The sequence below is a fragment of the Vibrio sp. C8 genome (assembly GCF_054051265.1).
Window position 1 is genome coordinate 184,120 of sequence record NZ_JBPAOE010000022.1, and the last position, 57,671, is coordinate 241,790.

The window sequence follows — 57,671 nt, forward strand, 5'->3', positions numbered from 1 at the left end:
TTGCCATACAAAGTTACACCCTGTGTCACCTAATCCGTAGGCGACCTTTTCCTTTATTGATAATTTATCGGTATTAGCCATATTCATTTTTATATTTACTCCAGGATACATTTTCACCGATAAATATTTTGTTTATCCACAAAAATATAATCAACTTGCACAAATTAGTAATGCTTTTACGATATTTCACTTGTGTGAACAGCACAGAAAAAACTCATGATTCAAAACACTTAAATCAATGAGTTACATGCATATTAGTGATGAATTAATAGTATTTCTGGGATATTTAACACACTTGTAAAATAGAGGAATACCAGTATTAAAAAACATAATTGATAGAAAAAACAAAACCTTTAAATTTGTCAGAGAATAAAGCCCATATGAAACTATTGGAATTACACAATGACTGAATACTTTAAAGGTATAAATAAAATCCAGTTCGAAGGAAAAGATTCGACTAACCCCCTAGCATTTCGCCATTACGATGCGAATAAGATGATTCTTGGAAAAAGCATGCAAGAACACCTTAGATTTGCAGTGGCTTACTGGCACAACTTTGGCTGGGGCGGCTCAGATGTATTTGGTACAGGCACCTTTGAACATGAATGGTTAAAGAGTTCAAACTCAATGGAAGCTGCTTATGTAAAAGCAGACGCTGCATTTGAATTTTTCACAAAACTCGGCGCGCCATACTACTGTTTCCATGATGTTGACGTAGCACCTGAAGGTAATTCACTGAAAGAGTACGTCAATAACTTCCAAACGATGGTCGACGTACTAGAGCGCAAACAAGAAGAGACAGGAATCAAACTGTTGTGGGGAACGGCTAACGCATTCTCCAACCCTCGCTATATGGCAGGTGCGGGTTCAAACCCTGATCCGAAAGTATTCGCGTATGCAGCGACTCAAATCTTCAATGCAATGGGCGCAACTCAACGACTAGGTGGTGAAAACTACGTATTGTGGGGTGGTCGCGAAGGCTATGAAACTCTCCTTAACACCGACCTTCGTCAAGAACGCGAACAACTTGGTCGCTTGATGCAGATGGTGGTTGAACACAAACATAAGATTGGCTTCAAAGGCTCTATTCTTATTGAACCAAAACCTCAAGAACCAACCAAGCATCAGTATGACTACGACACGGCCACCGTTTATGGCTTCCTGAAGCAATTCGGATTAGAGAAAGAAATCAAAGTTAACATTGAAGCCAACCACGCAACGCTTGCTGGCCATAGTTTCCAACATGAAGTTGCCACTGCAACATCGCTAGGCGTCTTTGGTTCTATTGATGCAAACCGAGGCGACCCACAACTTGGTTGGGATACAGACCAGTTCCCGAACAGTGTCGAAGAAAACACGTTGGTAATGTATGAAATCTTAAAGGCTGGCGGTTTCACTACAGGTGGCTTCAATTTCGATGCCCGACTTCGTCGCCCTTCGACAGATTTAGCAGACTTCTTCCACGGTCATATTGGCGGCATGGATACCATGGCCCTGTCACTAGAGCGTGCGGCAGATATGATTGAAAATGATCTCTTATCTAAGAACATCGCTCAACGCTATGCAGGCTGGAACACAGATCTTGGTAAAAAAATACTTTCTGGTGACATGTCGCTAGAAGCGGTGGCAAACTACGCTGTTGAAAATTCCATTGCTCCTGAAAAAGCATCTGGCCGCCAAGAGTACTTAGAAAATATCGTTAACGGTTTTATCTATAAGTAGCTATTAACGCTTAATTAAGACGGTCTGAGATGACGATTTTCAGCTCAGACTCGTCATCTCATGGTATTTTTTATCAATTCCAATAAGAGAAACCAACTAATGACGGACCAAACAGTAGAACATCCTGAACTGAGCGATGCCGAACGCATTACTCAACTTGATCTTGCCCGAGCCAACTCGCTAAAACCGATATCGCCTCCACTGGTAAAACACATTTACACGGCAGACCCGTCAGCCCATGTGTTTAATAACCGTATCTACGTCTACCCTTCTCATGACATTGAAACCGATCAGCCACTTAATGACGATGGCGATCATTTTGATATGTCTGACTACCACGTTTTCTCTCTCGATGAGTCTCTAGAAGAAATGACAGACCACGGCCTTGCTTTGGATGTGAAAGATGTAAAGTGGGCAGAACGACAAATGTGGGCGCCCGATGCAGCTGAAAAAGATGGCAAATATTACCTATATTTCCCAGCTAAAAATGCGCAAGGTGTTTTTCATATAGGTGCAGCTGTATCGGATTCTCCAGCAGGTCCTTTCAAAGCAGAAGAAACGCATATTGAAGGCACCTTCAGCATTGACCCTGCGGTATACCAAGACAACCAAGATTACTATTTGTACTTCGGTGGTATTTGGGGAGGACAACTGCAACGTTGGACTCAAGGTGAGTATGGTGAAGACAACTACCCTGCAGATGACCAAGCTTCTCTAATGCCTAAAATGGCGAAGCTAGCCAAAGATATGGTGAGCTTAGAAGAGCAACCAAGAGACGTACTGATCGTTGATGAAAATGGTAAGCCGCTAAAAGCAAGTGATACAGAACGCCGCTATTTTGAAGGCCCTTGGGTTCATAAGCATAACAATGTTTACTACCTCTCGTACTCCACAGGCGATACGCACAAGATTGTCTACGCGACAAGTGATTCGCCATATGGACCATTTAAATATCAAGGCGTGATTCTTGAACCCGTACTAGGCTGGACTACTCACCACTCAATTGTTCAGTATCAAGGCAAATGGTACTTGTTCTACCATGACAGCACGTTATCAGGCGGTCAAACTCACTTGAGAAACATCAAGATGACCGAGCTTCATCATAATACAGACGGCTCAATCCAAACCATTAAGCCCTATCTGGATTAGTTCGCTATTAATGATAGTCCTTTACCACATTCCAGAGTGACTGGTTAAACAAGAAGTAAAAAGCGAGCCACCAAGGCTCGCTTTGTTATGGGCGTAAAACGTGGGCTAGCATACAATCAGTACCCGCTTTGTTTCAGGAAAACTCTCGCATTTGGCTTTCTCAATCAATTTCTGAGTAGCGTATATACTTTAGGTAAGTGAACGCTATTAGGAGGTCGATAATGGAAATATATCAACACGGCATGCCAGAGCTATTTAAGCAGCTTGGTTTAGGGCATTCACCTAAAGAAATCAAAGAGTTTGTGAAGAGCCACCGGCATACGCGAGATTCATCTCCTATACATAAAGCGAGTTTTTGGACAAGGTCGCAATCGGATTTTTTGAAACAAGCTATCGAACAAGATGCCGACTGGGCAGAGGTAGTGGATCAACTCGATAATATGTTGCGAGACTAACTGACCAGCCAATGAATCCGTTAATAGATTCAAAAGCTTCTTAATATTCAGAGAACTATTTCTACGCTGCGGGCACAGTCATTCTGTCCCGTAGCTTTGTTTATACAATTCCACCACGCGTTAATGTTTTAGGGTCAAGATAGTGCTCTAATTCTTCACGGCTCAAATCGGTTTCTTCTTCCGCTACATCAATGACAGCTCTGCCTTCCTTATAGGCTTTTTTCGCTATTTCGGCTGCTTTCAAATAACCCACCACCGGATTTAACGCGGTAATAAGGATTGGATTTTTGGCAAGAGCCTTATCTAGATTTTCCTGACGCACTTTGAACGGCTTAATCGCTTTATCTGCTAGTGAAATGCATGAATTAGTGAGTAAATGTATCGATTCAAGCAGGTTGTAAGCAATGACGGGCAACATAACATTAAGTTGGAAGTTGCTTGACTGACCGGCAACTGTAATGGTTGTATCGTTACCTATTACCTGTGCCGAAGCCATTGCCACAGCTTCGGGGATCACTGGGTTTACTTTGCCCGGCATGATTGATGAACCCGGTTGTAAAGCTTCCAGCTCTATTTCACCAAGCCCTGCAAGCGGACCTGAATTCATCCAACGTAAATCATTGGATATTTTCATCAAGGCAACAGCCAGCGCCTTTAACTGACCGGATAGAGAAACAATCGAATCCTGACAGCTCAAATTAAAATAGAAGTTGTCACTTGGGTTAAAGGATAAGCCACTAATCTGACTTAAGTTATGGCAAAAATCTGTAGAAAAGCTTGTATGAGCATTGATACCCGTTCCCACTGCGGTTCCTCCCTGCCCAAGTGCTCTTACCGATTCCAAAGCAGAGGTAATTGACTGCGAAGCATGTTGTATTTGAGCTTCCCAGCCACTTAGTTCCTGACTAAACGTTATTGGCATCGCGTCCATTAGATGCGTTCTGCCCGTTTTAACAATCCCGTCCAGTTCCTTCTGTTTGCTTCTGAGTGTTTCGGCTAAATGAGTGAGTGCCGGAATCAACATTTTCTCACATGCCATAACAGCACTGACTTGAATTGCAGTTGGAATCACATCATTACTGCTTTGACCCATATTAACGTGGTCGTTGGGGCTGGCTTTTTCGTTCAATATTTGGCTTGCCAGAGTCGCCAGTACTTCATTGGCATTCATATTTGTACTGGTGCCTGAACCAGTCTGAAAGACATCAATCGGAAACTGGTCATGATATTGCCCATCGATAACGCTTTGGGCAGCTTTGATTATTGCATCAGCAATGTTGCTGTTTAATGTGCCTAACTTAGCGTTTGTCTTTGCAGCCGCCTGTTTGATATAAGCTAACGCCACAATCAAGTCTTTAGGCATCTTATGCTCACTGATGTTGAAGTTATCGATGGCTCTTTGTGTTTGAGCCTGATAGAGAGCATCAGAAGGAACTTTAACTTCCCCCATACTGTCTTTTTCAATGCGATATTTCTTATTCATAAAACATCCTTGAACGTACCTGAAATCGGTTTATGTATACCGTAATTCTAGTTTGTCCTGAGATCACTTTACGTTTATTGGTCTGCCATCAACTTCAAAACAAGCATCTATGGTGAAAGCTTTATAAGAATTGATAGGAAAGATGGTTGATTAAAAAAGTGGGTTAGATAAAACATTCACATCCTGAAGAAAGAGCTTTCACGCATGATGCTTCAGGAAGAGAAAGAATTTATCTATAACGTCACAGGGTTTGAAAATCTGATTCAGAAAGCTCGGGAAATGCTCAATCTGGCGCAAATGGAAGTTTATCTTAATACAGATTTTCATCTCGAACTGATTGCCGACGAAATCTGCCAAGCCATAGAACGCGGAGTACGGGTGATTGTGTTCCCTTTTAATCGCTTAGATTTACCGCACCCTCAAAGTAGTAATCGATAGCGATTAAGCACAGTGTTGCGATGGATAATTGGTTGCTATGGAAATAGTTGGGCAGCTCAAAGTCATGCTGCCCTATCAAGCTTTGCTATTTGCTTCGTTCAGAAAGTACTTCTTTAAAAGCAAACATTCCATTTAATGCCGCGGGGAATCCTGCGTAGACTGACATTTGGATTATGACTTCTTTCAGCTCTTCTTCTGTACAACCCACATTAAGGGCGGCGTGCAGATGTACTTTTAGCTGTGGCGTACAATTCCCCATCGCAGTCAATGCAGAAACAGTCGCGATTTCTCTTGATTTTAGGTCTAAGCCCTGACGGGTATAAATATCACCAAACGGGTATTCAATGGTGAATTTGGCTAAATCAGGGCATATGTCTCGCAGGCTCTCTATAACTTTTTGACCCGCCTCACCATCAATTTTTGATAACTGTTCTAACCCAGAATTAAATCGTTGATTTTCCATTTTGTGTGCTCCTATAAATGACTACCAGCACACCATACAAGTTAGAGTTAACTCTAAGTCAACTTACTTTCCCACTTTTATACAAATCAATTTTTACTTCTAATGCGTCCAGATGCTCGACCTGTTGCTGGATATGTTGTTTTAATTTTTCTCGGTGTCTTTCTAGCAGTTCTTGACGTTCTGCTCTGGTTTGAGCGCCTATATCCCTTAATGACGCATATTTTTGAATTTCTTCTAGTGGCATGCCTGTTTCTTTCAGTCGTTTAATAAAGTTGATCCAATCAATATCTTTATTGGAGTAGACACGGTGACCACTACTATTTCTTTGCACATGTTTGAGTAAACCAATTTTTTCATAGTATCGAAGCGTGTAAGACGAAAGCCCAACTAGGTCCGAAAACTTTTTCATATTCATCTTTTTTACCTTTCTACCTTAATTGGCTAGGCCAACATCGTCGCTTTAATAACCAAAACAATTACTACCGAACAATGCCCTATTTCTAATAACTCTATGCTGGAGCGCAATAATGTAACCAATACAAAAACCAAAAATCGAGCACTGAGCTCGCTTTTAACAATATGGCTTTAATTGTTATTACCGCAATTCAACCGACTGCTGAGCAATAACAAATTCTTCGTCGCTTGGTAATTAAGGTACGACAGAATCGCTTGGTGATCACAATTCTAGTATCTCATCTACTAACAGGGTTTTGGACATTTCCGCGTTAGATTTTTAGCTCGAATTAGTGAATTTCGGATTAAAATTTCTGAAGTATTCAATTGTGTGCGAATAAATTACAAGACTTCAAATTTTTCCATTCTTTGCTTTAACCAGGCTTTATGTGTTCAAAGAAACAGAAGCATTATCGTTAATATAAGTTCAAATAATCTACTTACTTTAGACTTCTAGAAGCGAGAGTTTGCATTAATCCATATCAGTTAATCTAACTCTCTTTTCATTCATCAGTTGGCTTGGGTTATATCCAAAGCGTTTTTTGAATGAAAAAGAAAAATGTGACAGGTTTTCAAAGCCGAGTTCCAGATAAATATCTGAAGGTTTTTGCTGTTTTCGCTCAATCAAAAAATGCGCTTCATCTAGTCGTTTAGCCGTTAACCAAGCCGCTGGTGAGAGCTGAAATATTTCCTTAAAATCGCGTTTAAAGGCAGCTAAGCTACGTCCGCTAAGATAGGCAAAACGTTCAAGATTAACGTTAAACTTATAATTCTGCTGCATAAAGGCTTTCAGATCGAGCTTACCGGGTTGCCTGAAATCAAACAAAATACGGGCTAAATCCGGCTGCTGTTGCAGTAAAATCAGTAGTAGCTCTTCACGTTTTAACTCTGCAAAGCGCTGGTTGATATTTCCCGCGCCCTGATAGTAAGGGGTCAAAGAATGAATAAAGTTTTGCAACAACGAACTAAGTTGAACTTCCACATAAGCCTGCTGCGGCACAACGTGCTCTAAATTAATTGGATACTTATCTGCAAAGCCTTGCAAAAAAGACTGCTCAAAGATCACGACCACTTTTTCAAAATGCCCGTTCATAGGTTGTTTGTTGTAACGTATCAGATGATTTTTACGCACTACACAACACTGCCCAGCTTGTATTTGATGGCGATTTTTTCCATCAAAACCCGTTAGCACCCCCTGCGCCAAAAAAATAAACATATGCTCGGGCACAAACTGCTCTGGGGAAATTTCTGGCCCCAAATAACAGGACTTAATTTCATTCAGTTTCATCATGTTAAAGTAACTTGTAGTGAACTAACGACTGAGCAGCGGCCAACACGGCTTGTTCGTTTGAGCGTGGCTGCCAACCCAACATGGTAAGGGCCTTTTGATTAGACGCCTGTCGATAAACCCCTACCAAAGGTTTAATCGCACGTGCTTTGGGATTGAATAGTGCCACGATTTTTAATAACCAGGTAGGCAGCGCTTTGGTTGAAATATTAGTACTGTGTTGCGGCATGGCTTTTTTCAAATAATGTGCAATATCCATCAACGACATAGTCCCCCCTGCCAGTGCCAGAAAACGTTCCCCTGCAGCCTGCGGTGACAACATGGCTCGTATATGTAAATCCGCTACGTCACGCACATCCACTATTCCCATAATAATATCTGGCAACCTCTGCATTTCGCCGCTCATAAGTTGACGAAGCAATGTATGCCCGGCAGACAGACGCTGATTAATCAAAGGACCAAAAATTCCCATTGGATTAATTACGGTCAACTCCAATCCTTTTCCCTCGTTATGGATATAATCCCATGCAGCCCGCTCTGCCAACACTTTGGACTTATTGTACACAGACAAACCCTTCTGCTTGGGGTTAGTCCAGCTTTGTTCAGTAATAACTTGGCGAGTGTCGGTGTGGCTGTAGCCCACAGCACCAAAATTGGATGTCATCACCACTCGTTTAACACCAGCCTGTTTGGCGAAGGTTAAAACTCTGAGCGAGCCCTCAACCGCAGGTTTAATAACATCATCTTCATTGTTTGGATCGCCCATGGGCAACGGTGAGGCGACATGCAACACATAATCACAACCTTGCATTGCACTTAGCCAATTGCTGTCATTTAGCAAGTCAGCTTCAATAAGACGCAAGTTATCTTGGATTTTTTGGATACCTGCATGTTGCAGCGTCTCAAACAATTGGGTTTGACTACCCAAACTGCGCACTGTGGTGTTTACCCGATAGCCCTGCTGCAATAATTGTATTATCACTTGGGTTGCGACAAATCCCGTGCCACCGGTTACCAATACTGTTTGTTGCATGCTGACCTCATTCATGTTCAATATTTTACCAAGCCAGACCAAACCGTATGGCCTGCGCGGATATTGGCATTATAGAGGTACCTAATAATTTGATGGTTTGCTCAAAAGCTCAGCTTTGTTTTGTCGATTGGCTCACTTAACTAGGTACGATAAATCCTCAGCACATGAAATTATAAAAGTATTAACTGTACATAATGTAGCTTACATTTGGTTACCTGAAACCAACTTATTTAGTTCTCTCGCCAACTTATCTTTACTCAAAAAAGGAGTTTCTAGTACAGTTTTTTCATCGAATGAAAATTTGTAAGGCAATTCATTCGTAAGTTCGCAATTCCCCAAAGTTGTTCAAACAAACGTTGGGAGATTGTGAGTCTGTAAAGAGCTCGCTGACTCGATGATAGACAAAAACGTGCCAGTAGCTTTCCTTATTTAGCCAACCACCAATAACTATAGGTATTGCAAAGAAAGTTGTGGCCAACTGGCGCTAGCAGTAGACTTGCGCTAACTCGAAAACCTGACTTTGGGTACGCATTAAACATGAACTTTTGATGATGCTTACGAAAAATCGATGTTTAATTTTATGGAGATAGATAATGAATGGCAGTTGGGCTAACTTCTTTCCGTACTTTGCTGGGGCTTTTAAGCTTATTGTATTGGGTATTGGAGGCTACTTAGCTATTAAATGGCATTTTGATGAAGAAGCGAGGGTGAGAGAAGAAGAAGGCGTTGTATTTGATAGATCAAGCTACATGAAAAAGATGGCAATGATACTATTCTTTCTAGTCACTTTAGTGATTTTAGTGGTTTATGCTACTAACTGGTTTCTCGACTGACAGGCTGTATTGATACGATCAATGTTTAGTGAATTCAAAGAGCGTACTCACTCTGTTAAGAGACCTGACCGATAAAATAGGTCAATCAAGAAACAAAATGTTGTCAAAACTTTTAAGCTCTGAATTCGTTTCGAGCACTTCTGAGCTAAATTAACGTTAAGCAAACACTCGCAAGCGTTGACCATCAAGGTCTAATGCAACAAAGTTGATACCATATACAGACTCGTCACGCACTTGAGCAAAGGTCATACCTTGCAGTTTCCACTTTTCAAATAGGTTATCTAGGTCGCCGCTATTAGTTACAGGAATAAAAAGTTCTGTTCCTCCACCGCGAAAGTCGGCGATAAAAGCTTTGGATCACACTCGAATGCTTCCGCATAAAAAGCCATGCTAAGTTGAATGTTTTCTACATAAAGAATAAAAAAAGCGAACCCGAAGGTTCGCTTAAACATCGTCAGAGTGTGGAGCAAACTAAACGATTACAACATCGCGACTGATTGTTGAGCAATCACGAACTCTTCGTTGGTTGGAATCACCATCGCCAGTTTAGAGTCGGCTGTAGTCACTGTACCTGACTGACCGAAGCGCGCTGCCGCATTGCCAGCTTCGTCTTCTTGGTAGCCAAATACTTTTAGATACTTCAGGATTTCACTGCGAATTGGCAGTGAGTTTTCACCAATACCACCGGTGAACACAATGGCATCCACTTCTTCACCGATCGCTACCATGTATGAACCTATGTATTTGGCCACGCGGTAAGTGAAAATATCAAACGCCAATTTCGCACGTGGGTTGCCGTTGTCCATCGCTTCCAGCACGCCACGAGCATCGCTGGTGATGCCAGACACGCCAAGGAAACCTGATTTTTTGTTCAGCATTTCAAACAGTTCTTCTTGTTTCCAGCCTTTGCGGAACAAGAATTCGATCACGCTTGGGTCCAAGTCACCACAACGTGTGCCCATCATCAGGCCTGCAAGCGGTGTTAAGCCCATGCTGGTGTCGATGCATTGACCATTTTTAATGGCACTGACTGACGCGCCGTTACCAAGGTGAACGGTAATGAAGTTGCTTTCTTCAACGGGTTTGTTGATGGCTTTCGCTGCTTCACGGCTTACGTAGTAGTGGCTTGTGCCGTGTGCGCCATAACGACGAACTTTGTGCTCTTGGTACAGCTCGTATGGCAGCGCGTAAACGAACGCTTTCTCGGGCATGGTTTGATGGAAAGCCGTGTCGAAAACAGCAAATTGCGGCAGATTCGGGAATGCTTCCATCGCTGCGCGCATACCCGCCGCGTTGGCTTTGTTGTGCAAAGGTGCTAGTTCAGCAAGACGCTCAACGTCAGCAATCACTCCTTCATCCACACGAACAGTTTCTTTAAAGGTTTCGCCACCCGCGACGATACGATGACCCACAGCGACAAACTTAGAACTTAGGCCCAGTGTTTCAAGCAGTGCCACAACGCGGTTAACTGCGTATTTATGATGATTCCCGCCAGCAGGAATCGCTTCTTCGGTTTTCTGACCCTGGTATTTCCAGCTGATAACCGCTTCCGGCAAACCAAAACATTCTCCAAGACCCGACACCAAAGCATCACCGCTCTTTGAATCAATGACCGCGAATTTAAGTGAGGAGCTACCTGAGTTGATGACCAACACATACGAGTTCGACATGGGGTTGTATCCTGTTTCCGACTGAGGGTTCGAAGCCTGCGCTTCTCCATTTACAGACTCCCATTATTCAATAATTTTTGAATCTTTCAACTTTGTTTTAATTTTTTGAGGCAACTCTCGTGATTTTTATTGATCTCTAGCAAAATTTTATTTCTTTTGACTTATGAAATATTTAATTTGCGCCTCACTCCAACTATAGACCACTGAACAAAAAAACCGCCTACAATTGCTTGTAAGCGGTTGAATTACCTAGACTATTATTTTGTTAGCACACTTAAGTCGATATGCTATTAGTTACATTTAGTACTTAAGTGGTAGGACGTCGTTAGAACTGATAAGCCGCCGAAATTTTATAGCTTCTTCCAGGTTCATAATCATCCGTGGTCGCGCCACGCGCTGCTCCCAGACGTGATGCGTGAGAGACGTAAAGCTCATCAAAGATGTTTTCAATACCAACAGTTACGATCAAATCGGGGATTTGATGAGGGATCCACTGTGCATGCATGTTATGTACGTCGTAGCCTTGTTTGATGTCCGCGCCTGTCATCACGTTATCTTCATCAAGAACAACAATCGACGTCCAACCGAACATCGTATCAATAGAATCCGCTTGATAACCTAAAGTAAGAGCAAAGCTATCGCCCATGTCAGCGCTTGAACCATATGAGTCAGGCATTGGCCCACCATTCGTGACATCATTTGCTTCGGATCGCGCATAAGATAGCTTGGAGCTAAACATCTCGTAAGCGTATGTCGCGCTGACCTCCAGACCTTTGATTTCCATATCACCAGCATTGCGGATGCGATAAGTACTGGTAGCGTTATCCCAATCTGTTGAGATGTAGTCATCAATCTGCGTCTTAAACAGCGTAATGTTCATGCCCAAGAAGTGATCGTTCAATTTCTTGTCGAACCTTACACCGGCTTGAGTATTCAAGCCCGTTTCCGCTTTAATATCATCTGCTAAGTAAGCGACATCCTGATATCTGACGAAGGTTTCCAATAACTCAGGTCCTTTGAACAAAGAACGAGCGTTGGCAAATAAAGTCCAGTCCTTGGTTACATCCCACTCGGTTCCTAAAGACCAAGTCACATCATCAAAGCTGTTGTCTGAATTCACCGCTTTGCGTTCAAAATCGTCAAAACGCAACCCTGCTGTAACAGACCATGCCTCTGTCACATAGAGTTTATTTTCCGCAAACAGAGCCGTTGAAATTGCCGACTCTTCCATAAATTTGGAGCCACCGTAGGCACTTTCACTGGTTTGATCGATATAGTCTGCGCCGTACGTCACTTGGTTATTTAGGCTTGCGACTTGGTAATCAGACTGGAACTTTATGTTTGCACCAATATTTCTGTTGGTTGCGGTATTTCTAGAATGACGAACAGGAGACCAACGGCTGGTAATCACGGATTCATCACGATCAATTTCTGTTTCGCTGCTATACAGCGTGATTTTTCCTTTGTGATGCTCAGTGTCCAGTTCATATGAACCAGTGATGGTGTCACGATCGTATTTCGTCGGTACGAGCTCATTACCCGTTAATGTCAGATTGGCACTACCAGCCATATCTGGACGAGGGCTGTAATCACCTTTGTCGCGGTACACATCATAGGAAAGCTGGAATCGATGCCCCAATGCAGGTTCAAAACCAATTTTACCCAGCATGTTGTATGTATCTCCATCCGCTCCGATAGTTTCATCACCTTTGCCATCTTCAAAGTTGTCACGCGATATTTGCTGCCCATAGATCATGGCATCAACCTTATCGCTTAATTGACCATAGACGGTGACAGAACCCTGTTGGTTTGCGTTGGACGCATAACCTGCGAATACTCGCGCACCAAATAACTCGTCATAGCGAAGCAGATCTTTGGCGTTTTTGGTTTCGAAATAAACAGCACCACCTAGCCCGCCAGAGACCACTGAGTTGTTACCCACTTGGATATCTGCTGATTTGAGAATATCAGGGTTTAAAGTCAGGCTGCCGATATGATGGAACATGTTCGCATGTTGAGAAGCACCGTCTAAACGGATATCTAGGTCACTTTCACCCAAACCACGAATATTGATACGTTGATTTACCGAGTGGGTTCCGCCAACATCCACGCCGGGAATATCACGCAATAAGTCGGACATATGATCCGCTTGTTTAACCGAAAGATCATCGGTCGTTAGAGATTCCGAATTACTCGATACTTTTGTTCCCCAGACAACAACCTGTTCTTGCTGAGTCTCTTCCTGCTGGGCGAACACTCCTCCACTCAACACAGAAGTAATCGCCAAACATACCACTGACTTCTTATTCGGATACATATCCTTTAGTTCCTTTCACTTATGCATAAAATACAAATGATAATCGTTATCAGTAATGTTAATATGTATGCGGTAAAGTAGGAACCTGAATAGCTTATGCAAAATCGCATAACAGTTATGAGATTTGATGATGGAAACGAATGTAACTGCAAAAAGCCAGCCCGGAACAAAAGTCGTTCTGACTCAGAAGATTCGAGATAGCGATCAACAGACGATAGTGACACAGCGTAAGAATTCTCCGCTCTCGCTAGCGCGAGGAGAATTTATCAGCCATACCTGTGAAGGCATATTTTCCCTTCACGGCGGAGCCAGCTATGAGTTACAAGACTCGCAGGTTGTTTGTACCAGTGAAGCTTCGACTATCATCACCTTGCTCATAGAAGGAAACCTGCAATTTGGTTACGACGATTTAGAGTTCACCTTAGATGCCAGTGCTGAGCCTCAAGCTCTTATCGTCAATTTGGCGCAACCTTGTAACTTCCATCGACGCTTAGTCAAAGGAAGCCACATCGTAAAACTCAACTTAGTCATATCACCGCAATGGATAGCAAACCGAATCAAAGAGGCATGCCCTGCAAGCCAGTTTGTCTCCACCCATAAAGCAGCAGCAATGGTGAACTTTACCAGCGAGATGCTTGAGGCAACAAAGAAGGTGCTTTCCCTGTCTGCACCCAAAACACTCAACGACTATATTCAGCTTGAAGCCAGAAGTTTTTCATTGATTCAGATGTGTATTGAACAGCTCGCTGATAAACCCACTGCGGAATCCCCTGCTTGCTGTTCCACCTATAATGATTCTATCGGCAAAGCGATACATTACATTGAACAACACCTATCAGAAGATATCCGGCTAGAAAAGCTGGCTCAACAGATGGCAATGAGTGTTTCAAGCTTACAAAGCAAGTTTAAACAGCAACTTGGTATGACAGTGGCAAACTATACTCGTGACCGCCGTTTGCATATCGCTCGAAAGCACTTGGAAAAAGGGTACTGCAGCATTACCGAAGCCGCGTATGAGGCGGGTTATCATCATCCGTCAAACTTTTCAGCGGCATTCAAGAAAGCCTTTGGTGAATCACCGCAGGCTTTTATGCAAAATAAGACCGAATAGAAGAGTGAGGTTGTTAAGTGTGATACAGGCACATCAGTTTGCCTTCCATTTCTACCACCCTAAATGGTGTTTCGTAGATATTACTCAACACCTGCGCTTGGATGACTTCTTCAACGCTGCCTGATGCCACCATTTCACCTTTTTTCATCGCGATAATCCGGTCGGAATAGCAGGAAGCAAAGTTGATGTCATGGATAACCACAACTACCGCTTTGTCCAACTCATGCGCGAGACGCTGAATAGTCGACATGATTTGCAGTGAGTGTTTGATATCAAGGTTGTTGAGCGGCTCATCCAAGAAGACATAGTCTGTATCCTGAGCAATTACCATGGCAATAAACGCAAGTTGACGCTGACCACCACTGAGTTCATCAAGATATTTGTGTTCAATATCAGACAAGTCCAGATACTCAATAGACTGATCAATCACTTGCTGGTCGTCTTGAGTCAGTTTGCCTTTTGAATAAGGAAAACGTCCAAACGAAACCAGTTCCCGAACAGTGAAACGCATGGTTAAGCTGTTCGCTTGACGCAATACAGAAAGCTTTTTAGCCAATGCTTTGGTATCCCAATCCACCAGCTCTCGGTTGTCTATCCAAACTTCACCAGCATCACGATTGATTAACCGGCATGCCATCGATAGCAACGTGCTTTTCCCTGCACCATTAGGGCCAATAATTGAGGTAACTTTCCCTTTCTCAAATTGAGTACTCGCAGCGTTGACTACCGTTTGTTGACCAAACATTTTGGTCAGATTTTTCAATTTGATCATTGCTAAACCACTTTGTTACGAATTAAGAGTGAAAGGAAATAGATACCGCCAATAAAGTTAATGATGACACTTAAGGTGGTACTGAAATGGAACACTTTCTCGACCATCCATTGCCCCGCTAACAGCGCAGCAACCGACATTGCAGAACAGGCCAGAAGCAGAACTCGGTGCTGATAAGATTTAAACCACTCACGAGTCAGGTTGGTTACCAACAAACCAAAGAACATGATAGGGCCAACTAGAGCTGTAGAGATCGATATCAAGAAAGCACTTAACAAGAGAACATTACGCGTCATTTTACGCACATCTACACCAAGGCTGATGGCGTTGTCTTTATCGAGCCAGAACACATCCAAAGTCCGGTTCATACTAAACAGCGCAACCGATGCCAGCAGAAGTAACGGTGTTGCAAAGTACACCAGATCAACATTCACATTGTTGAAACTGGCGAACATAGTGACTTGCAAAGAGGCAAAATCGTTCGGGTCCATCAACATAATGAAAAATGAAGCGATGTTAGAAAAAAGCTGTCCAAAAATGACGCCCAATAGCAGCAACATCATCAGGCTCTGATTCTCTTTACGGAAATAGAAAGCAAACAGCAAACTGGAAAAAAGCAGCATCACTGACACAGACAATGAAAAATTCAAATACGCATTCAATATAAAGCTACTTAAGCCGCCAAATGCAACCACAATGCAGGTTTGAGTCAGCAAATAGAGGGAATCAAAACCCATAATGCTTGGCGTTAATATCCGGTTGTGGGTAATGGTCTGGAAAGCCAGTGAGGACTGGGCAATTGCAATACCAGCTATCACTATCGCCAACACTTTGGGTACTCGGCGCGAAAGAAAATACTGGTAATTGTCAGCGGTTAAACCCAAACCAATAAACAATCCAATAAATACCATCGACACTAAAATCAATAAGGCTAATTTAATTCTATCCTGCATGACGCATACCTTTTGTAATCAGCAGAATAAACGCGATGCCACCTAACATACTGATGATCATAGAAATCGGAACTTCATAGGGGAAAATAATCACTCGGCCAGCTAAATCGCACAGCAACACCAGAAGCGCGCCGAAAGCGGCGGTACGCGGAATGTTTGCCCGAAGATTATCGCCATAGAAATGGCTCACCACGTTCGGCACAATTAGCCCAAGAAACGGAAGCTCTCCCACAATCATGACAACACTGGCAGACAACACCGACACCAGACAAACCCCGATCACCAGCACTTGGTTGTAGTTCAAACCAAGGTTTACAGCGAAGTCTTTGCCCATACCGACCGCCGAAATACGCGCCGCATATAAGTAGCTAAACACCGCAATCGGAATAGCGATGTAAAGCAGTTCAAAATCTCCTTGCAGAATGTTGGCAAAGTTCGCCACTTTCCATGCAGAGAGGTTTTGGAGTGCATCGTATTTGTAAGCGACAAAAGTGGCGGTTGAATCCACGACATTGCCAAATACGATACCGATTAAAGGAACAAAAATGGCGTTCTTGAACTGAATGCTCTGGATAAACCAGACGAAAACCAACGTACCGAACATAGCCACTGAAAAAATGAGCCACAAATGTGTGCCATTACCAAATAAGACCAAGCTCAACACATACCCCAACATGGCGCACTCGATAGTTCCCGATGTGGAAGGCGCAGCAAAACGGTTTTGACTCACCTGTTGCATAATCAAACCAGCGATACTCAGACCCGCTCCCGCCAATAGAATAGCGAGTAAACGAGGTAAGCGGCTCGTCCATAGTAACTGCCATGACATAGGATCATGATTGAGAAGAGAAGTGAGAGAGAGGTTACCGACGCCCACAAACAGTGATGCAACGCTAACCAACATTAAAGCAAGCAATAACCTTTTCAAAGTTAACCTCAGCTATGAGGCATGCTCCCATAACCGTATTAAGGTAAAGAAGCCGCCTCTCTTATAGTTTAAAAATGACGCTGAGTCGGACTAAAGACCAACAGATTTTTCCATATCAGAGATCATCTGCTCCGTGGCTTTCACACCAGCAATAGACAGATACCATGCATTCAAATCAAGAAATGCAATGCTGTTGTTTTTGTACGCTTGAGTCGTTTTGATTAAGTCGTTGTAAAACTCTTTGCTGCCCTGATCATCATTTGGATTAGTCAGCTTGTTACGGTCGATAACCAGCAACACTTTCGGGTCGTTTTCACGAATAAACTCGTAGGAAACCAAGTCTCCGTGACTACTGTTCTTTTTGGTTGGAACGGTCTCTTTGAATCCAAAGTCTTGATAAATAGAAGAAAAACGTGAATCAGCGCCAAATGCCGTAATGTTGCCACCGTTGGTCATTACCGTCATCGCATCCAAATTGTGGTTTTGGTTGTAGGCACGCACCGCTTGGAACTTCTTATCAAGTTGGTCAATTTTTTCATCGACTTTGTTTTCGATGTCGAACACTTTGCCTAGGTTTTTCCATTGCTCCTGAGTGCTTTGCCAGTAGCCTTTGTTAGAATCCACGGCAAAGACAATCGTTGGTGCAATTTTAGTTAGCTCGCCATAACTCTTTGCTGCACGAGGGCCAATCAAAATCAGTTCTGGTTTAAGTGTGTAGATTTTTTCAAAATCCGGTTCAAACAGTGAACCCGCAGCGCCATATTTTTCTGCTTTGTATTTTTCCAAGTAGTTAGGAATTTGTGGCACTTTAGAGATCGCAATCGGCTCAATACCAAACGTGTCTACGGCATCCAATACGCCCAGCCCAATAACAACTACTCGTTGAGGATTCTGCTCTAGCGTGGTTTTACCCATGCTGTGTTCAACAGTTACGGATTCGGCGTGTGCCGTCATAGATAGGAGAATGCCAACAGTAGCCAAACTGATACGCTTTTTCATTCGGGTTCCTTTTTTAATTGCGAAGATTATTGATAATCATTTTTATTTGCATCGAACTATAACGTTCAAAAGATTGATTGGCAACTGTAATCACAGAGGCAAAAAGGACGTGAAATGAGCTTTAGAACAACTTCAAAAAAGTGGTGATGAAAAAGGATTCCTTCAAGAAATGCTTGAGCGGAACCCTTTGAAAATGAGGAATTAAATTTGGTAGGTTTGACAATGATTACCCAAAATATGGGTAATGGTTTGAGGCGCTACGCTCTCCCAACCGGGTTCACTTGCCAGAGGCTCTGACGCTAGAATGATATCTTCGCCTTGTTTCTTTACAAATACCGTTGGTGGTTGCTGATCCGAGCTATAGCGAACCAACCAGAATTGCTCGCCATCTGAGACACAAATAGATGCTTTAAAAGGTTCGGTTACCCCTTTTTTGGCCATCGTTTGCTCTATGTCGTAAATGGTTTTGCGGATGGCTGCCACAGGCTGTTCAAACAAGCCATTCATCATCATCAGCAAAAAGATTAATTCACTGTCGGTGCTGCCGTGCTGCTTGATATAGATTTCTTCCGGCAACATGCGTTCTAACGAGTATTTCACTTTGGCAAATTCGCCAATCTGTCCGTTATGCAAAAACATCCAGTTATCGATGATAAAAGGGTGGCAGTTGCTACGTGAAACGCGACTCCCCGTAGACGAGCGCACATGAGCCATAAAGCGGTGTGAACGAATATGATGCGCTAGAGAGCGCAAGTTCTCGTCGCCCCATGCCGGTAACACTTCATGAAACTGTCCCGGTGTTGAACGCTCGGTATACCAGCCTAATCCAAACCCGTCAGCATTGACTCGGGTAACCGTTTTTCGAGCTTCGATACTTTGATGAACAAGAGAGTGTTCAGGGTGGAAAATAAGCTCATCTAAATAGATAGGGCTTCCCTGATACGCGAGCCAACGGCACATAAAACACGCAATCCTATAACGACAAAAACGATAATTAACCACGAATTTTGTGAGGCTGCAACGATCACATATAGGACAAAAGTGCTTGCTGTATATAGCTTGTAAGAGGTTTAAGTTTGTATTCTGCGCTCTACAGAAGTTTTGAGCGCAGAATATAAAGACCACAAAATTAGTGCAGTTTAAATTGAGCCATTTCGCTATTTAATTCGGTTACACGATCCCGAATTTGCAGTGATGTTTTGTTCGCATTCTGGCTGATGGAATCCACATCTTTCATTGAAGTCGACACGTTCTGCATATGTTCGGTAATCAAACGCGTTGCTTCAGATTGCTGATTAGCCGCAGCCGCCAGCTGTAACATTTGTTCATTCAGAGCAGAAATTTGATCGGTCGAATTAACCAACTTGATCACCGCTTCTTCAATGTGTTCTGAGCCCTGTTCTGCCATCTCTTGACTGCGTTGAATTTCTTTCACTACAGACCCTGTAGCACTCTGAATTGCATTGACAATGCTATTGATTTCGGTGGTTGACTTAGTCGTGCGAGACGCCAGCATACGCACCTCATCAGCAACCACAGCAAAACCTCTGCCTGCTTCACCAGCTCTCGCCGATTCAATCGCCGCATTGAGCGCCAGTAAGTTGGTCTGCTCTGCTAATCCTTCAATCACTTCGGTCACTTTACCAATCGCTTGGCTTTCTAGATTCAACTTCGCCACCAGCTCGCTCGTTACTTCTATCGTTTTATGCAAAGAAGCCATGGTCGCTTTGTTTTGCTCAAGGGACTCACGACCTAAAGTTAACTCGTGCTGGCTGTCCGACAGGGTTTCTACCGAGCGTTGCGCCTGATCAAGTGTATGCTGCGTTGACTGAGCGACATCTTCGAGCTCCGTCTCCATTTGCTCGATACTTTGTTCCTGATTTTTCACTTGGCTAAGCGTTTGCTGGCTGGATGTGAGTAACGCTTGCATACTGTCATTCACCTGCCCTGCTTTATCTGTTACGCCTTTGACGATATCGGATAGAGCTTGATTCATGCTATTGATTGAAACGGTTAATGCTGACAACTCATCGCTTCCCTTCACTTCCAATGGTTGTTGAGAAACATCGCCAGAAGCAATCAGCTGTGCTCGTTTTGATATTAGCGCCACACGACGACCAATGCTGCGCCCCATGTAGGTTGAAACCACCAGTGATGCAATCACCACCAAGATCAGCGCCACTACTAGAATAGTCAGAACTTGATGTACAGATTGGTTAATACCCTCACCGCTCTTATCCGCTTTACTTTGTTGAGCCGCGACCACAGCTTCCAAACTGATATCCAGTTGTTCAGCGGCAGGCACCAGAACATTCGCCATCTCTTGGTTAACTAGGTTCCAATCTGGCGACTGACGAAGCGCAATGGTTTGGTCGGCAAGCGGAAAATACAACTGCTGCATCTCTTTAAATAGTTCCCAAAGTGACTTGTCATCTTCGTTCAACAAATCGATTTTGCTTTCTATCTCACTCACTGACTGCTTATGAGCTTTGATAAAATCTTGATACTTTGTCAGATAGTCAGGGTCGCCGTACAAAAGAAAATCACGCATGGCAGACAGCGCATTTGCCAGCGAGTTATAACTATCCGCATAGACTTTAAACAGACGCTTGCGCTCTTCACCCTCTTTGTTTGAAGATTCCGCATTCAGCAGCCCTTGAATCTGATCCAATGCCACTTCAGCAATTGGCGCCGCTTCACTAATAAACAGATTATGCGCAGGCAAATTCTCAGGCGTATGAGTCATCTCGACGATTTTGTTTACCGAGGCTTTCACTTCATTCCAATGCGTAACTACATTCTGATAGTCCTGCTGTTGAATAAGCGTTTCTAAAATCGGCAGGGATTCATCTGTCTGAGAAATTATCGTATTGATTTTGGTCTTGAGGTTTTCTCCCGTCTGCTCGTCACTGCCCAATAGCATATAGGCGCGAACAGTAGAAAGTGTTGCCTGAATAGATTGCTGAATCGCTCGCGAGGTATCGACGGTTGGCAAATCAGACTGAAGAAGTGAATTGGTATGAGTCTCTAATACTGAGACATTTCGGTAGGTAACGACCGCAGAAACCGTAAATAACACGGCTAAAAGTAAAAAACTTAACTGCAACTTCCCTGAAATCGTCAGCTTCATCCTTGAGCTCCTGTACAACTTTTTTGAAACTATAACGTTAATTAAAGGTTAACGGTATTCACAAATAAAACTTGAGGCGCGTTTGGTTAGTGTTTGTACAATTTACGTATGATATCCGGTATTTTGATAGCAAATGACCTTGCTTCTGAATCTATGCTCCCAATGAATACATCAAAAGTGATGGCGCAAGCACGCAAACCACAAACGCGGGATGGGTTAAAGCAGAATAACGGAAATGAATCAGCAATGGGGCTGCTACAAACAGGGTGATCAGCACGGGGATAGTATCAACATCAATCACAAAGTGAATTATCACCAAAAGCAGCGCAAGACTCAGTATGGACAGGTAAGGCACAAGTACTTTTTTACCTAAAAGAAGCATGAATAAAAACGTCGCCAAAAAAGAAAACATCATGAAAACCTCAATTAATAATAATTATCATTTAGATTTAAATGATAAGTTGAGTCCTGAGGTAAATCAAGCAGCAAAATGAGTTTTACTTGTCTCGTTTGATTGACTGAAAAGAGTGGTAGAAAGGTTAATAGAGAGTTCGTTCAACAAGAAGCGGGATCAAAAAGAGCAGCGGTTTGTCGCTGCTCTTAGTATTGAAAGTCGTATGTAAAACTTTGCTTTTACTATAGCGTCACTGTCCGTATTGGTTATTTCGCTGACAATGCCTGATCTGAAAATTTCACACCAGCCCAGCCAAAACGGATGAAATTACGGATATTTTGATGGTCATCGTTATCTGGATTTTCTAGTACATCTTTACGATAGAAATCACCAAAGCACGCCAGTGTTTGTTCCACAGACAGCTGTTGCAACTGTGCAAAAGCAAAAATTTTGCACGAACCGTTATTTTGATTCTCAGCATTGACTGTTTCGCCATTAACGAATGCGGTTGGCGTGAATTCAAAATTCTCATCGATGGTCGCGATGACTTCCTGAAACTCTACTTGCTCTGGCTGTAGAGTTAACTTTTCAATTAGGGCTGCAATTTCCATATGTATCGTTCTATCCAGTTAAAAGTGGTATCTAGTTAACGTTCTGTCTAAAAAACAAAAAGGCAGTCTAATGAAAAACTGCCTTGATGCAAACCCGCTTAACTCATAACGGCTGTTTAAACACTACCAGTCTACCGCTTTCCAACCATTAGGAGGCGTAAGCCCCCAACGCTTAAATTCGTCTGCGCTGTAAATTTCCATCCCTTGATGACCGGCTTGAATTGGGAAAGTGCTGGCGTCTAATCCCTTCTCTAAGATTTCTCGCGCAATATTACCCGCTTGTATCCCTTGAGACCGCCCATCTAATATCACGCCACCAGCCGCTTTTCCTTTTCCGATGGAAAAATCCCAGAAACCGAATAAAGGTACTTCGCTGTTTTGGGATGTCCAATCTAACAGTGTTTCTGACGGCACACTCTCGCCATTACTATCAACAAGAGTTTGGAATAGTCCAACCACAATAGCACTCACATCATTGCGTTTAGCGTTCAACACAGCTTCACGCCACTCGCTTTCTGTCGAAAAAGTTTGTACCTGCGTATCAATGCTCAAATTTTGCTTAATCAGCGCCATTTGATTCTCTATGGTTCGTACGGCAATTTTTGAAGTATTACCTGAATCAAACATCACCAGCACCTTCGGGTTCGTCTTAGGACTGTCTAATACTTCACCAACACCGGCCATAGTTTTGGTATAAAAAGGACGCTCCAGAATGCCCGTGACTCCGGCTTTCCCCGAATACTTGGTCAGCAGTTCTCTGGGATTGGAGTTGATGCCCAGAAACACAACGGGAATGGGTTCTTGATATAACTTTGGCAACATATAACTCAATGCATTGTCATCACCGATAACCACTAAATCAGGCTTTAATTCTAAATATGTTTGATGAGCCAACTCCGCTCTCTGCTCATATTCCCGGCTTGGAATACGTTTGGTATCCATTTCAAAAAAAGTCAGTTGATAGTCAGAAGCTAAGCTTTCAGTCAGCCCTTGCCTATAACCCGCATCCCAACCAAATCCAGCATGATAGCTTTCTATCACAAGAATGTTGGCAGCCATTACAGGTGAAGATAACAAGCAGATAATTAGTGCAATTCGAAACATAGTTAACGCCTTAATATCTTATTATTTTTTAAGTTTAGACGAACTTCGCCAATTACCAGAATCATACCTTCTATACTGGAATCATCCTTTAGTTAAAAACTTAAAATACAACGACTACAACTTTAGGTAGATCGGACTTCAAGTAGAAAGGGAATGCTTAATGAATAAGAGTCGGCAGTTCATCGAAAGTGACACCAACCCGTTTTATAGCCGTATTGGCCGAAGAATTATCATTATTTTAGTGTTACTCAGCAGCGCCGTAACACTGGTTGCGACTTTGGCGCAAACCTACTTTGACTACAAAAGCGAATTCAATGATGTTGACCAGCGACATCATGAGATTGAAATTATCCATTCAGAACTACTTTCAGCTTCCTTATGGGATTACGATTTGGTGCTGCTACAACAACGCCTGGATAGCCTAGTTGAGCTGCCTAAATTGAATTACCTGAGGATAGACTCAGGAAAATACAAATTTGAAGCGGGAACACCCGTTGTCGGTAGTGTAGTATCCAACACCTACCCTTTGTATCACATCAATCCAGATAGCAGCCAAATGGAGGAGCTTGGCACCATTCACATCGAGTCAAGCGCACAAGAAATTTACAACGACCTCATTAAGCAGTTCATCATCACGCTGTTGGTAAATGCGGCTAAAACCTTGTTTGTCTGTGCTGTAATACTCATGGTCTTCCATGAAAGCATCAACCGCCGAATTTTTTCTGTTGCTCAATATTTGCGTAAATATAACCCTCGTCATCCAGCAGAAAAGCTCTCACTGGAACACAAAAAATGGATCATGGAAAAAGATGATGAGCTGGATTGGCTAGCCGAAGAGACCAACGTCATCACCAGTAATGTCACAACGCTCTATCGCAATATTAAGTTCGAGCAAGAACGCTTTGCTGATTTTACCCAAGTGTCTTCAGACTGGTTGTGGGAAACCAATATGGAAGGGTATCTGACTTACATCTCTGAACCTATGCGTGAGATGCTCGAAATTGATGAGTTTACCCGCCCGACTTTCGCTCAGATCCCTTGGTTTGTTGATGTCACAGAGCTGCTTCGCGTTTTAGAAACTAAACGCGATTTTTCCAAGTGTGAACAACACCTAAAAATTGATGGTTATGACATCTACATGATGTTTCAGGGAATTGCCCGTTACGAAAATGACAAGTTTATCGGTTACCGCGGTACCACCATCAACATTACTCAACTCAAATCAACACAGTTAGAATTACAAACGCTCAACTTTAACTTAGAAAAAACTGTAGACGAGCGAACTAGCGACCTGAAACAAAGCATGGATCACCTTCAACGCACACAAGATCAATTGATCGAATCTGAAAAACTGGCGGCTTTGGGTGGTCTTGTCGCTGGCGTAGCACATGAGGTTAATACTCCGCTAGGGATTGCAGTGACTGCCACCTCTGTAATTCAGGAAGTAAAAAATGAATTAAATTCGGCATTTGCCTCGCAAACCCTTACCAGTACTCAGTTTAGTGAACTGATGCAACGTCTCGCAGACAGCAGTACCCTGTTAGAGAGTAACCTGAATCGAGCAGCCAAATTGGTTAGAGACTTCAAACAAACCGCCGTAGATCAGGTGTCTGAGCAGCGAAGTCAATTCCGTATTCATCAGGTTATTGAGGCTTTGATTGCCAGCCTGCATTCAGAAACGAGGAAAATACCCGTTGAACCTCAAATTCAAGGCAATGAACAGTTGATGATGACCAGCCTACCCGGCGTGATGACTCAGATTCTGACTAATTTGATTATGAATAGCCTGAACCACGCATTTAAAGACGTTTCGCAACCAAGCATTGTTATTCATTTCTACGAACAAGGCGACAACATCGTTTTGGAATATCGAGACAACGGCTGTGGTGTTACCCCTGAACTGCATCAGAAGATTTTCGAACCTTTCTTCACAACTAAACGGGGCGTGGGCGGCTCGGGACTGGGGTTAAACTTGGTCTTTAACCTGTTGAAGAAGAAGCTTAAAGGCGATCTTCATTTTGAATCTGACGTTGGGCAAGGCGTGCACTATACCTTTACCATGCCCAAAGTCCTGATTCAGGAATCGAAAGATTAATCCGGCCAGGTCGATCTTATTTCTACGAATGCATCCCAGTTATCGAGGAGAAGATCGACCAACTTAGGTTCAAAATGCTGGCCTCTTTGCGCCAGCAACTCGCGCTTAATCTCTTCATCTGGCCACGCTTCTTTGTAAACCCGCTTCGCGCCTAGCGCATCAAACACATCCGCCAACGCAGTTATGCGTCCACAAATCGGAATGTTTTCGCCTTTAAGCTTATTAGGATACCCTTCACCATTCCATTTCTCATGGTGCGTTGCGGCAATTTCCTTAGCCACAACCATCAATGGCCGTTTCGATTTACTCAGAATATCAACGCCATATTCAACATGCTTTTGCATCTCTGCCCATTCTTCAGCATTCAGTTTTCCTGGCTTATGCAAGATGCTATCAGGAATAGCCACTTTACCGACATCATGTAAAGGAGAAGCACTGCGAATAAGCGTGGCTTCTGACTCGGGCAAACCATACAAAAGTGCGAGTTTTTCACAGAACAGAGAGACCCTTTGTACATGTGCCCCTGTTTCTTTGCTGCGCGCCTCTACTGCGTTTGCCAAGTTATATACCAACTCTTTAGATGTCTCTTTAAGATCTTCCATAAGGTTAATTTTTTCGAAGGTTAACCCTATGTTGTACATATAAATTTGCAGCAGTTGTTTATCCAGATCTGACAACTCTTCATTCAGGTTCACATACAGAAGGTTATCGGCGCCCCGTTCATCGTGAAGATAACAAATATAAGCTTTACCAAAATCTTCAGACTGCTTGGTTTCAAGCACTTTTCGACAACGTTTAACGACATCATCGGGTAACACTTCAAATGCACAATCCTGATAGCAGTCAACATATTCACCTGTCGCCGCTAGCGTAAACGGGCGGGCTTCTTCCCCTTCGCTGCGAGGTTTGACAATACAGTAGAAAGCCGACGCATTAAGCTTCAGCAACGAGGTCATTTGACTCAGAACAGAAGATGCGTAGGTTTTAAGTGTTGTGGTGTTTTGTACCTTGGCTGATGCTTCAATTACGCGGCTAAGCCCTTGCTTTTGTTCTTCAATCAGACACAAGTCTCGATATGACCTGAGCATTGAGTAAAGCAGCGTACGTAACTTCTGCGTGGTCAGTTCGGTTTTCTCTTTGTAGTCATCAATCTCATATTCTTGAATGACTTTATCTTCCGGTGCCTGCCCAGCCTGCCCCGTTCTTAGTACCAGACGAGTCATTTTATTATTGAGATGTTCGCGGATATAACGAACTAATTCGAGGCCTGCGTGTTCACTTTCCATTACCACGTCGATCAAAGCTAAAGCCACATCGTCACGCTCTTCCATGACTTTACGAGCTTCGTCACCAGATAAGGCTGAAATCAATTCAAGTGGACGATCTTGAAATAAGAAACCGTTAAGAGCCAACTTGGTGACTTGATGCATTTCTTGGTCATCATCCACCAATAAAACTTTCCACGTTTTAACAACCAGTTGGGGTTCCTTTATCTCAGACACCGAACTGCCACGCATGTCAGCAAATAAATCCATTTACAGCCTCATTATAATTATTTCTAAATGCAGGTTTAGCGTAGCACATTCCATATAGTCGCAATGTTACCTATGGCACTTTTTTGCTGAACATTATTCAGCATCAGTCTCTACTTTTTACCGTACAACTGTAGAAATGCATGTGAATGCACAGCAAATATTTTACTGTCATCTAAAATAATAAATTCTGTCAGTTGAACCACTCCATTTGTAAGGGAATACAATGAAGAAACTGTTAAAACTCTTTCCTTTGTACTTAGTTGTCACCGTCATAGCTGGTGTCCCCATACTCATAGCGTTGACATTAGCTGTGTCAAATATTTTCGATTTAAATAAACGCGTAAGTATAGCTGAGCATGATCAAGAGACCGTCCAACTCATACTCTTATATGATAATCTCGCTCACAATTTGGCAGTCGAACGTGGATTAACCGCGGGTGTTTTAGGCTCAAAAGGACAAGGAGCCCAAGTTGAAGCGTTGAACAAGCAACGAATTCAATCCGACACACACGTTAAAGCCCTGCAAAGCTTCAATCCGACTTACATTGCAAAAGCCCTCACTGACAAAATTAAATCCGACATAAACACACAGCTTCAATCTTTAGCCGAAGTTAGAAAGCAGGTAGATGCGCTTCAACCTAAAACCTCACCTTTTGCTTATTATTCGAATCTTAACCAACTCGCCATTGATAATGCGCGAGTACTACTGGGAACGATTGATGATGCTAACGTATCCGAGCTGGGTAGCTCATTGATTTCAATGGTCATAATGAAAGAGCGTGCAGGACAAGTGCGCGGAGCGCTAAACGGAGCGTTTGCCAGCCAAAAATCGAATGCCGCTCAATATACCGCCATTAGTGACTATATCTCATCAGGTAAGTACGCCGAACGTTCAGCATTGCTGACGATGCCTTCTGAGTTTATTCAGCAACTAAACGATGCCAAGAACTCGCCTATTTGGAAAAATGTAGAACAAATTCAACAAAGCTATCTTAGTCAGGCCAATCAACTGGATAACTTACAAGGACCTAAACCAACGGAGTGGTTTGGTGCTGCAACAGCGCGAATTGGGTTGATAAATCAATTAAGAAACACCATCCAAGGCCAGATGATGGCGATATCAAATCAACAATCGACACAGGCCAAAACCAAAGAAACCATCATTATTTCACTAAGCATTATCATTGGATTTATTTTGGTATTCGGCCTCTACACTTCGGTACACACTCTAAGAGCCCGAGTAGGAAGCTTGACTAAGAAACTGGCGCTTATGTCTAGCAACAGAGACCTCAGTGTATCACTGGCATCAGACGGACAAGATGAAATTTCACATATATCTCAAAGTGTGAATGGTTTAACCACCAGCATCTGCAATCTCTTAACTGACGTTACCGGTGCCAACGATCATAGTGCTGAACGTTTGAAACTCATCATTCAGAGCTCTAAAGATCTTTCTCAAAGCAGTCAAGCCACCACCGCCAAATGTGACAACATTGCAGCGGCAATGACTGAGTTGTCTCAATCAAGTGTAGAAATTGCACAATCGTCCGAGCGTGCACTTGATGAAACCAATACGATGACTCAGAAAGTCGTCACTTGCCAAAACCAAAGTCAGTCTTCGTTTAAAGCGGTAGAGGCATTGGTTGAACAAATTGAACAAACTCAGATCTGTATGCAAAACCTCGAGAAAGACGCCATGAGCGTGAGTAAGATCGTCGACACCATCAGCGGCATTTCTGAGCAAACAAACCTGCTCGCGCTCAATGCCGCTATCGAAGCTGCACGAGCTGGTGAACACGGCAGAGGTTTTGCTGTTGTTTCTTCAGAAGTTCGGGATTTGGCGCAACGAAGTAAAGAGGCTACCGAACACATTAGTCAGTTATTGAGTAATATGTCGAGCAACACCAACACGGCAGTAAGCTTTATGGAAAAGAGCCGTCAGGCGACTCACTCGACTTTCGAATCCGTTTCAACCGTAAACACAAGTGTTGCTGAGCTGGAAAGCGTAATTGAGGAAGTGAACACTCACATTACGAGTATTGCCAATTCGACGGTTGAGCAATCGAAAGCAAGTGAAGCCGTTGACCGCGATGTCGATGTACTGGCTGAGATTGCACAAAACACGGGCGTACTTGCGACGCAATTAAACGACATAGTAAGCAGCTACCACAAAGAAGCAGACTCAGTGAAGCAGCAGCTCGCCGAGTTCAAACTGACATAGCGACATTTGGATTGAACAGTTTTTGCTTAATGGATATAAAAAAGAGTCATCCTAGGATGACTCTTTTTCGTAAACTTCAAATTAAAATGGCACTTCTATATGCATCATTAGGTCGACTTCGTAGTCTTCATGCCAACGATAATCCATTCGCATACGCGGTTCGCCTTTTTTCTTACTGCCGAAACCTAAGCTCAACAATAAACCATGGCTTTTTAACCACTCTTCCGTAGACATCTCGGCCTGCTCTTCTAAGAGCTTTGGAGGCATCCATACACCAACACCGATGTAACTGTGGGCAATCTTATGAGTAAACAACGGTTCATCTTCTCGCTCGAATCCCCACTGTCCCCAGTAATCACTAATGATTTCTTTATCGTTAAAGAAATCTAATTCAAAGAGTTTGTTAGACGCATACTCCAACCCGTTCATGAACGAGACACAAAGTACGCGACTGTCTGATAGCTCTATCGTTTCAAAAGGCTCGTGCGATGGATCTTTATACACAAAGGATTCGCATGCACTTGCCAAATTTGAAACCAATAGCAACAAAATACATGTAGCAAAAGATTTCATTAAACAGCTGCTCCGACCTCTTGGAGCGCTGATTTTCTAATAGACTTTTAAGCGCTTCAATAACCCTTCAACACTTGGGGTCGTTAAACCGCTAATTTCAGCGTTATCTGACAACCGACGTCTTATCTCAGTACTACGAACAGGTATTCTTTCCGGACAAACCATGATCGACCAGCGCTGCAAAATCTCGGAGGATTTGTAGAACTTGTCGAAGTTGAGCAAATTATCAGGACCAATCACAAATGTGATGTCAGCATGCGGAAAGATTTCTTCAACTTTTGTCAAAACTGCATAAGTCGTTACGCTGTTACCCGGCGTAAGCAACTCCTGTTCAATGTTACACAGCGTCACTTTGCTTGAACCAATATCCTTGATGAAGGCTTCTATCAGTTGGCAACGGATATCGTAGTCCAGCATTTCCTTGCCCCAGGCATGGGAAATACTTGGTACCAGTAAAATGCGGTCAAAGTGATCCAAAGAATCAATGACACTTTTGTGTCCCAAACTCGGTGGATTAAATGCACTGCCAAACACAGCAATTTTTTCCATCTTCACCTCTACTAAGAATGAAATCTCTATTCTCGGTTTTCTAATTGCATGATTGAGGTATGATACTACGAAAGTTTGTTAATGCTTGCAGGAAAAGGAAACCCAATGGAACAAATGATTCGAGATGAGATGCGAGTACTTCCTAGCATCGATCCAGAGTTCGAAATCGAACGTCGTGTCGCTTTTCTAAAACGTAAACTACTAGAGTCTGGCTGCAAATCTCTGGTACTTGGTATCAGTGGTGGTATCGACTCTACAACTTGCGGACGTTTGGCTCAGCTTGCTGTTGAAGCGCTGAATAAAGAAAGCAACTCGAATGATTACCAGTTTATCGCTGTGCGTTTGCCATACGGCGTTCAAAAAGACGAAGACGAAGCACAACTGGCTTTATCTTTTATCAAACCAACGCACTCTGTTTCAGTGAACATTAAAGCTGGCGTAGACGGCTTGCATGCAGCTTCTCATGAAGCTTTAGCACACACAGGTCTGCTTCCGGCTAATGCAGAGAAGCTTGATTTTGTAAAAGGTAACGTAAAAGCACGTGCTCGCATGGTGGCTCAATATGAAATCGCAGGCTACGTCGGCGGCTTAGTATTAGGTACTGACCATTCAGCAGAAAACATCACTGGTTTCTACACCAAGTTTGGTGACGGTGCATGCGACATGGCACCACTTTTCGGCTTAAGTAAGCGTCAAGTTCGTCAAGTAGCAGCGGCTCTTGGTGCGCCTGATTTATTGGTTCACAAAACACCTACCGCGGATTTGGAAGAACTTGCGCCACAAAAAGCGGATGAAGATGCACTAAATCTGACTTACGACCAAATCGATGATTTCTTGGAAGGTAAACCCGTTTCTAAAGAAGCTTCTGACCGTTTGGTAGCCATCTATAAAGCGACGCAACATAAGCGTCAGCCTATCCCAACGATTTACGACTGACAACTTGCTCAATAATTATGCAAAAAGCCAAGCAAATCGCTTGGCTTTTTTACATCCCCTAAGAGATTACAATACATTCCAATAACACTTCATTTATCTATTCATCACTTCTATGGCTAATAATGTGCTCCACATCAGATTCATATAATTCAAATACTTGAGCACACTTTTCTGTGAACAGCACTCCATACTTTGATTACATTTGGTTACACAATGTAGTCATTCAAAAGTCAATTTTAGAGAGCGCCGATATGTTATATGTCGAATTTATGTTCCTGTTGCTGATGTTATACATCGGTTCACGTTATGGCGGTATAGGATTAGGGGTTGTATCCGGTATTGGTCTGGTTATTGAAGTCTTCGTCTTCAAAATGCCACCGACTTCGCCACCTATCACCGTTATGCTTATCATTTTGGCTGTGGTCACCTGTGCGTCGATTCTTGAAGCGGCAGGCGGTCTCAAATACATGCTTCAAGTGGCCGAACGTCTACTGCGTAAAAACCCTAAACGTGTCACCTTGATTGCCCCGTTTGTGACTTACACTATGACCTTCATGTTAGGTACTGGTCATGCGGTGTATTCCATCATGCCAATTATCGGTGATGTAGCACTAAAAAATGGTATTCGTCCAGAACGTCCAATGGCGGCAGCGTCTGTCGCTTCTCAAATTGCGATTACGGCATCGCCAATTTCTGCGGCAGTAGTGTATTACCTTGCACAGCTTTCGGACATTAACCACAGCATCACTCTCGTTTCAATTCTGATGGTAACTGTGCCTGCGACATTATTCGGTACGCTTCTGATGTCTCTTTACAGCCTAAAACGCGGTAAAGAACTTGAAAACGACCCTGACTACCAAGAACGCTTGGCAGATCCGGTATGGCGCGACAAAATTCTTAATACCACCGCAACTTCACTAGATGAAACGCTACCAACAGCAGCTCGTAACTCTGTATTACTGTTTATCCTTTCACTATTAGTAATTGTGTTGATTGCAATGGTTCCAGAAATCAGAACCATTGGCGAAGGTGCGAAACCAATCAGCATGGCGGTTGTAATTCAAATGATGATGCTCTGCTTCGGCGGTGTCATTTTACTGGCAACCAAAACTGACCCTCGTGGCGTGCCTAATGGCGTGGTGTTTAAATCCGGTATGGTTGCGGCGATTGCGATCTTCGGTATCGCATGGATGTCTGATACTTATTTCCAATACGCAATGCCTCAGTTTAAGTCCGGTATTGTGGAGATGGTAACCAACTATCCATGGACATTTGCGCTAGCGCTATTCATCGTATCAGTAGTGGTGAACTCTCAGGCAGCGGTAGCACGTATGATGCTGCCTGTAGGTCTAGGTCTGGGATTAGAGCCTGCGCTACTAATTGGTTTGATGCCAGCCTTGTACGGTTACTTCTTTATTCCTAACTATCCATCAGACATCGCAACGGTGAACTTCGATAGTACTGGTACAACGAAAATCGGTAAGTGGTATTTCAACCACTCATTCATGTCAGTTGGTTTAATAGGTGTTATCAGTGCAAGCTGTTTGGGCTATGTACTAGGCAAAATGATTATCGGTTAAACGATATAAAATGCGTAAGTTAAGGCATGGGTTCATACCCATGCCTTTTTTATTTATCACTTTCCTACAACGAAAGAGTTAGCTTATTTTCATTTGAATAACTGCTTTGTATTTGTCTCATTTTTAACACACATTTATGTCTAGTAAGGCGTTAACTCACAGGCTTGGATCACATATAGTGATAACTCCATCAGTACCCAATTCCAGTAGTAACCAATATTCGCCATGGACAATACCGCTCTTAGTGAAGCTTCGATAAGCCCTTCTCAAAAACATTTATTAGACCGGTTAAGTGTCATTACACCTGTGCTTATTATTTTCGCGATCGTTTTTACTTTGTCTGCGATCAAAAACATCTATGACACCAGCGCGCATGCGATGTCGTTAGGCTCTAACGCGATTGCCACTTTAGAAAACTACATAGATGACACCACCGGCGAACTGGCTGAACTTAATCACCAAGTCAATAAAACTTGTAACGCCGAGGATGTTCAGCGATTACGTCAGTACGTATTTCAGTCTCCCAAGGCAAAAGAAGTGTCTTTATTTGATGTAAAAGGTCAGGTGTATTGCTCGAGTAATGAAGGAAAAACTCGCTTTGACGTTGGGAAAGCAGCGCTAAAGCAGATCAACCAAACACCAACCCTAACAACCATCGCACTGTCTGAATCTCGCAGCCATGATAAGGCGATTTTTATTTACTCTGCGAATGAAGATCTAAGCGGAATCAACGCGTTATTACCACCAAACCTTTTTCTGGAACTCATTACGCCTAAATTTGAACAGCAGTATTACGACTATCAGGTCAACATCCTGCAACATTCGCTTGAGCACAAAACCGGCACGGAGAATCAAGCATACCGTTCCTACCACTTTAAATCTGAACGTTACCCTATCTCCCTGACACTCCATCTCACGCCACACTCTTATTTCACGCATTACGGGCAACACATATGGCAAGTCATATTACTGGCAAGCGTTATTGTGGTTTTGTATCAGGCTATTCGTAACTATAAACTGACTCGAAACAGCCTCGCCTTTTCGCTCAAAGAGGCGATTAACAACCACGAGTTAGAGCTAAATTTTCAACCCATCGTCGATATCCACGAACCTAAAATTGTCGGTAGCGAAGCGTTAATTCGTTGGAACAATCCCGATCATGGCGCTATTTCACCAACCATTTTTATACCGCTTGCAGAACGAATTCAGGTCATCGAGCAGATCACCCATCAGGTGTTCAAACTTGTCACTGAATTCGTCAACTTGAACCCTCTTCTGGTTCAGAACCAATACATCAGTATCAATGTCAGTCGTACACTGATCATCAAAGCCAAATTTGTTGAATATCTTGAAAAATACGCGAAGAGAAACCCTGATATTCTTCCTTTGTTACTACTCGAAATCACCGAGGATAACGATTTTTCACCGGAAGAATTAGAGGTCGTGAGACAGAATCTAGGTTATCTCAAACAGCTTGGATTCAAGATCGCCATGGACGATTTTGGCACTGGTTACTCCGGCTTAAACTTCATTCATCAACACGCCTTCGATATCATCAAAATCGATCAGGTGTTCATCAAGAGCCTTTCTCAAAACTCAGCCATCGATTCCGTCATTACGTCGATGATCAAGCTGGCAAAGCAACTCCAAATGCGAGTTATCGCGGAAGGAGTGGAAACTCATGAACAAGTCGAGCACCTACGAGGACTAGGGGTACGTTATATCCAAGGCTTCTATTATTCCAAGCCACTCCCCGCTGAAGATTACGTGCTGAAGCTGACAGCGCAAATGGACAGCTACTGACATAATTCCTCCCGCTTCCCCGATATTTGGCGGTCTATTGATATTTTTCGCGACTTGTCGTGGAAGAAAATGTCAACTCGCTCGGTCTATATCAACTCACCACACATTTAGGTGCGACAAATTTCTGTTGGCACCTATAATTGTTTACACGGATAACATTTAATACTCTGAAATTATTATAGATTTCAAAGTCAATCAGCTTTCGGGATAACAACTCAAAGGATAGAAGTCGCCGCGAAAGTTGCGGAAACTTGTCTGAATAAACATGGATCATTTATGAAAAAGCTACTCACTACTTTAGGTATTTTCGCATCTCTCTTTACCGCATCTGCACTCGCAGAAGACTGGAAAACAGTAGAGCAAGAAGCGAATGGCGAAACGGTTTACTTCCATGCCTGGGGCGGAAGCCAAGAGATCAACCGTTACATTCAATGGTCAGCTAATGAACTCAAAGCCCGCTACAACGTCACGCTTAAACACGTAAAAGTGACCGACATTTCAGAAACAACGACTCGCCTGCTGGCGGAAAAAGCCGCCAACAAAAACACGGGTGGCAGTGTCGATATGGTTTGGATCAACGGCGAAAACTTCAAATCGATGAAAGATGGCGGATTACTGTATGGTCCATTCGTGCAAAATTTACCGAGCTGGCAGTATGTCGATAAGTCACTTCCTGTCGATAAAGATTTTTCGGTACCGACTGAAGGACTAGAAGCGCCTTGGGGTGTGGGCCAACTGGTCTATATTTACGATAAAGCTAAGCTCAACAATCCTCCAAAATCTTTTCAGGAGATGCTGAGCTATGCGAAAGCGTTCCCAAATCGTTTGAGCTACCCTCGCCCACCTGAATTTCACGGTACCAGCTTTTTAAAATCACTCTTAATTGAACTGACTAATAACGATCCTTCTTTGATGAAACCCGTTGATGAAGCCAGCTTTGCTATGGTGACTCAGCCTTTATGGAACTATTTGGATGAATTTCATCCGGTAGCATGGCGTGGGGGTCAACAATTCCCATCTGGCAGCAGCGAAATGCTTCAACTGCTGGATGACGGACAGATTGACCTAGCGATAACTTTCAACCCAAATGCCGTCTATTCGGCTCAAGCCAGCGGCAAATTAGCTGAAAGCACCAATGTGTATGCCTTAGATTCAGGTGCACTTTCTAATATTCACTTCCTAGCGATTCCTTGGAACGCGAATGCAAGTGCTGGCGCAAAGGTGGTAATTAACTTTCTGTTAAGCCCTGAAGCGCAGTCTCGTAAAGGAGAATTAACCATATGGGGCGATCCATCTGTATTAAGTAGCCAATACTTAACAGGTAGTGCAAAAAATACTAAGCAGTTCAAATCGATCGCCGAGCCTCACCCAAGCTGGCAAGTGGCACTTGAGAAAGAGTGGCTTAAACGTTACGGAAACTAAGACTCACACATGTTACGCGTTTTATATTTAGTCATTATCGCTGTCTGTGTCTTACCGACCATTCCGGGGTTACTCGGCGTGGTCGTGTCGGCGTTTGGCTATATTCCAGCGATTGGGTTGTCTGCCTTTTCTTTCGCTGGCTTCGCTGAGGTGTTTGACTGGCATGGCGTCTGGCTATCGTTGGGGTTAACTCTTGGCTCGGCCGTGGTGAGTAGTTACTTAGCCTGCCTGATAACCTTTGCCATTCTCCAATCGTGCTGGAATACGAAACTTTGGCGCAAAATTGAAGTTTCACTCTCACCTCTATTGGCAATCCCCCATGTGGCATTTGCCATTGGTTTTGCTTTCCTTTTTGCTCCCACAGGCATGGGAGCTCGCGTTGTGTATGAGACGTTCGGTTACGACCTCAATAATACGGATGTCGATAGCTTAGCTCTGCTGGTCAAAGACCCATATGCGTTGGGCTTAACCTTAATGCTGACATTGAAAGAAGTGCCTTTTTTGCTGCTGATGAGCATTCCTATTCTTCAACAGTTAAAAGTCGATCAAATCGAAAAAATCAGCCATTCGCTCGGTTACAGTTCAACTCAATGTTGGTGGAAAGCAATACTTCCTCAATGGCTAGCAAAGCTTCGCTTCCCAATGTTTGCGGTTATCGCCTATAGCGTATCCGTGGTGGATGTCGCGTTGATTATCGGCCCAACCAACCCGCCAACCTTCTCCGTATTAGTATGGCAATGGTTTAGCGACCCTGATCTGTCCTTACTTCCTCGAGCCGCCGCTGGCGCGGTGATTTTGTTCCTTGTTGCCAGTTTGCTGCTTGGATTTACACGCTTGGTGGAATGGGTTGCAACCAAAGGATATAAACATTGGCAATTTTCAGGCAGAACAGGATTACCTTTACCCGGCAAAGCGCTGTTTTATGTCACCACAACACTAGCGATTGTGATTATTCCATTGATGATCATCTGGAGCTTCGCACAACGCTGGCGTTTTCCTGATCTCCTGCCAAGCCAGTACACGGCTCGTTTCTGGCAATATGAATCACAAGGTATTGCGGAGACATTAACTCAAAGCATTATCATCGCAATCGTAAGCGCCACCATTGCGCTTATTCTTGCGCTCATCGCCCATGAGTACCGTTTGCGTTATCGAATTCAGCTACCCAGCTACATCATCGCCATTCCGATGTTGATTCCTCAGTTATCTATTTTGTTTGGCATTCAAATCGCCACGCTGTACATCAATAGCGAGCTATATCTGTTTTGGGTATGCTGGGCGCATATTTTCTTTGCTTTTCCCTATGTTTATTTATCGCTTGATGGGCCTTGGCGCAGCTTTGATAATGGCTTAACGCGAATTGCACTGAGCCTAGGGAAAACACCCGTTCAGGCTTGGCTTGGCGTTAAACTGCCACTTCTGTTGCCTGCAGTAACCTTCGCTTGGGCTGTTGGTGTAAGTGTTAGCTTGGCTCAGTATCTACCGACTTTAATCCTCGGAGCTGGGCGAATCAGCACGGTAACCACAGAAGCGGTTGCGCTTTCTAGTGGGCTTGACCGCCGTGTTTCAGCTATCTATGCCATTTGCCAAGCTTTGCTACCGTTACTGTTTTTCTCATTTTCCATTTTACTTAGCCGCACACACGGCAAGTATCGTAGGTTGTCTATTAAAGGTTTACTGACCAATGAGTCTTTGTCTCGAAAACCTCGCCATCCGTAAAAAAGATGGTGAAGCATTGTTTACTGCATTTAACCTGACCGTTGAGAAAGGTGAAATTGTTACCCTTATGGGGCCAAGCGGATGCGGTAAATCCACTCTGCTTGACGCTATTGCTGGTCACTTATCGCAAGACTTTCAATACACAGGCAGCATGAAGCTTGATGGTACACAGTTGGATGGACAGCCTGCACATAAGCGTCAGGTTGGCATCTTGTTTCAAGACGACCTGCTTTTTCCTCACTTAACCGTATGGGAAAACTTAGCCTTTGCTCTGCCTGATTCCATCAAAGGAACTCAACGAAAAGAACAAGCGATAACAGCATTAAAAGAGATCTCTCTGACATCACTGGCGGACTCTTTTCCAGACCAAATATCCGGTGGCCAGCGTGCACGGATAGCGCTCACACGCATGTTGCTAGCCAAACCAAAAGTTGCTCTGCTTGATGAACCCTACAGCAAACTGGATAAAGATCTGCGCCAGCAATTTAGAACGCAGGTAGAAGACCAACTCAAGGAAGCGAACATTCCAGCTCTCATGGTAACTCATGATGAAGAAGATGTTCCGCAAGGCAGTCGCTGCATCACATGGCCTTGGGAGGGCAGTTATGCTGGATAGATTCAGTCTCAAAGCCATTCGCTGGCCATTAGCGCAAAGCGCAAAACTGTTAGACAGCATAGGGATTACGGCTAACCAAACGACTCTGTTTGGTTTTGCTCTTGGCTTACTTGCTCTACCTGCACTGGCGTTAGAGCAATATTACTTAGCACTGGTGCTTATCTGTTTAAATCGCCTATGTGACGGGCTAGACGGCGCATTAGCGCGTATTCAGGGAATTAGCGATGCAGGCGGTTTTCTCGACATCTGCTTGGACTTTCTGTTCTACTCTCTGATTCCGTTTGGTTTTGTACTTGCTAACCCAGAACAAAATGCCATTGCTGGTGCATTTTTGATCTTCTCTTTTGTAGGAACTGGTTCTAGCTTCCTAGCGTTTGCCATCATGGCAAGTAAACAGGGAATCGACAATCCGGTATATAAGAACAAATCGCTTTACTATATGAGCGGGCTAACCGAAGGCACAGAAACCATCTTCTGCTTTATCGCTTTTTGCCTACTCCCTCAACATTTCGCCATCATCGCCTACGCCTTTGGTGCAGCATGCTGGTTTACTACGTTTACCCGAATTTATTCAGGGTTTCATACGCTGTTAAATAAGTCGTGAACTGAGTAGCGGTCTAGAAAAGTGGAAGCAAAAAAAACCCTAGCGTCCAAATTGGCCTAGGGTTAGATAAAGACATCTAAACTCAACACAAACTGTTTAAGATTTAAATCCCGCCATTGTCATCAGGAAGCGGAACCCCATAGAAACAATACCAAGTGCAATAACACTCGCTGCCCAGATACCGATCATCCAGACCCATTGTTCTATTCCTCGTTTAATATTCATTAGTTGCCCTCAAATATTCACTTAGTGGTACGCTTCACCTTCTTTTACCTTTCCTGAAAATACGTAGTAGCTCCAGAATGTGTAGGCAAGAATCACAGGCAAAATCAACACGGCACCAAACAACATAAAGCTTTGGCTGATTTCAGGAGATGCCGCATCCCAAATAGAAATGCTAGGAGGAACAATATTTGGCCAGATACTGATCCCAAGCCCTGCAAACCCAAGAATCACGATGATTAACGCCATAATAAACGGGCTGCGCTCTCTGCGTTTTTTCAACGAATTAGTAATTTTCAAACATGCCAGAGCGGTAATCACAGGTACAGGAAGTAAGTAGTACAAGTTAGGAATCGAAAACCAACGTTCAGCTACAAATGGGAATGCAAGTGGCGTCCATGCGCTAATAATGATCAGCGCAGCGACCATGATAAGCAGTGTCTTATTGGCAAAGCGAAACATGCTTTGTTGAAGCTCACCCTCGGTTTTCATAATCAACCAAGTACTACCCAACAAGGCGTATGTCGCGATGAGCGCGAAGCCACAAAACAGTGGAAACGGTGCTATCCAATCCAATTGTCCGCCAACAAACGTTCGGTTTTCGACGTTAAAACCTTGAATGACGGCACCCACAACAATCCCTTGGAAAAACGTGGTAAAGATAGAGCCGAGCATAAATGAACGGTCCCAAAACTTAAGATGGTTCTCCAAAGCTTTAAAACGAAACTCAAATGCAACGCCACGGAAGATCAAAGCAACGAGCATGAGTGTCAGTGGAACGGTTAACGCTTCGATGATCACCGAGTAAGCCAATGGAAATGCGCCAAAAAGCGCAGCGCCACCAAGTACTATCCACGTTTCGTTACCATCCCACACAGGCGCAACGGTATTGACCATCACATCTTTATGTTTTTCATTTTTGATGAACGGCATCAAGATACCAATACCTAAGTCAAAGCCATCCATCACAATGTACATCAGCGTGGCAAACACGATGATCGCGAACCAAATCACGGATAAGTCAAAATGCATATCTATTACCTTCGTTGTAAACTTGTGACGTTAAATACGGCCAGAAATAGTGTTCATTTCATGCGCTTCATGATCGACCGCATCAGGGCCTTGCTTGATTTGTCTGATCATGTAGTAGTAACCGAAACCAAACACAGAGCTGTACACGACAAAGAAACAAATTAAGCTGATACTCATTTGCAGATCTCCATGTGCAGAGACGGCATCACGAGTTCGCTGTAATCCGTATACCACCCAAGGCTGGCGCCCCACTTCTGTGGTAAACCATCCGGCCAGAATGGCAATAAGTCCGCTAGGTCCCATTAATAGTGAAAATTTAAGGTACCAACTTTGGGTATACAGTGAATTTTTACGACGTAGCCATAGCCCATAGAAACCCTGAAGAATCATAAGCATGCCAAGGGCTACCATAATTCTGAACGACCAAAAAACCACCAGAGAATTTGGGCGTTCATCTTTTGGGAAATCTTTCAGTGCCGGAATCGGCTCTGTCAGGCTATGACGAAGAATCAAGCTGCCTAACACAGGAATCTCTAACGCGTAATCAGTTCTCTCTTCTTCCATATTTGGCATGCCAAACAGAATTAATGGTGTCGGTTCGCCATCTTCGTTTGACCAATGCCCTTCAATCGCTGCGATTTTAGCGGGTTGATACTCTAAGGTATTTAAACCGTGCGCATCGCCGACAACCGCTTGAATAGGCGCAACAATCAACAGCATCCACAGCGCCATGGAAAACATTTTTTTCACTGCAGAGCTACGATTACCTTTCAGCAAGTGCCATGCTGCTGATGAACCAACGAACAAAGCCGTGCTCAGAAATGCTGCGATTCCCATATGAACAAGGCGGTAAGGGAATGAAGGGTTGAATACAACCGCAAACCAGTCAACAGGAACAATGCGCCCGTCCACGATTTCATAGCCCTGAGGGGTTTGCATCCAGCTGTTTGAAGCAAGGATCCAGAACGTTGAGATGATCGTCCCCAACGCCACCATGGATGTGGCAAAGAAATGCAGTTTTTCTCCAACACGGTTCCAACCAAAAAGCATCACGCCAAGGAAACCCGCCTCAAGGAAGAAAGCGGTTAAAACTTCATAAGTGAGTAATGGTCCGGTGATGCTTCCAGCGAAGTCAGAAAAACCACTCCAGTTAGTCCCAAACTGGTATGCCATTACCAAGCCTGACACAACACCCATACCAAAGTTCACTGCAAAAATTTTGGACCAAAAATGGTAAAGTGTTTTGTAATCAGGATTACGAGTTTTGAGCCATAATCCTTCTAGCACAGCGAGATAGGTCGCTAAGCCGATAGTGATAGCGGGGAAAATAATGTGGAAGGAGACAGTAAAGGCAAACTGTATCCTTGCCAGCATAAATGCGTCGAGACCAAACATAAACTTCCTTTGAGCTTAATGAGTATTTATGGAAGTGATAATAAAGGCTCGAACCACAAGGCAGTAGATACAAAAAACAACGACTATTGTATAACAGTTTTATTTTATAAGTGTTATTGTTTAGCTGTTGTTAATCGTTCAATCGGGGGCTAATTTGGCTAAGTATCAGAATTTAGTAGATCAACTCAAACGACAGATTCAGTCTGGGATCTGGAACCCCGGCGATAAACTGCCTTCATTAAGAAAACAGTCTGAACACTCAGGAATGAGTTTAATGACAGTTTTACACGCATACCAACTTTTGGAGTCGCAAGGCTGGATTACCTCTCAAGCTCGATCTGGGTATAAAGTCGCTCCTCGTTTTAAAGAACCGCAGCAGGTTCAGGTGGCAGTAGCCAGAACTGAAAATGTCGATGTAAATGAATTTATATTTGAGATTCTTCAGGCCGGAAAAAACCCCTTAATGGTCAATTTTGGTTTTGCTTACCCCAGCCCTGATTTATATCCACGCTATCACATCAACCGTGCTCTATCTGCGGCAGCTCGTAACATGCCAATCTCCAATGCATTCAACAACCTTCCTCCTGGTAATGAAGAATTACGCTCTATCATTGCCAAGCGTTACACCACGAGGGGAATTGAAATATCACCGGATGAAATCGTCATTACGGCTGGCGCATTGGAAGCCTTAAACTTAAGCCTACAGGCCTGTACCAAACCGGGCGATTGCGTAGTGGTAGAGTCGCCGACATTTTATGGCGCCTTGCAATCATTACAACGTCTTGGCCTAAAAGCGCTTTCAGTGCGCACAGACCCAGTCACTGGCATCGATATTGATTCATTGGAACGCGCCCTTCAAACTCATGAAGTTAAAGCGTGCTGGCTGATGTCCAATCATCAGAATCCGCTCGGTTTTACATTGTCAGATGAAAAGAAAAAGCAAATTGTAGAGCTGTTGCAACGCTACAACGTGGCGTTAATTGAAGATGATGTGTATAGCGAATTGTATGAAGGAAGTGAACCCGTTAGCTCGATGAAAATGTATGACTCGTCAGGGAACATTATGCTGTGTTCTTCGTTTTCAAAGTCTCTGATAGCCGGTCTGCGTATTGGCTGGGTGGTTGCAGGAAAAAGATCTTTCAACATTCAGAAATTACAACTGATGAGTACCTTAGCAACCAGTGCCCCAATACAAATGGCTCTGGTCCATTATTTAACCAGTCGAAACTATGAATCTCATCTAAAGCAATTACGTAAAAAGCTACACGAACGTAAAAGCAAAATGGCGGATTTTCTCAGCTCTCTGCTACCTAACAATGTGAAAGTGTTAAACCAGAAAGGCGGATATTTTCTATGGTTAGAACTGCCCCAAAATATAGATGCCATGCTGATATACCAAGACATGTTAAAAGTGAATGTAAGCATAGCACCGGGTAAAATGTTCGATTTAACAGAGCAATACAATCACTGCATTCGAATAAATGCGTCGTTCGAACTTGATCATCAAAGAAAGGATGCATTGGAAAAGCTATCAAATAGTATCATTCATCATATGAACAGTTAGCTTGCAACCTCTTTATGTTCAAACTCTTTCGCAGAGCCATAAAATCATATGCCACTCGTCACATTATTAGCCCCAACACCGCATAGACAGGAAGTAAGTTGAGCGCACAAAAACGAATAAAAACCACAACAAGAACGGCTAATAGTTAGACACACTCAACATATATCTTTCACGCAGTTGTTATAGTGGAAAAATCATTAGAACAAATGATTATTTAGACTAAGCATTGGAAGGGATAAAACCTATGAGTCTGACGTTAAAAACAAAGGTCTTGGTATCGACACTGATTGCTATTGCCATTACGGCTATCGCTTTGGTTATCGTGAGTTATCAGTCCAGCAAAGAAGAAAGTTGGAAAAACATTTACAGTGAAAGCCATAACACACTAAAGGCATACAGCAGTGGCATTGGTGTTTGGTTTCATGACAAACAACTCGCTGTTGAAGGCATGAAAAAAGAAATTGAAACTAACCCAGAAATTGACCTGGTTCCTCATCTGCGACAATTAATGACTTCCGGTGGCTTTGGCCTGAGCTACTACGGCAACGAGCAAGGCGAAATGTCGAGACAAGATCCTTCGCTCAATAAAGCGGGTTACGATCCTCGAGTTAGAGGTTGGTACAAATTGGCTATGCAGGAGAAAAAACCTGTTACCACAGATCCATACGTCAGTGTCACGATGAAAGCCTTAGTTGTAACACTCGCCTCTCCTGTTACTGTGGATGGCAAAATTATTGGTGTCGTGGGTTCTAACTTAGCGCTAGACAAGCTAGCTGAGGATGTTTTATCTATTTCGGTTCCAGGAAATGGCTATGCTTTCTTAGTTAACTCTAAAGGTAATATTGTTGCTCACAACAACGCTGATCTAGTGTTAAAACCAATTTCGGATATTCATCCAGACCTGACATGGCAACAACTCAAGAGCTCTTCAGACAACCGCTCGCAATTCGAAATTAAATTAGACGACCGCGCAAAAGTCATCGCCAGCAAGGCAATCGAGAATACAGATTGGATGCTGGTTGTTGTTTTAGACAAGAAAACCTTAGAAGAACCCATTCTTGCTACCTTGTTCAATCAGCTAATGATTGCCGCAGGTATTCTTGTTGTTTTGGGTTTAGTGGCGTCTACAGTTGTGTCCAAACAGCTTCAAGGGCTGTCTCATATCACTTTAGCGCTAACTGACATCGCAGAAGGCAACGGAGACCTCACTCAAAGACTTGAAGTGAAGAGCAATGATGAAGTCGGAACATTGGCAGAGAAATTTAATCAGTTTGTCGGCAGCTTACATACCATCATGGTGAATGTTCGCGATATCACCTTATCCATCAACCAAAATGCTGATCTATCTGCGAAATCTGCATCAACTCGTAGTTCACGAGTCAGTATGCAGCAAGACGAAATCACTATGGTTGCAACGGCTGTGACAGAGATGGCAGCTGCAACCGCTGAAATCGCCAATAACGCAGAAAGTACGGCGAAAAACGCCAATGAGTCAGTCACTCTTGGGCAAGCGGGTTATGAGCAAATGCAAAAAAGCATTGATTCAATTAACCAGTTGGCGTCAGAGCTCAACAGCTCCACCAAAATCATTGGTGAACTAGAGAATCATACTCAAGAAATCTCAACCATTCTTTCCACTATCCGCTCGATTGCAGAACAAACTAACCTGCTTGCTCTTAATGCGGCGATAGAAGCTGCACGAGCTGGAGAACATGGACGAGGCTTTGCTGTGGTTGCCGATGAAGTACGTGTGTTGTCGCAAAGAACACATCAGTCAACAGAAGAGATCCAATCAAAAATTGAAGGATTACAGAAAGTGACTGGCGAAGCGGTATCAGCAATGACTCATAGCCACTCGTTAGTGACAACCAGCGTTGATGACGTTCAACATATGGGTGACCAGCTCCAGCAAATCAGCCAAGCAATAAGCATGATAAGCGATATGGCAACACAAATTGCATCTGCCGCAGAAGAGCAATCGCTCGTTACTTCTGAAATCAACACAAACACAGAGTCTGTTCGTGAACTCAGTAACGGCCTAGCACAAGACGCAGCAGAGGGTGAAAACGAAGCCCATACGCTACGTGATTTGGTTGTTCAGCTAGAAAAACAAATAGGACGCTTTAAGATCTAACCCCTAAAGCCAAAGCGCACAAAAGGATATTGGTTTCTTTTGTGCGCTTTGTTCATGATTAGAATCGTTCCAACAGCGAATGAAGTTGAGAGCCTCTTTACTCACAAGAGGATGTATTTTACTCAGTCAAACGTAATATCAGTTTTCCATCTTCAACAGAAACGTTAGATGTTCTAAAAGTCGAAGCATTTTGTTCAAAAGTCCAGTTCGCCGTTCCCCAGCGGTTTGTGTCTAGAAAATTGCTATCAAAATCATCACGCCACGACAACGCGAAGCTATGAGTCGATTGGTCATATTGATAATATTCAATCCAGTCGACTTCTTGCTGTAGTGGTAGGCTGTCTAAGTTAAATTCCCCTGCCCAAGCGACCGATTTAGAAACCCAAATATTCATTCGGTAGGTCTGTGGCGTATTAATGAGATCCCTTACCTGCTGAGAGTTAGCCGCGAGTTCCTGATGAATTTGAACGCCATCCACTAGCCAAGTCACCTCATTTGGCGTCCAAATTAAGGTGTATTCATGAAAGCTTTCTATATCATTAATTTTAAAGGTATTTTCAGATTGAATTTGCGAATCAGACGTTCCAGTAATAATGTTGGTTTGCAAAAGGTCTTTCGACTTTCCGATAGATTCAATATCGATTTCACGCCAAGGTATGCCACCAGCCCAAGAATCATTATCGTATAGAAAAAAAGAAGAAATGACTCCTAGTTTCGAAACCATTTTCATCCGAATAATAAACTTTCCGTACAGTACTTTATCACTGTCAAACCCATAGACTTCAGCACCGAATACAGAGCGCGCAGGTGTATTTACTGAGGCATCACTAATATTGTTTCCACCGTCACCACCATTACATGCAGTGATAATAAAAGATATACCGGCAGCCATGATAAACTTTAATATAAAATTCATAGATATTCCGAATAAAAATAGAAATATAAAGATTAAAAATCAATAAATACTAAATAGTAAGAACCAATTAAATATTGGCTCTTACTATACTTTTAAAGTTGAACATAATCCGAAGCACCAGATATATATCCTATAGATATTAACATTACATAAGCATTCACTAATGGTAATAAGGTGATACACTCCTTAGCTGCATGAGTTAGCATCAACAATTGGTGTAAATTCAGATTTTTCTTTGTAGGCAATATCGGTAATTTCAAAACTGTAAGCTTTGCTTGATTCCATAAAGAACGGTGTAACGACACTGTCTAATGAAAAATCGTTCATACCGGCGCCCGGCTTCATACATTTGATGGGGATCGAGATACCTTCCCAATCATTGGTATGGTTGACATACCCATTGAGGGAAAACACTTTACGGTTGGGCCAGCCATTATCAATAGCTACTGTTAGATCATCCGGAACCGCACTTTTAGAACGAATGTTAAACTCCAAGAAGCCGGATTCATAATTAGAAAAATCAGCAGCCTTATTGTCCGCCTGAAGCATCAGCGAACCCGATAATAAACCCAACACCTCAACATCTATCGTATCGTTGGTGCCATTATTATTAATTAAACCTGCATTAATATCCGATGAGAACACGTATGCATCGGTAACGACCGTACTGGCATAACCATCGGTTGCAGATAAAATCAAAGCCTTGTAGGCAGTATCCACAGCCTTAACGCCAAATAAGTTAAACACATTTTCGGTCGAATCCTCAGAAGACATCTTCTGCTCTTCACCACATCCGGCGAGTAAAAATGGAAGTATTGCTATGGCAATCAGTTTTTTATTTAGGTTACTCATCTTCACGCTCATATTGTTATCAAATGAAACAATGAGTAATCAATACTTTTGATAAGCATTGTAATTACTCGTTAATTTTTATTTATAAAATTTATTAATTAAAAATACGGTCGATGACTATTTATGGATTAATAAAAAACACTTCCACAATACAAACTCTTAACCATGAACAGGTAAAAGAACTTCCTTTTGTGAAAAATCATAGAGATATACTTGCATTACAAACAAAAGCTAGAAATGCAATTACTTAAACTAGCCAATCCATGCCTAATCAATAAATCCTAATATCAAAACATCGACATTACTTCGAATATTTAACCCATTAATTTTTCATATAAACTGAAAATACAGAAGTAGGTTTAATATTCCCTACCCGAAAGAAATCTCGTTGTCTCTATTCTTGATCTTTGTCTGACTAGTTGATAGAGACAAAACTCACACACGTCATCTGACACGTGCAACAAATCTGGACACGAAAAAGAACATTAACAATAACTCATTGTTATACATATAAATTAAATCTCACCACCCAAGAAAAACACCTTCTTAAGCGTAAGAAAACTTCATTACTAAGCGTCGAATTAGTGATCAGACTCTATTTTAAAACAGGTGTTTTTTAGTAAAAATTAGTATTCAAACCGACCAATGTTTTAAATTTCTCTGGCGGAAATTAACCATGTAATTCGTTGAGTTTGATTTTTTATTCTTTTGCACCCATAGTTCTCCTTCGTAGTTTATGGAAAACAAAAAATGACATACCTTTCATGGATATTTTGACAAAGTGAGCATTAATGAAGAAACCAACAATATATGACATTGCTCAGCTAGCAAGTGTTTCAGCGAGTACAGTTTCTCGCTATAGCAATCGCAAAGCATATATTTGTAAAGACAAGGTACGAGCAATCGAACAAGCTATGTTCGAGCTCAACTTCAAACCTAAAAACACAAAAATAAGCACTAAAAAAATTAGGAGCATGAAAATAGGCGTCGTTATTCCAACATTCGATAACTCGTATTTTTCGTGCATCTTAAACGGCATGAATCACTGGGCACAAAATAGCGCTTATAGTTTGAGAGTTGAAAGCTCCAACTTTTCTAAAGTCCGCGAGCAAAAAATAATTAAACAGATGATGGACATCGGCGTTGATGCTCTGGTTCTCATCGTCAACTTATCTTCAGAACAGGAGATCAAACAGCAAGTTGGAGATGTACCAGTCCTCGTTGTTGCTGGTAATAACTTAGGTTCTCTCCCAAGCTTAAAATTCGACAATATTATTGCGGGTAGCATTGCCACCAACCATTTGATTCAACTTGGGCATACAAAAATTGTTCATGCTCATGGTCGTTTGGATGAGGGGCCTGATGCCGGTGACCGCTTAAAAGGTTATAAGAGAAGCTTACTAGAGGCAGGATTAAACATTGACGAAAATCTCATCATTAACGGTGGTTATTACTTCGAATACTCCTATAAAGCGATAAATGATCTGATAAACAAAGGGATCGAGTTCACTGCAGTTTTTGCTGCAAATGACTTAAGTGCATATGGTGTTATTCAGGCTTTGAAAGAACACAAATTGGACGTACCAAGCGATGTGTCTGTGATTGGCTTCGATGACTTATATACCTCCGCGATATCTATTCCATCACTCACAACCATTAAACAGCCTTTATATGAGATGGGAGAACTAGCGATGCAATATATTGTTGATTTGACCAGTATGAATGCATCTAATCCTCACGTTCCTCCTGTTGAACTGATAAAAAGGGAGAGTACAGGACCTGTTAAGAGCTAAGATTTACCACAACAATACCAAATGTATTCCATCAAGAGATGTGAAATAACGACACCATCAAGAGTGAGACAATACTTACTCGTGAGTTGACAACAAACTTCACACCCAAGGGTGAGGCGGAGCTTTAGATGTGCTGTCTCTGGTGACGAGTTTTAATTCCAACGCCCCAAAATCAATATCACGACCAGCAATCAGGTCTAACATCGAAGTAATGGCAGATTTGCCCATATCGTGTAAAGGCTGACTTACCGTTGTGAGCTTGGGATAGAATGTTGACGAGATTGGACAATCATCAAACCCTATTACTGAAACTTGTTCCGGAACTTTTATTCCGTTTCTGAGCAGTGTCTGAATTGCACCTAAGGCGCTAAGGTCATTAGCAGCAAATACCGCCGTAAACGGCACCTTTCGATTAATTAAGCTTTGTATGGCTTGAGAAGAGAGAGAGGCTCTATACCCTCCATTTAAAATCAGATTGTCATCAACATCGACATCCGCTGACTTCAAACTCGCTTTATAACCTTCCATCCGTCCTAATGAGTCTCTGTTACCAATCTCGTTGCTATAAAGGTGTACTATTTTTTGATGTCCAAGACCAATAAGGTAATCAGTCGCCATTTTTCCGCCCGAGACGTTATCCACTTTCAGACAAGGATAACTGCTATCCTCTGCACCAGCTAAAATCAAAACTGGCAGATCGCCGACTAGGCTCCGAACCTCTTCTTCAACTAAACTACTCACCATCATGATTAGGCCATCTACACCTTGGCTAAGTACTTGTTGAATGACTCGCTTTTCATGTTCCTTTTGCCAATGAGTCGTCTCAATCAAAAGCCGGTATGCGCTGTTCTGTATTGCAGAATCCATACCCTCTAGAACCATACTAATAAACGAACTATCGAAAGTTGGTATCACTAATCCAATCAATTTTTCTTTGTGCTTTTGAACGTTCATAGATGCTTTTGAGATAAAGCCTAAATTCTCAATCGCCTCTTCAATAGCTACAATTTTATCTTCAGCAAGATAAGCACTTCTGTTGAAATATCTCGACACTGTACTTACTGAAACGTTAGCAAGTTTCGCAACATCGGTTGCTGTTGGCTTTTTCATAACAGAGATTTACACCGTAACTTTTAGATGGTCGGATTTACTAGAGGCTAGTTAGCTTAATGAAATATAAAACAAAACAATAGTAATCTTGTTCAAATTTTATACTTTAGACGTTAGCGTATCGCATATCTCAGAAAAGGAGTAACTGCTCAAACCTGTAGAAACGTTGAAAGCTGCGCAAGCATATCTCGACTACACCACTCGTCTCAGCCTAATGACAACAATGGCCGTGATACCACTTAACAGCAGTAATCGTTTGAATCTAGTTTACGAGTTCTTAAACATAGAACTCGAAACCAGTTTTGGGTGTAGCGACATTAATCCAAACTTAAAAACCATCGTTAGCTAGTGCCGCCAGCAATTTCAAGCTCGCCGAATAGTAGTCATCACTCGCCCGTACCTTGGTCGCGTCGCTACTGAGTTGATTCATAGTGTAATCTCGCACCGCTAGCAGTCCGCCTCGCATTGGATAATTTGCCACTTCGTGGTTAGTCATATTTTCCCATGCTGGCGTTTTTAAACGTGAGTAACCAGAAAACCATGATTGCCATCGGCCTAACAGTGGGTTATCCCCGCGATCCCACTTCATATAAAGAGGAACCCGAATCGCATCATAACTCACTCGAGCTGGCCACTTTGTTGCTGGTGCTGTCTTTCCGTCCGCATAAAGCGTTATCCAGTCGGTCGGAATGCGATGTTGCCCCCAGTCAATGTCGGTCATCAACTGCTGAGAATCCTCAATCAATGTCCATAAGTTGGCTAGGTAACTGCGTTCAGCAAAGTCGCGCCAAGCAGGAAAGATAAAATAAGAAGGATTTAAGGTTATCGAGTCTTGCGCGGTAAAACCGCTGCGCCCCGGAAGCATCACTTTGCGACCTGCAAAGTCTATAACCGTATGATTGAGAACCGCACGAACGATGCGATCTGACTCAGTTAAATAGGGTTTGTGGTTCCAACGTTGTCCAGCTTTTAGCAGTGCCCATGCGATCAACACATCGCCATCGGAGGCGTTGTTTTTATCTTCGATAGGGTCAGCAATCACTGGGTTATAACGCCAGTAAAACAGGCCGGATTTTTGATCTTTAAGATGGGAATGAGTCCATCCCCAAATCTTGTCAAACGACGCTTTGTCATTCGCCCCAACAGCAAACAACATAGAAAAACCCTGACCTTCGGTATGACTGATATTGCGATTACCACTGTCCAAAATTCGGCCGTCAGGCGCCATAAAGCGTTGTTTAAACGTGGTCCAGTCAAGTGAAGATGCACTGGCAGAGCTAATACCACAAAGCATCAACAGCCAAACTTTGAGCATCTGTTTGTAGAGCTTGAACATCAATTCATTCATCCCTTTGATACAAAATAAGCAGAGCTCTGCGGAAGATACTCTGCTTATCATCATGCTAGATTAATAGTCTTGGAAAGACTGACGTAATGAGAGCTGCGCTTTTGACTCGTTGTAATCACCGAATGTGTCATAAGCGACTTTAGCTTCTAGCGTTAAATCACGCTTAATTTTGTAGCCCAGTCTCGCTTGGAAACTGTACCCAATACCGTCAGTGCTCTCTCCGCTGTATCGTGCCTCTTTTGCCCAACCCGAACGAACGTAGGACTCCAAGGTTGATTGCATCGCTGATTGTCCGGGGAAGTAGTTGGCTTCATCCTGACTATAAGACTGGTAACCCAATGCGCCGCCAATACCCAAACTCAACTTCGAAAACTCCTGCGTATATTCCACAGGGAAAGAGACGCTGACATAGTTCTGCGGACTAAAGTAACCACCATGCCCAAAACTGTAGTAGCTGAGGTTTTCTTCGAAATTCTGATAACTGATGTGTGAGCCGATCTGCAGCTCTCTGTCATCCGCTTTAAGAGGACGCAAGTACATGCCTGCTTCTACTTTTACTGCATCGTTATCTTCGACATTGCGACCAGCATAGCGCCACACACCACCGCCAGCATAGTAACCTACTTCACCATCATCGTAATTCAGTTGAATGTTGATGCCGTTTTGCGTCACTTGTCCCCAGTATTGACCTGAGAAACTGTCTTTCATGCCTACATACGAAAGCATGCTGTCTTTTACTGCTCTGCGTTCTAGAGAGAAGGACAGTTTAGTGTAATCACCTAACGGGGCAATCGCTTTTGCACCGCCGACTAATGTGCTCAACTCTGTACCAAGCGGCGTGGTGCCGATATCTAACTGGTAATACTGATCTCGCAATGACATTGCCAGTTCAACGCCACTTTGACGTTGTCCACCTTGAGAATCAACATCAGGCAATGTGTCGCCATTTAACGAAGAAACACCTTCTGTTTCAGCTACCTGCCCCTGAATTAATGCACCTGTACCAAAGCGACGGTTTGCATCACCAGAAGAGGTACCTGCATCCAGAGTTACCGGTGCAACGTTTATCGCAAATCGAGCATCACCAAACGGTACTGTCGACCATTCCATAGGAGCGCGAGCTTCAGTCAGTCGGCTAAGTCCGTTTTCACCATCACGTCCGCGAATTTCAATGCCACCTTGAACCCAGCTAGATGTGCGATCAGATATTTGCATCATTAAACGGTTCACATCCGCCAGAGTCTGCTGCTCTGCGGTTGGCTGAGGAAGATCCGCACGTTGATTAATATACGCCCCGTTAGCCGATGTTTGCGCGCTCACCTGCCAAGGCATAGTCGTACCATATACAGATGGAGCGACATTAGAATTTGCAGCACTTTGTGCAGTAGCAAATGGGTTATCTGCCATCACCAACCCGCCAACCATAGGCGAAGTGCTCGCGTGAGTAGACTGCAAGCCAAGTAACTGTGCACGAGCTTGACGCAAATTAGCCATTGCCTCAGCGTGCTTGCCTTGCGCTTCATCAATACGAGCAATTAGCAGCAGACGCGATGGAGATTTCACCTGCTGCAACTGTTCTGATAATTCACGCGCTTTACTCGCTTCACCTTTCACCAAAGCGATATTAATTGCGCCAACCAGTGCATCTTGCTCCGGTGTATCTTGCTGATTGTCCAAAAGATATTGATAGACTACTTCTGCTTGATCATTCAGCTTACCGCTTTGATACAAACGTCCCATGGCTAACATCAGATCTTTGCTTGTTGGATCGGTTTGCAGCGCGGCTGTCAGCATGTCATACGCTGGTGCATATTGGCCTTGCTCACGTAATGTATCCGCTTGGTTAATCACATACACATTCCGAGCTCGTGCAAGTTGCAACGGAGTACTGTTGGCAATAATTTGTGGATGATTCAGCAGATCTTGTGCTTGCTGTTTCAGCCCCGCTTGATATAGCACAGACACTTGGTCTGCATAGTCGCCCGCATTACCTTCAATACCTCGCGCTTGACTCGCATCAACCACATCTATGGCAAGATCAACATCTCTTGTTTTCATCAGTAGTTGAGCAAGTTTGCCGGCCCAAATTGGTTTCTCGATGGCTTGCGGCTGCATCGCTTTTAACGATTGTCTAGCTTGAGCAATTTGCCCGTGGGCGATATGAGAGCTCGCCAACTCCAAATCGAGATAGAACTTTGACTCTTTGTACAAAGCGTTGGCTTGGGCATTACGCTCGGATTCTGGAATACGAGATAGCAAAAGATTGGTTTGCTTCCACTTTTCCTGACCAGAGTAATAAAGCCCTGCCACATACAAATCTTCGCCACTCGCTTGCTCACTTTCTAACGAGGCAATAACTCCTTGTGCTGCAACTGCATCACCTTGTTGCAGGTAAAGACGAGCCAACTCCAATCGAAGCCATGGGTTGTTCGGTAAACGCTGAAGGCCATTATCCAAAATCACAATCGCGGTTTCGATGTTGCCCACATCCACCGCCATTTTGGCCAGATCACGAATATTGCTATAACTGTCCGCTTTGCGGATGCGGCTCTGGACTTGCTGCGGCAGAGAACTCAGCAAGTTCTTCGCTTTATCAGTCTGGTTCTGCTCAGCATAAACATAGTACAGAGCTTCTTTAGCAGCCTGATTGTTCGGTTCTTCATCCAAAACCTTAAGCAGCAGTGCTTCAGCTTGCGCGTAGTCGCCGTTATGACGTAACACATCCGCTCGAAACAGTTTTGCCCCACGTCCAGCTTCACCTTTGCGCTTGGCTAACGGCGCACTTAATTCTAACGCTTGTGCCGTGTTGCCCGCTTGATAGGCAGATTTTGCCTGTTCTAACTGAGCAAGAAATTGTGCTTCGTCGGCTTGTTCGCGTCTCTTACTGGCTTGATTTCCACCCTGAGCAGCTGAACGTTTTAGGTAATCTGCGGCTTTTGAGTAGTCACCTTTGTTCAGTGCCACATAACCGATACCGGCCAAAGCGTCTGCATCGTTCGGTGATTTTGCCAACGCACGTTGAAATTCAACTTCCGCTTGCTCCAGATTGCCTTGATTCAGCTCGTTGTAACCACTGCGTTTGATGTCTCCACCGACGGCCGCTTTGTAGTGTTCTAAAACCGCTTTATCCTGTGGATGTGCTAACGCCCAACGTTGGTAATAACGCTCATCAGGTTCTTTTGGTTCTAACCACAATAGTGCCTGACGTAAAGAATCAGACGCTGTTTTACTCTGCTGCGCATAAGTTTCCAGCTGCTTCAGTCCCTGACGGCGCGTTGGCTTGCGATAAGTTAACACCTGACCATAGGCAATACCCACTGCACTGTTGTTCGGGTTCTGCTTAGCGAGTTTGCCCAGTGCAGACACCGCTTTGCTGTACAGATCTTTATCGCCAGACATGGTCAGATAATATTCAGGCGCCAATTCAATCGGCGGCTCACTGCCTTTAAACAGTTCATCCCAAGTCGCAATCGAACCTTTGATATCACCAGACTGAGCCTGACGACGCGCTTGTTCAATTCCACTTTGTGGCAATTGCCCTAGAGCTTGCGAACGCGTTAACTGCTGAAGCTGTGGTGCATTTGGGTGCGCTTTTTCTAGTCGGCTTTTCCACTGAGCACTCTCAGTAATATCACCACGCTCTTGCGCCCAAAGTGACATCAGATACAACGCATCTGGCTGATTTTGGTCAACCATCAGAACTTTCTGTATCGACTCTTGTGCCAGTGTCGGATTGGATTTTTCGTGCCAATACTTAGCCTGATCAAGCAGGGAAGCTAGCGCTGGATCATTAGCCCAAGCAGGCGTAACCATCGCAACTTGCAGCGCTTCAACCAAAAATAATGTGGAGAAAAGTTTTAACGTATTCTTTTTCATAATGATGAATCCAGAGCCCCTACTCTTCATTCAAGCGCAGTTCGGCTTTGCGCTGTAGGCGGCTATAAATAGCAAATCCCAAAATCGACGAAACAATCAGAGTCAACAAAGCGAAAATGGCGCTGTGCTGGTTGGCATACCAGATAGCCATTTTGTACCAAGGTAGCTGACCAGATGGAAACTGAGGTGCAACCTGAAAACTGGTTGCTCCATTGTCATCGGTAATAACTGTGGCATCGCCGCGAATAGCCGCGTTGATGGAAGCGATCTTCAGGTCTTTATCCAACTTAACTAGTTGCTGATCTGATGAAGCGGTGGCAACAACTACCGTGTAGTTTTCGCTCCAAGGAGACTCAAAACTAATGAAGCCACGCCATGATTCATTAGACGAGAAGTATCTTTCGGCTTCTTGCTCAGTGAGATTCCAGTTCCCTTGTAACCAACTGATCAACTTATCGCCCATCGATTGGGGCTTAACACGCAATATGTGGTCCTGCTCTTCAAAAGGCGAGTTGGCTAACAACATGCGGTTAAAGCGCGCTTCTTTCATCGAACTCACCGCCAGAATGTCTTTGTGCTCAAGTTCCAAACTGCTGGAAGGTGATCCAAGAATGACGTGGTTTTGGAAAATCACGGTACCTGTTGCCGCACCTGATCGTGCCGTCAAACTAAAGAGTGTTTTTAATTGCTCGTTGCTTGGGTTGGCAGGTAACCAAAGTACGGTTCCTGAATAATCCGCTAAGCGTGAAAACGGGAATGACGCGCCAACAAAAAATGACAGGTTAGGTAATAACGAAAAATGCTGGGTTTGGCTCAAATCAATACTCGACGAGTTTTTAATTCGGCTTTGAATATTGCTGTCCATCGATGCACCACAAGGTAAATCAGCTTGTGGTTTGACATCAAAATAGAGCGATAACTGGTTATCACCATAAATCATGTATGGCTGAATCGGTAACAGCGCGGTTTCCTGACGAGTATCACCACCCAAACGACGCCATAGCTGTTCAAGTACGCCGCGTTGGTTTACTGGTAAATCATTTAAAAACTTACCGTTGAAAACCACGTTCAAAAACGAGTGTTCAGTATCAATCAAAGCGTCGGGTGGGAAGCTGTAATCAATATTCAAAGGAATGGTTTCCCCGTCCCACAAGAATAAATCGGGCGCTGCACGGAATGAATAATCCAGCGAGTTATGCCAGATACCTTTCGCCACCATGTTTTGCCCTTGAGCACTCAGCTCACTCAGTAGCACAGGTTCTGATGTCGAAATCCAGCGCGGCGCATCGTAAGGTTTGCTTTTGGCAATCGCCTCAGATTCCACCACGTATCGCGAGGTTTGTTTTTCAAAATCTAGGCGAGCTAAACGATGTACTGCTGATTGCAACCCATGCTGATCTTTCGCCACGACCAACAGCAACTTATAAAGCGAATTACGTGGGTTAGCGACAACTTGCAATAAAGGTTGTTCTGCATTCGGCAACGTAATATCACCGATTTTGTCACCCGGCGCACCAAATACAATTGCATTACTCAGCGGAATTTGACCTTTTGAAACCTCAAATGAAACACCGCGGTAAGTGGCTTGTACGCCAAACCATGATGACAGAGCCGCTGCCGCGCTCACTTGTTCAGCGGTCAATGATTGAGGAAAGACGAATTGAATTGGGCTATCCAACATATCCTGAGCATCCCAAAACGGGTTGGGGAAGAAGTTTAAATCTGCAGCGATACCTAACTGCTGCGCACTCAGCTCAAGCTTTGAACTCGGTAGGATTTCAATCTGCTCGGCACGATTATCCTCATTCTGAACACATAAGTTGTCTTGCTCACTGATAAGACTGAAGCTCAATGTGTTGCGAGAGCTGACTAGCAGTGCTGGTACATTTAACTGATAACTGTTTGCCATCTGCTGTACTGAAGAAAGTGGAATCGACCCAACTGGTTCGCCGTTAACACGAACCTGCAAGGTGACATCGCTATCCATCAATGAAGTAGACGAGCGTAGGTCTAATGTCATTTGAGCATGATTAACCAGTTGGTCAATTGGCAAACTGAACAGAACACCAGCGTCTTTTTGACCGCCACGGAACACAATACCCTTAACGTAGCCCATATCAGCTAACGTCATTTTGTTTTGATACTGTTGAACGCTGCTATCCTCTTCTGTCGATGCCCACGCTTTCACTGGCAGCAGTAAAGAGAACCAAGCCACCAGCATTGTTAGCAACATATTTTTCATTACGCTTGCTCTCCACTGAGGCTTTTAGATGGGACTGCATTTCTTTTTCGAGACATTCGGTAAACTTTGAGCGCATCACACGCTACATCCCAAATACACGAAGCAATCGTCACTAGAGAGCGCAACGGTCTGTCTTGTTTGCGTGGAGCACGAACCCAAGCATCAGAGCGAGCCAATACAATACGAACGAGTTCACGACGATGATTCAAAGAAACTTCACTGAACTTC

At 43.4% G+C, this 57,671-nt stretch carries 47 protein-coding genes and 2 pseudogenes (2 of these 49 only partly in view); 18 read left to right on the plus strand and 31 right to left on the minus strand.

The features are described 5' to 3' along the window. Positions 1-111, minus strand: partial view of a glycoside-pentoside-hexuronide (GPH):cation symporter gene (locus ACRQQK_RS12205; RefSeq protein ID WP_457512364.1) — the 5' end (the start) only. The gene continues 1,317 nt to the left of window position 1, outside the view; the window shows 111 of its 1,428 coding nt (coding positions 1-111); its start codon is at positions 109-111; its stop codon lies beyond the left edge, outside the window. 291 nt (positions 112-402) lie between these two features. Here ACRQQK_RS12205 and xylA point away from each other — a divergent pair, with 291 nt between their 5' ends. The 3 genes from xylA (at position 403) to ACRQQK_RS12220 (ending at position 3,326) form a co-directional block, all read left to right on the plus strand. Continuing rightward, positions 403-1,722, plus strand: coding sequence for a xylose isomerase (xylA, locus tag ACRQQK_RS12210; RefSeq protein WP_457511764.1), 1,320 nt, complete (start codon positions 403-405; stop codon positions 1,720-1,722). 99 nt (positions 1,723-1,821) lie between these two features. Further along, positions 1,822-2,871 carry a glycoside hydrolase family 43 protein gene (locus ACRQQK_RS12215; protein WP_457511766.1) on the plus strand — a complete coding sequence of 350 codons (1,050 nt, stop codon included), beginning with the start codon at positions 1,822-1,824 and terminating at the stop codon, positions 2,869-2,871. Between the two features lie 221 nt (positions 2,872-3,092). After that, positions 3,093-3,326: a DUF2789 domain-containing protein gene (locus ACRQQK_RS12220; protein ID WP_167413689.1), complete on the plus strand. Its 234-nt coding sequence runs from the start codon at positions 3,093-3,095 to the stop codon at positions 3,324-3,326. Between the two features lie 100 nt (positions 3,327-3,426). Here ACRQQK_RS12220 and ACRQQK_RS12225 read toward each other — a convergent pair whose 3' ends face one another. Then, positions 3,427-4,809, minus strand: coding sequence for a class II fumarate hydratase (locus tag ACRQQK_RS12225; protein ID WP_457511768.1), 1,383 nt, complete (start codon positions 4,807-4,809; stop codon positions 3,427-3,429). 171 nt (positions 4,810-4,980) lie between these two features. On the opposite strand from ACRQQK_RS12225, the pseudogene ACRQQK_RS12230 reads away from it, so the two are divergent. Further along, positions 4,981-5,232: pseudogene (locus ACRQQK_RS12230) on the plus strand (TrmB family transcriptional regulator sugar-binding domain-containing protein); the annotation flags it as partial. A 100-nt stretch (positions 5,233-5,332) separates the two neighbouring features. On the opposite strand, the gene ACRQQK_RS12235 reads toward ACRQQK_RS12230, so the two are convergent. From ACRQQK_RS12235 to ACRQQK_RS12250, 4 genes are all read right to left on the minus strand, one after another. Further along, positions 5,333-5,710: a carboxymuconolactone decarboxylase family protein gene (locus ACRQQK_RS12235; protein ID WP_457511770.1), complete on the minus strand. Its 378-nt coding sequence runs from the start codon at positions 5,708-5,710 to the stop codon at positions 5,333-5,335. 58 nt (positions 5,711-5,768) lie between these two features. After that, positions 5,769-6,125 carry a MerR family transcriptional regulator gene (locus ACRQQK_RS12240; RefSeq protein WP_457511772.1) on the minus strand — a complete coding sequence of 119 codons (357 nt, stop codon included), beginning with the start codon at positions 6,123-6,125 and terminating at the stop codon, positions 5,769-5,771. 510 nt (positions 6,126-6,635) lie between these two features. Continuing rightward, positions 6,636-7,454 (minus strand): helix-turn-helix domain-containing protein, encoded by an 819-nt coding sequence (locus ACRQQK_RS12245; RefSeq protein ID WP_457511774.1) that lies wholly within the window; start codon positions 7,452-7,454, stop codon positions 6,636-6,638. Between the two features lies 1 nt (position 7,455). Beyond that, positions 7,456-8,484 (minus strand): SDR family oxidoreductase, encoded by a 1,029-nt coding sequence (locus tag ACRQQK_RS12250; RefSeq protein ID WP_457511776.1) that lies wholly within the window; start codon positions 8,482-8,484, stop codon positions 7,456-7,458. Between the two features lie 593 nt (positions 8,485-9,077). On the opposite strand from ACRQQK_RS12250, the gene ACRQQK_RS12255 reads away from it, so the two are divergent. Then, positions 9,078-9,317, plus strand: a complete 240-nt coding sequence (locus ACRQQK_RS12255; RefSeq protein WP_457511778.1) for a hypothetical protein — start codon at positions 9,078-9,080, stop codon at positions 9,315-9,317. Between the two features lie 156 nt (positions 9,318-9,473). Here the strand turns inward: ACRQQK_RS12255 and ACRQQK_RS12260 are convergent. The 3 genes and pseudogenes from ACRQQK_RS12260 to ACRQQK_RS12270 form a co-directional block, all read right to left on the minus strand. Continuing rightward, positions 9,474-9,769: pseudogene (locus ACRQQK_RS12260) on the minus strand (glyoxalase). Between the two features lie 27 nt (positions 9,770-9,796). Further along, positions 9,797-10,987: an acetate/propionate family kinase gene (locus tag ACRQQK_RS12265; RefSeq protein ID WP_457511779.1), complete on the minus strand. Its 1,191-nt coding sequence runs from the start codon at positions 10,985-10,987 to the stop codon at positions 9,797-9,799. A gap of 325 nt (positions 10,988-11,312) precedes the next feature. Continuing rightward, positions 11,313-13,304, minus strand: coding sequence for a TonB-dependent siderophore receptor (locus ACRQQK_RS12270; protein ID WP_457511781.1), 1,992 nt, complete (start codon positions 13,302-13,304; stop codon positions 11,313-11,315). Positions 13,305-13,431: 127 nt separating this feature from the next. On the opposite strand from ACRQQK_RS12270, the gene ACRQQK_RS12275 reads away from it, so the two are divergent. After that, a complete protein-coding gene (locus ACRQQK_RS12275; RefSeq protein ID WP_457511783.1) occupies positions 13,432-14,415 on the plus strand; it encodes a helix-turn-helix transcriptional regulator in 984 nt (327 codons plus the stop codon). 13 nt (positions 14,416-14,428) lie between these two features. On the opposite strand, the gene vctC is transcribed toward ACRQQK_RS12275, so the two are convergent. The 9 genes from vctC to ACRQQK_RS12320 form a co-directional block, all read right to left on the minus strand. Continuing rightward, complete coding sequence (gene vctC, locus ACRQQK_RS12280) at positions 14,429-15,187, minus strand: iron chelate ABC transporter ATP-binding protein VctC (protein WP_457511785.1); 759 nt, start codon at positions 15,185-15,187, stop codon at positions 14,429-14,431. 2 nt (positions 15,188-15,189) lie between these two features. Continuing rightward, positions 15,190-16,140: an iron chelate uptake ABC transporter permease subunit VctG gene (gene vctG, locus ACRQQK_RS12285; RefSeq protein WP_042479832.1), complete on the minus strand. Its 951-nt coding sequence runs from the start codon at positions 16,138-16,140 to the stop codon at positions 15,190-15,192. Continuing rightward, a complete protein-coding gene (gene vctD / locus ACRQQK_RS12290; protein ID WP_457511787.1) occupies positions 16,130-17,068 on the minus strand; it encodes an iron chelate uptake ABC transporter permease subunit VctD in 939 nt (312 codons plus the stop codon). The genes vctG and vctD overlap by 11 nt, the downstream gene beginning before the upstream one ends. Positions 17,069-17,158: 90 nt before the next feature. Beyond that, positions 17,159-18,067, minus strand: a complete 909-nt coding sequence (locus ACRQQK_RS12295; RefSeq protein ID WP_457511789.1) for a siderophore ABC transporter substrate-binding protein — start codon at positions 18,065-18,067, stop codon at positions 17,159-17,161. Between the two features lie 201 nt (positions 18,068-18,268). After that, a complete protein-coding gene (locus ACRQQK_RS12300) occupies positions 18,269-19,027 on the minus strand; it encodes a class II glutamine amidotransferase (protein WP_457511791.1) in 759 nt (252 codons plus the stop codon). A gap of 169 nt (positions 19,028-19,196) precedes the next feature. Continuing rightward, the gene (locus tag ACRQQK_RS12305) at positions 19,197-21,197 is read right to left on the minus strand and encodes a HAMP domain-containing methyl-accepting chemotaxis protein (protein WP_457511793.1); all 2,001 of its coding nucleotides are present in this window, start codon (positions 21,195-21,197) and stop codon (positions 19,197-19,199) included. Between the two features lie 151 nt (positions 21,198-21,348). Continuing rightward, positions 21,349-21,612, minus strand: a complete 264-nt coding sequence (locus ACRQQK_RS12310; RefSeq protein WP_457511795.1) for a hypothetical protein — start codon at positions 21,610-21,612, stop codon at positions 21,349-21,351. Positions 21,613-21,857: 245 nt separating this feature from the next. Then, positions 21,858-22,202 carry a HopJ type III effector protein gene (locus ACRQQK_RS12315; RefSeq protein ID WP_457511797.1) on the minus strand — a complete coding sequence of 115 codons (345 nt, stop codon included), beginning with the start codon at positions 22,200-22,202 and terminating at the stop codon, positions 21,858-21,860. A 123-nt stretch (positions 22,203-22,325) separates the two neighbouring features. Further along, complete coding sequence (locus ACRQQK_RS12320) at positions 22,326-23,306, minus strand: ABC transporter substrate-binding protein (protein ID WP_457511799.1); 981 nt, start codon at positions 23,304-23,306, stop codon at positions 22,326-22,328. A 160-nt stretch (positions 23,307-23,466) separates the two neighbouring features. On the opposite strand from ACRQQK_RS12320, the gene ACRQQK_RS12325 reads away from it, so the two are divergent. Then, a complete protein-coding gene (locus ACRQQK_RS12325) occupies positions 23,467-25,401 on the plus strand; it encodes an ATP-binding protein (RefSeq protein WP_457511801.1) in 1,935 nt (644 codons plus the stop codon). On the opposite strand, the gene ACRQQK_RS12330 is transcribed toward ACRQQK_RS12325, so the two are convergent. Continuing rightward, complete coding sequence (locus tag ACRQQK_RS12330; RefSeq protein WP_457511803.1) at positions 25,398-26,936, minus strand: DUF3369 domain-containing protein; 1,539 nt, start codon at positions 26,934-26,936, stop codon at positions 25,398-25,400. The genes ACRQQK_RS12325 and ACRQQK_RS12330 overlap by 4 nt on opposite strands. A gap of 223 nt (positions 26,937-27,159) precedes the next feature. Between ACRQQK_RS12330 and ACRQQK_RS12335 the strand changes: the two genes are divergently transcribed. After that, positions 27,160-29,157, plus strand: a complete 1,998-nt coding sequence (locus ACRQQK_RS12335) for a methyl-accepting chemotaxis protein (protein WP_457511805.1) — start codon at positions 27,160-27,162, stop codon at positions 29,155-29,157. Between the two features lie 81 nt (positions 29,158-29,238). Here ACRQQK_RS12335 and ACRQQK_RS12340 read toward each other — a convergent pair whose 3' ends face one another. Further along, on the minus strand, positions 29,239-29,661 hold the full coding sequence (locus tag ACRQQK_RS12340) for a hypothetical protein (protein WP_457511806.1): 423 nt from the start codon (positions 29,659-29,661) through the stop codon (positions 29,239-29,241). 105 nt (positions 29,662-29,766) lie between these two features. Next, positions 29,767-30,279: a nicotinate-nicotinamide nucleotide adenylyltransferase gene (locus tag ACRQQK_RS12345; RefSeq protein ID WP_102962187.1), complete on the minus strand. Its 513-nt coding sequence runs from the start codon at positions 30,277-30,279 to the stop codon at positions 29,767-29,769. 105 nt (positions 30,280-30,384) lie between these two features. Here ACRQQK_RS12345 and nadE point away from each other — a divergent pair, with 105 nt between their 5' ends. The 7 genes from nadE to ACRQQK_RS12380 all read left to right on the plus strand — a co-directional run bounded on the left by nadE (position 30,385) and on the right by ACRQQK_RS12380 (position 38,959). After that, the gene (gene nadE, locus ACRQQK_RS12350; RefSeq protein ID WP_102939680.1) at positions 30,385-31,215 is read left to right on the plus strand and encodes an ammonia-dependent NAD(+) synthetase; all 831 of its coding nucleotides are present in this window, start codon (positions 30,385-30,387) and stop codon (positions 31,213-31,215) included. A 251-nt stretch (positions 31,216-31,466) separates the two neighbouring features. Further along, the gene (locus tag ACRQQK_RS12355) at positions 31,467-32,795 is read left to right on the plus strand and encodes an anaerobic C4-dicarboxylate transporter (RefSeq protein ID WP_457511809.1); all 1,329 of its coding nucleotides are present in this window, start codon (positions 31,467-31,469) and stop codon (positions 32,793-32,795) included. A 225-nt stretch (positions 32,796-33,020) separates the two neighbouring features. Continuing rightward, positions 33,021-34,598 carry an EAL domain-containing protein gene (locus ACRQQK_RS12360; RefSeq protein WP_457511811.1) on the plus strand — a complete coding sequence of 526 codons (1,578 nt, stop codon included), beginning with the start codon at positions 33,021-33,023 and terminating at the stop codon, positions 34,596-34,598. Between the two features lie 276 nt (positions 34,599-34,874). Then, on the plus strand, positions 34,875-36,020 hold the full coding sequence (locus ACRQQK_RS12365; RefSeq protein ID WP_457511813.1) for an ABC transporter substrate-binding protein: 1,146 nt from the start codon (positions 34,875-34,877) through the stop codon (positions 36,018-36,020). Positions 36,021-36,029: 9 nt separating this feature from the next. Beyond that, positions 36,030-37,739 carry an ABC transporter permease gene (locus ACRQQK_RS12370; protein ID WP_457511815.1) on the plus strand — a complete coding sequence of 570 codons (1,710 nt, stop codon included), beginning with the start codon at positions 36,030-36,032 and terminating at the stop codon, positions 37,737-37,739. After that, complete coding sequence (locus ACRQQK_RS12375; RefSeq protein WP_457511817.1) at positions 37,705-38,355, plus strand: ATP-binding cassette domain-containing protein; 651 nt, start codon at positions 37,705-37,707, stop codon at positions 38,353-38,355. Before ACRQQK_RS12370 ends, ACRQQK_RS12375 begins: the two co-directional genes overlap by 35 nt. Then, on the plus strand, positions 38,345-38,959 hold the full coding sequence (locus ACRQQK_RS12380; protein ID WP_457511819.1) for a CDP-alcohol phosphatidyltransferase family protein: 615 nt from the start codon (positions 38,345-38,347) through the stop codon (positions 38,957-38,959). Before ACRQQK_RS12375 ends, ACRQQK_RS12380 begins: the two co-directional genes overlap by 11 nt. Before the next feature lie 96 nt (positions 38,960-39,055). On the opposite strand, the gene ACRQQK_RS12385 is transcribed toward ACRQQK_RS12380, so the two are convergent. The 3 genes from ACRQQK_RS12385 to ACRQQK_RS12395 are packed head-to-tail and all read right to left on the minus strand — an operon-like array spanning position 39,056 to position 41,608. Next, positions 39,056-39,184, minus strand: a complete 129-nt coding sequence (locus tag ACRQQK_RS12385) for a DUF2474 domain-containing protein (protein WP_081878628.1) — start codon at positions 39,182-39,184, stop codon at positions 39,056-39,058. 21 nt (positions 39,185-39,205) lie between these two features. After that, the gene (cydB, locus tag ACRQQK_RS12390) at positions 39,206-40,213 is read right to left on the minus strand and encodes a cytochrome d ubiquinol oxidase subunit II (protein WP_457511822.1); all 1,008 of its coding nucleotides are present in this window, start codon (positions 40,211-40,213) and stop codon (positions 39,206-39,208) included. A 30-nt stretch (positions 40,214-40,243) separates the two neighbouring features. Further along, a complete protein-coding gene (locus tag ACRQQK_RS12395; protein ID WP_457511824.1) occupies positions 40,244-41,608 on the minus strand; it encodes a cytochrome ubiquinol oxidase subunit I in 1,365 nt (454 codons plus the stop codon). Positions 41,609-41,762: 154 nt separating this feature from the next. On the opposite strand from ACRQQK_RS12395, the gene ACRQQK_RS12400 reads away from it, so the two are divergent. Together ACRQQK_RS12400 and ACRQQK_RS12405 are read left to right on the plus strand one after the other, a co-directional pair. Then, positions 41,763-43,172 (plus strand): aminotransferase-like domain-containing protein, encoded by a 1,410-nt coding sequence (locus ACRQQK_RS12400; RefSeq protein ID WP_457512366.1) that lies wholly within the window; start codon positions 41,763-41,765, stop codon positions 43,170-43,172. Positions 43,173-43,416: 244 nt separating this feature from the next. Continuing rightward, entirely contained in the window at positions 43,417-45,306 is a 1,890-nt protein-coding gene (locus ACRQQK_RS12405; protein ID WP_457511826.1) for a methyl-accepting chemotaxis protein, read from the plus strand. A 118-nt stretch (positions 45,307-45,424) separates the two neighbouring features. On the opposite strand, the gene ACRQQK_RS12410 is transcribed toward ACRQQK_RS12405, so the two are convergent. Together ACRQQK_RS12410 and ACRQQK_RS12415 are read right to left on the minus strand one after the other, a co-directional pair. Further along, complete coding sequence (locus ACRQQK_RS12410; RefSeq protein ID WP_457511828.1) at positions 45,425-46,222, minus strand: family 16 glycosylhydrolase; 798 nt, start codon at positions 46,220-46,222, stop codon at positions 45,425-45,427. A gap of 186 nt (positions 46,223-46,408) precedes the next feature. Next, positions 46,409-47,074, minus strand: coding sequence for a putative glycoside hydrolase (locus ACRQQK_RS12415; RefSeq protein WP_457511830.1), 666 nt, complete (start codon positions 47,072-47,074; stop codon positions 46,409-46,411). A 791-nt stretch (positions 47,075-47,865) separates the two neighbouring features. On the opposite strand from ACRQQK_RS12415, the gene ACRQQK_RS12420 reads away from it, so the two are divergent. Then, complete coding sequence (locus tag ACRQQK_RS12420; protein ID WP_457511832.1) at positions 47,866-48,867, plus strand: substrate-binding domain-containing protein; 1,002 nt, start codon at positions 47,866-47,868, stop codon at positions 48,865-48,867. Positions 48,868-48,966: 99 nt separating this feature from the next. On the opposite strand, the gene ACRQQK_RS12425 is transcribed toward ACRQQK_RS12420, so the two are convergent. From ACRQQK_RS12425 to bcsA, 5 genes are all read right to left on the minus strand, one after another. Beyond that, positions 48,967-49,977 carry a LacI family DNA-binding transcriptional regulator gene (locus tag ACRQQK_RS12425; RefSeq protein WP_457511834.1) on the minus strand — a complete coding sequence of 337 codons (1,011 nt, stop codon included), beginning with the start codon at positions 49,975-49,977 and terminating at the stop codon, positions 48,967-48,969. Positions 49,978-50,305: 328 nt separating this feature from the next. Continuing rightward, a complete protein-coding gene (locus tag ACRQQK_RS12430; protein WP_457511836.1) occupies positions 50,306-51,313 on the minus strand; it encodes a glycosyl hydrolase family 8 in 1,008 nt (335 codons plus the stop codon). Positions 51,314-51,385: 72 nt separating this feature from the next. Next, complete coding sequence (locus ACRQQK_RS12435) at positions 51,386-55,201, minus strand: cellulose synthase subunit BcsC-related outer membrane protein (RefSeq protein WP_457511838.1); 3,816 nt, start codon at positions 55,199-55,201, stop codon at positions 51,386-51,388. Positions 55,202-55,220: 19 nt separating this feature from the next. After that, entirely contained in the window at positions 55,221-57,443 is a 2,223-nt protein-coding gene (gene bcsB, locus ACRQQK_RS12440) for a cellulose biosynthesis cyclic di-GMP-binding regulatory protein BcsB (RefSeq protein WP_457511840.1), read from the minus strand. Further along, on the minus strand, positions 57,443-57,671 hold the end of the coding sequence (gene bcsA, locus ACRQQK_RS12445; RefSeq protein WP_457511842.1) for a UDP-forming cellulose synthase catalytic subunit. It continues 1,877 nt past the right edge of the window; the window shows 229 of its 2,106 coding nt (coding positions 1,878-2,106); the start codon falls outside the window, past its right edge — the gene reads right to left on this strand; the stop codon is at positions 57,443-57,445. The genes bcsB and bcsA overlap by 1 nt, the downstream gene beginning before the upstream one ends.

Excerpts from the sequence above, each read along its gene's own strand:
- ACRQQK_RS12335 (WP_457511805.1), top strand. The coding sequence starts at position 27,160 with ATGAAGAAACTGTTAAAACTCTTTCCTTTGTACTTAGTTGTCACCGTC.
- ACRQQK_RS12325 (WP_457511801.1), top strand. The coding sequence starts at position 23,467 with ATGAATAAGAGTCGGCAGTTCATCGAAAGTGACACCAACCCGTTTTAT.
- ACRQQK_RS12430 (WP_457511836.1), bottom strand. The coding sequence starts at position 51,313 with ATGTTCAAGCTCTACAAACAGATGCTCAAAGTTTGGCTGTTGATGCTT.
- ACRQQK_RS12295 (WP_457511789.1), bottom strand. The coding sequence starts at position 18,067 with ATGAAAAAGCGTATCAGTTTGGCTACTGTTGGCATTCTCCTATCTATG.
- ACRQQK_RS12250 (WP_457511776.1), bottom strand. The coding sequence starts at position 8,484 with ATGCAACAAACAGTATTGGTAACCGGTGGCACGGGATTTGTCGCAACC.
- ACRQQK_RS12410 (WP_457511828.1), bottom strand. The coding sequence starts at position 46,222 with ATGAATTTTATATTAAAGTTTATCATGGCTGCCGGTATATCTTTTATT.
- ACRQQK_RS12425 (WP_457511834.1), bottom strand. The coding sequence starts at position 49,977 with ATGAAAAAGCCAACAGCAACCGATGTTGCGAAACTTGCTAACGTTTCA.
- ACRQQK_RS12365 (WP_457511813.1), top strand. The coding sequence starts at position 34,875 with ATGAAAAAGCTACTCACTACTTTAGGTATTTTCGCATCTCTCTTTACC.
- ACRQQK_RS12225 (WP_457511768.1), bottom strand. The coding sequence starts at position 4,809 with ATGAATAAGAAATATCGCATTGAAAAAGACAGTATGGGGGAAGTTAAA.
- ACRQQK_RS12405 (WP_457511826.1), top strand. The coding sequence starts at position 43,417 with ATGAGTCTGACGTTAAAAACAAAGGTCTTGGTATCGACACTGATTGCT.
- ACRQQK_RS12310 (WP_457511795.1), bottom strand. The coding sequence starts at position 21,612 with ATGATGTTTTCTTTTTTGGCGACGTTTTTATTCATGCTTCTTTTAGGT.
- xylA (WP_457511764.1), top strand. The coding sequence starts at position 403 with ATGACTGAATACTTTAAAGGTATAAATAAAATCCAGTTCGAAGGAAAA.
- ACRQQK_RS12215 (WP_457511766.1), top strand. The coding sequence starts at position 1,822 with ATGACGGACCAAACAGTAGAACATCCTGAACTGAGCGATGCCGAACGC.
- ACRQQK_RS12395 (WP_457511824.1), bottom strand. The coding sequence starts at position 41,608 with ATGTTTGGTCTCGACGCATTTATGCTGGCAAGGATACAGTTTGCCTTT.
- ACRQQK_RS12265 (WP_457511779.1), bottom strand. The coding sequence starts at position 10,987 with ATGTCGAACTCGTATGTGTTGGTCATCAACTCAGGTAGCTCCTCACTT.
- nadE (WP_102939680.1), top strand. The coding sequence starts at position 30,385 with ATGGAACAAATGATTCGAGATGAGATGCGAGTACTTCCTAGCATCGAT.
- ACRQQK_RS12305 (WP_457511793.1), bottom strand. The coding sequence starts at position 21,197 with ATGAAGCTGACGATTTCAGGGAAGTTGCAGTTAAGTTTTTTACTTTTA.
- ACRQQK_RS12385 (WP_081878628.1), bottom strand. The coding sequence starts at position 39,184 with ATGAATATTAAACGAGGAATAGAACAATGGGTCTGGATGATCGGTATC.
- ACRQQK_RS12435 (WP_457511838.1), bottom strand. The coding sequence starts at position 55,201 with ATGAAAAAGAATACGTTAAAACTTTTCTCCACATTATTTTTGGTTGAA.
- ACRQQK_RS12235 (WP_457511770.1), bottom strand. The coding sequence starts at position 5,710 with ATGGAAAATCAACGATTTAATTCTGGGTTAGAACAGTTATCAAAAATT.
- ACRQQK_RS12415 (WP_457511830.1), bottom strand. The coding sequence starts at position 47,074 with ATGAGTAACCTAAATAAAAAACTGATTGCCATAGCAATACTTCCATTT.
- ACRQQK_RS12370 (WP_457511815.1), top strand. The coding sequence starts at position 36,030 with ATGTTACGCGTTTTATATTTAGTCATTATCGCTGTCTGTGTCTTACCG.
- ACRQQK_RS12345 (WP_102962187.1), bottom strand. The coding sequence starts at position 30,279 with ATGGAAAAAATTGCTGTGTTTGGCAGTGCATTTAATCCACCGAGTTTG.
- ACRQQK_RS12330 (WP_457511803.1), bottom strand. The coding sequence starts at position 26,936 with ATGGATTTATTTGCTGACATGCGTGGCAGTTCGGTGTCTGAGATAAAG.
- ACRQQK_RS12270 (WP_457511781.1), bottom strand. The coding sequence starts at position 13,304 with ATGTATCCGAATAAGAAGTCAGTGGTATGTTTGGCGATTACTTCTGTG.
- ACRQQK_RS12375 (WP_457511817.1), top strand. The coding sequence starts at position 37,705 with ATGAGTCTTTGTCTCGAAAACCTCGCCATCCGTAAAAAAGATGGTGAA.
- cydB (WP_457511822.1), bottom strand. The coding sequence starts at position 40,213 with ATGCATTTTGACTTATCCGTGATTTGGTTCGCGATCATCGTGTTTGCC.
- ACRQQK_RS12220 (WP_167413689.1), top strand. The coding sequence starts at position 3,093 with ATGGAAATATATCAACACGGCATGCCAGAGCTATTTAAGCAGCTTGGT.
- ACRQQK_RS12240 (WP_457511772.1), bottom strand. The coding sequence starts at position 6,125 with ATGAATATGAAAAAGTTTTCGGACCTAGTTGGGCTTTCGTCTTACACG.
- ACRQQK_RS12360 (WP_457511811.1), top strand. The coding sequence starts at position 33,021 with ATGGACAATACCGCTCTTAGTGAAGCTTCGATAAGCCCTTCTCAAAAA.
- ACRQQK_RS12315 (WP_457511797.1), bottom strand. The coding sequence starts at position 22,202 with ATGGAAATTGCAGCCCTAATTGAAAAGTTAACTCTACAGCCAGAGCAA.
- ACRQQK_RS12380 (WP_457511819.1), top strand. The coding sequence starts at position 38,345 with ATGCTGGATAGATTCAGTCTCAAAGCCATTCGCTGGCCATTAGCGCAA.
- vctG (WP_042479832.1), bottom strand. The coding sequence starts at position 16,140 with ATGCAGGATAGAATTAAATTAGCCTTATTGATTTTAGTGTCGATGGTA.
- ACRQQK_RS12255 (WP_457511778.1), top strand. The coding sequence starts at position 9,078 with ATGAATGGCAGTTGGGCTAACTTCTTTCCGTACTTTGCTGGGGCTTTT.
- ACRQQK_RS12420 (WP_457511832.1), top strand. The coding sequence starts at position 47,866 with ATGAAGAAACCAACAATATATGACATTGCTCAGCTAGCAAGTGTTTCA.
- ACRQQK_RS12245 (WP_457511774.1), bottom strand. The coding sequence starts at position 7,454 with ATGATGAAACTGAATGAAATTAAGTCCTGTTATTTGGGGCCAGAAATT.
- vctC (WP_457511785.1), bottom strand. The coding sequence starts at position 15,187 with ATGATCAAATTGAAAAATCTGACCAAAATGTTTGGTCAACAAACGGTA.
- ACRQQK_RS12275 (WP_457511783.1), top strand. The coding sequence starts at position 13,432 with ATGATGGAAACGAATGTAACTGCAAAAAGCCAGCCCGGAACAAAAGTC.
- ACRQQK_RS12355 (WP_457511809.1), top strand. The coding sequence starts at position 31,467 with ATGTTATATGTCGAATTTATGTTCCTGTTGCTGATGTTATACATCGGT.
- ACRQQK_RS12320 (WP_457511799.1), bottom strand. The coding sequence starts at position 23,306 with ATGTTTCGAATTGCACTAATTATCTGCTTGTTATCTTCACCTGTAATG.
- bcsB (WP_457511840.1), bottom strand. The coding sequence starts at position 57,443 with ATGAAAAATATGTTGCTAACAATGCTGGTGGCTTGGTTCTCTTTACTG.
- ACRQQK_RS12300 (WP_457511791.1), bottom strand. The coding sequence starts at position 19,027 with ATGTGCCGTTGGCTCGCGTATCAGGGAAGCCCTATCTATTTAGATGAG.